This window comes from Hephaestia mangrovi (assembly GCF_019880555.1).
Taxonomy (GTDB): Bacteria; Pseudomonadota; Alphaproteobacteria; order Sphingomonadales; family Sphingomonadaceae; genus Sphingomonas; species Sphingomonas mangrovi.
In genome coordinates this window covers 173014-227684 of record NZ_JAINVU010000005.1, presented here as the reverse complement: position 1 = coordinate 227684, position 54671 = coordinate 173014, and the positions used below count along the sequence as shown (strand labels likewise).

Below are 54671 nucleotides of genomic sequence, written 5' to 3'. Positions count from 1 at the left end.
TTCGAAGCTGCTCGCGCCGAAGGCGAGCCGGATCAATCCAGCTTCGGGCCTGAAGCGGATCGTCGGTGCGCAGGGCTGGATCGAGCTCGGCAAGTCGCTGCTCAAGGTGACGCTGCTCGGCGTGATCGGCGCCTATATGCTGTGGCAGGTTTCCAAGCCCTCCTTCGGGCTGGCCGCGACCGACGTTCATGAGGCAGTGGCCCTGCTCGGCGATCGCATGATGGGCATCCTGTTCGCGATGGCCGGTGGGCTGGTGATCATCGCCGGGATCGACCTGCCGATCCAGATCGTCCGCCTGCTCCACCAGCTCCGCATGTCGAAGCAGGAAGTGAAGGACGAGCACAAGGAGCAGGAAGGCTCGCCGGAAGTGAAGGCGCAGCAGCGCCAGCGCCAGCGCGCGATGGCACGGCGCTCGGTCAAGAAAGCGGTCGAGAGCGCGCATGTCGTGCTGACCAACCCGACCCATTTCGCGGTCGCGCTGCGCTACGATCGCGGGCAGGACAAGGTGCCGGTGGTGGTGGCGAAAGGGCGTGGTGCCACGGCCCTGGCGATTCGTGACGTCGCCGGTGACGCCAAGGTGCCGGTGCTCGAATATCCCGCGCTGGCCCGCGCGATCTATTATACCAGCCAGGAAAACCAGGATATCCGCGACGATCTCTACATGGCGATTGCGGCCGTGCTGGCGTTTGTGTTCAACCTGAATGCGCAGGCCGGCGGCAGCCCGCCGCCGATCGACGTGCCCGATACCGCGCGGTTCGACGAAAACGGCGTCCGGCAGGGTTCTGCCTGAACGCCTTTCGGTGCTAGACCGATTCGCATGGCTCTCACTGAACTCGGCCGCTTCGATCGCAATGAAGCGCACATCATCGTCGGGCGGCTCGAATCGGAAGGCATCGACGCGGTGGCGTTCGACGCCGGCGCCAGCATCGCCGACGGTAGCTGGCTGCTGATCCCGGTGCGGGTGATGGTCGATGAGGACGATCTCGCGCGGGCGCGGGCGTCGCTGGAGGCGGATTCAGCGTAGCTGAATCGGCTCGGCGCCGCGTTCAAGATCGGCTCCCCAGCGCCCGCGCGGCGAGCGCGTTGCAATCGGCGTCGGTTGCGCGCGGCGGCTGGTCTCCGGCGATCGACTGGCCGATCGCCTTCAGGATGTTGCCGACCGATTTGGCGCCCTTCTGCAGGTCGACTTGCGGGTCCTTTATCGTGCCGCTGACGATGATCGCGGCAGGCAGGCGCAGCACGCTTTTCGCCTTGGGCGCGCCGGTCAGCCGGATCGCGAGCGCTTCCTGCGGGAAGCGAACGGTGCCCTGCCCGCGCGATTGCGCGCGCGTCGTGTCGATCACCATCGGATCCAGCGTGCCGGTGCCGCCGCGCATCGCAAGCCCGATCGCCGCACAGCGCAGCCCGGCCTGCTTGTCGTCGCTTGTGGTCAGCGTGCGGCCGAGATCGAACCCGAGCTCGGAAGCGACCTTGGCGGGGAGAACGCCGTCGCGCGCGATCAGCCCGATGCGCCCATCGGCATTGCCGGCCACCTCGCGAAAGGTGCTGCCCCGGCCGACGAGGCGCAGCCGGCCGGTCACCGATCCGGTAACGTCGCCGTCACCGCCGACCAGGGTCGGCAGGTCGCTGCCGGCGAGGTCGAGCGCCAGGGTGACCCGGGGCAGCGGCGCGCCGTCGTGCTGGTCGACGATGATTCGGCCCGTGACATGGCCGCGGGTGAGATCGATTCTGAACGGATCAAGCGTCAGGCGGCGGTGATCGAGCGTCAGCGTGCCGCTCAGGGCGGTGAGTGATGAAGGCGATTTCGATATCAGTTTGCGCGCAACGACGCGGATCACGCCATCGGTATCGCCGATATGAGCAAGATTGATTCGGGTCGGCGGCACGAGCTTGCGGCCGATCTGGCTGGTCACCTGGCGCGCCCGCGCCAGCCCTTCGTCCGAGGCGAGATCGTCGAAATCGAGCCGGCCGAACGTCACGGCGCCGTCCAGCTTGGTGCGGCCATCGACGATTTTGGTCGAGACATGCCCCGTCAGGTCCGATCCGCCGATCGCGCCGCGCAGGTTCGTCACCGTCCAGCGCGTGCCGTCGTGGACAACATGCGCGGCCAGCTTGACCGGCTGGGTGCCGAACAGTCCGGCCTCGATGATCGCGTCGACGAGCTTGAGATCCATGGCATGCGCGGTCATCTGCGCCGTCATGTGCGCGGTATCGAGAGGGTGGGCCATCACGCCCTTGACCGTCATGCCCACCGCATCCCCCGCGATCCGCGCCGCGAACGGCCAGCGCGCGGCGGCATCGGTGATCGGCGGGCCATAGGCCTCGATCGTCACCGCATGGCCTTTGATCTTGCCGGTTCCCGTGATGGTGACGCCATGCGTTCGATCGGCGGCAAGCGTCAGGTGAGCCTCGCGATCTCGTTTGGCATCGCGATAGGTCGCTTGCGCGCCGCTCAGCGCCAGCCGGTCGAGCGCGAGGCGGCCGCGACCGCGGCTACCCGAGGTCCAGTTGGTCCGCCCGTCGGCATCGCGCACCAGCGCGAGCCGCAACCCGGACAGCGCGATTTCCGTCGGCCGGAAATGCCCGAGCAGCGCGGAGAACACGTTGAAACGTATTTCCCCGGTCCCGATCGTCGCCAGATTGCCGGTCCCCGCCCAGGCGGGCTGCGGCACGCGGACATCGCGGACGATGATCGTCGGGGTGAAGGAGAACAGCGTTTCGCGCCGCATCTCGCCGATCGTCACCGGACGCCCGATCTTGCGCGTCCAGTCGCGTTCCAGGCTGGGCTTGAGCCACGCAAACGGGAAGGTCGCCACGATCAGCAGCAGAGCCAGGACAATGGCTGCCGCAATCGCCGTCCAGCGCCACCGCCGGTCGGCGAAGAGGTCGCGAGCAGTCACGCAAGGCTCGACGCGCCAGCCGCGGGTTTCGTTCCGCTCCCGATCAGAAGTCGACGGCGATCCCTTTCAGCGTCCAGTCGCCATAGCGCGTCGGATCGAGCCCCAACGGGTCGTGCGCCTCGTCCTCGGGCGGCCGGGGATCGGGTTTCGGCACCGGCGGGCTCTTCGAAAGATGCGCTGGCGGCTTTACGTGCGGCGGGCGGCGGCCCATGGGCATTTCTCCCGACAATGACAGGTGTACAATTGGCCGACCGACGCCCGAGATCAAGACGCGCATCGCAGCAGGATGGCCCCGGCGTGCCCGCGCGGCGAGCGGCGCTGCGGCTGCTCGATGCGGTGTTGCGACGCGGCCAGGCGCTCGAGGCGGCGCTCGACACCGCCGCGCGCGAGCTCGATCAGGCCAACGACCGCGCGCTCGCACACGCCATTGCGGCCGAGGTGCTGCGCCGCCTGCCCGATCTCGACGCGCTGATCGATTCGGCAACCGCGCGGCCGCTTCCCGGCGATGCCAAGGCGCGCGTCGCGCTGCGGATCGCGCTTGCCCAGGCGTTGATGCTCGGCACGCCGCCGCACGCGGCGATCTCGACAGTGCTGCCGCTGGTCGACGGCGGCCCGCGCAAGCTCGTCCACGGCGTGTTCGGCACGTTGATGCGGCGGGGGGCGACGTTGCCGGCGGTGCCGACGCTGCCCGAAGCGGTTGCCGAGCGGTGGCGGACGGCCTGGGGCGGAGACATGGTAGCCGCGGCCGCGCGCGCGATCGCCGCGCCGCCACCGCTCGACCTGACGCTCAAAAACGATGACGCTCCCGCCGATCTCGGGGGCGTCGCGCTGATTCCCGGCCACCGCCGCCTCGCCGACCACGCGCCGGTGCCGCAGCTCCCCGGCTATGCCGAAGGCGCCTGGTGGGTGCAGGATATCGCCGCCTCGCTGCCGGCCCGGTTGATCGGCGCTGGGCCGGGCCGGGCGATCGACCTTTGCGCCGCCCCCGGGGGAAAGACGCTGCAACTCGCCGCCGCGGGGTGGCAGGTGGCTGCGGTCGACATATCGGAAAGTCGTCTCGCGCGACTTTCGGACAACCTTGCCCGCACCGGCCTTGCCGCGGAGGTGATCGCTCGTGACGCGCTCGATTGGGCGCCGCCAGCGCCGGTCGACGCGGTGCTGCTCGACGCGCCGTGCAGCGCGACCGGCATCTTCCGGCGGCATCCAGACGTGCTCCATCGCGTCTCGCCGGCGCTGATCGAGGACGCGGCAGTGCTGCAGGAACGGCTGCTGGCGCGCGCGGTCGATTGGCTGCGGCCGGGCGGCACCTTGGTCTACGCCACCTGTTCGCTGGAACCCGCCGAGGGCGAGGCGCAGATCGATCGCCTGCTCGCTTCGCGTTCCGATTTCGCGATCGATCCGGTGCGTGCCGAGGAGCTGCCGGTGGGCATAAGCGCGGCACCGCAAGGCTGGCTGCGCCTGCTGCCCGGCACGATCGAGGCGGACGGCGGGTGCGACGGCTTCTTCATCGCGCGGCTGAGACGCGCCGCCTGACGCGCCACCTTGCGGGCGCAACCGGGCGTGTTACATGCTGGTGCGCATGACCAAGCCCGTTCGCATCGCGCCATCGATCCTCAGTGCTGATTTCGCCCGCCTCGGTGAGGAGGTGCGCGCGATCGAGGCGGCGGGCGCCGATTGGGTTCATATCGACGTGATGGACGGGCATTTCGTGCCCAACATCTCGATGGGGCCCGTGGTGGTGAAGGCGCTGCGCCCGGTGACGACGCTGCCGTTCGACGTCCATCTGATGATCTCGCCCGTCGATGCCTATCTCGATGCCTTTGCCGAGGCCGGCGCCGACACGATCACCGTTCATCCCGAAGCGGGGCCGCATATTCATCGCTCGCTTCAGCACATCAAGTCGCTGGGCAAGCGCGCCGGCGTGGTGCTCAATCCCGGCACGCCGGCGAAGATGCTCGATTATCTGATGGATCTGGCCGACCTGATCCTGGTGATGAGCGTCAATCCCGGCTTCGGCGGGCAGAGCTTCATTCCCAGCCAGTTGCGCAAGATCGAGGCGATCCGCACGATGATCGACAAGTCCGGCCGCGACATCGATCTCGAGGTCGATGGCGGCATCGATCCCGAAACCGCGAAGGCTGCGATTGCCGCCGGCGCCGACGCACTGGTCGCCGGCACCGCCACCTTCAAGGGCGGGCCGGACCATTATGCTGCCAACATTCGTGCCCTGAGGGGCGGGTGAGCGACCGGGCCAAGCCCGACACCGCTGCCGACGGCATCGAGCAGGGCAAGCGGCTGATTCGCCTCGGCAGCGACAAGGGGCTGTCGCTCGCCGAGCGGCTTTCCGAACGGTTCGCGCGGCTGACCTGGCGGACGCCGATCCACGGGCTTCGCTTGCGCGGGCGCTATCCGCTCAAGCTTATCGCGGTGCCCGACGATCCGTTCCTCGGCGATGTGCGCCGCGGCCATGCGCTGATGAAGGGCATGCTGACGATCGCCGGCGAGGGCCGCCCGATCGAGGGGATCAAGCTCGCGCATCCCGATTGGTCGCCGCGCTTCGCCGAGCATCTTCACAGCTTTGCCTGGTTGCGCGACCTCTCGACCGTCGCGCCGCGCGCGCAAGCGGCGCCGATCGCCGAATATCTTATGCAGAAATGGCTCGACGCGCACGCCGATCACGTCACCGAGCCGGCCTGGCGCCACGATCTGATCGGACGGCGCATCCTGTTCTGGGCGGCGCATGCGCCCTTGATCCTGTCCTCGACCGACCTTGTCTATCGGTCGGCAGTGCTCAATTGTTTCGCGCGATCGGCCCGCCACATTGATCGCGGTGCCGACAAGCTGCCGGCCGGCGTGCCGCGGGTCGCGAGCTGGTGCGGAACGGTGGCGGCGGGGCTGCTCGTCCCCGGCGGCGATCCGCGGCGGACGATCGGTGAAGCTGGGCTGGCCAAGGCGATCGCCACGTCGGTTTTCGAGGACGGGGGCACCGTTTCACGCTCGCCGGCCGCACAGCTCGATATCGTCATGCTGCTGACGATGCTCGCCAATTGCTATGCCGCGCGCCGGATCGATGCTCCGGTGGCGGTCGCGGGGACGCTCGCGCGGATGGTGCCGCCGCTGCTCGGCGTCACCCACGGCGATGGCGGATTGTCGAGCTGGCAGGGCAGCGTGCCGGTCGGCGTCGAGCGGCTCGATCAGATCGTCGCCGCAACCGGCGTCCGCAAGCGCCCGCTCAAACAGTCGCGCGATTGGGGCTATCAACGGCTTGCCGCGCAAAAGACGGTCGTGATCGTCGATGCTGCGCCGCCGCCGATCGCCCGGTTGATGCACACCGGGTGCGCCTCGACACTGGCGTTCGAAATGTCCGACGGGCCGGCGCGGATCGTGGTCAATTGCGGCGGCGCGCGCGGCGCGGTGGCGCAAGTGCCTGCGGACGTCGTGCAAGGATTGCGCAGCACCGCCGCGCATTCGACGCTGACGCTCGCCGACAGCAATTCGACCGCGGTGCTGCCTGATGGCGCGCTTGGCAAGGGGGTCCGCGAGGTCGAGCTCGCGCGCGAGGAAAGCGACGCCGCGAGCCGCATCGAGGCGAGCCATGACGGCTATGCCCGACGCTTCGGCTTCGTCCATCGCCGCCAGCTGGTGCTGACCAGCGACGGCCGCGAATTGCGCGGCGAGGACATGTTGTTACCGACCGGGCGCCGCCGCAAGGCTGGCCCCACGCCGTTCGCGGTGCGGTTTCATCTCGGATCGGGCGTGCAGGTGTCGCCGACCGCCGACGGCATGGCGGCGCTGTTGCGCCTGCCGGGTGGCGCGGCGTGGCAATTCCGCTGCAAGGGCGCGATGATCGCGGTCGAATCGAGCCTGTGGATCGATGAAGGCGGCAGACCGCAGCCGACGCAGCAGCTCGTGGTCGCGGGCGAAGCCCCGCCGGGTGGCGCGAATGTCAGCTGGGTCTTGAAGCGCGCGGGTTGACCGTTATTGGGGGGCGCACACCCATCCCGCTCGGGCTGAGCTTGTCGAAGCCCGATCGCCACCCCGCCCTTCGACAAGTTCAGGGCGAACGGACGAGGCTCCCATGACCGAGATCCCCATCAAGCGCGCGTTGCTATCCGTTTCCGACAAGACCGGCATCGTCGAACTCGGCAAGGCGCTTGCGGGGAAGGGCGTCGACCTGGTGTCGACCGGCGGGACGGCGAAGGCGCTGCGCGATGCGGGGCTGGACGTGCGCGACATCTCCGATCTCACCGGCTTTCCCGAAATGATGGACGGTCGCGTCAAGACGCTGCATCCCAAGGTGCATGGCGGCCTTCTCGCGGTGCGCGACGATGCCGAGCACGCCGCGGCGATGCGCGATCACGATATCGGCGCGATCGATCTGGTGGTGGTCAATCTCTATCCCTTCGCGCAGACGGTGGCGAAGGGCGCCGGGCGCGACGAGATCATCGAGAATATCGATATCGGCGGCCCGTCGATGGTCCGCTCGGCGGCGAAGAACCATGCCTATGTCGCGATCGTCACCGATCCGGCCGATTACGCGCTGGTCGAGGGTGGCACGACGACGCTCGACGATCGCAAGCGGCTCGCCGCCAAGGCGTTCGCCGCCACCGCAAACTATGATGCCGGCATCGCGCGCTGGTTCGCGACGATCGATCAGGGCGAGACGTTGCCCGCCACCCTGCCGCTCGCGCTCACCAAGGGTGCCGAGCTGCGCTATGGCGAGAATCCGCATCAGTCGGCGGCGCTGTACCTACCGGCCCGACAGGGCGTCGGCGGTATCGCCCAGGCCGAACAAGTTCAGGGCAAGGCGCTCAGCTACAACAATTACAACGACGCCGATGCTGCGCTGGAATTGCTCGCCGAGTTCCGCGACGGCCCACCGACCTGCGTCATCGTCAAGCACGCCAATCCGTGCGGGGTCGCCACCGCCGACACCCTGATCGACGCCTACAAGGCGGCGCTCGCGTGCGATTCGGTGTCGGCGTTCGGCGGTATCGTCGCCCTCAACCGGCCGCTGGACGAGGAGACTGCAGCAGCGATCAGCGAGATTTTCACCGAGGTCGTCTGCGCGCCCGACGCTTCCGACGCGGCCAAGGCGGTGTTCGCCAAGAAGAAGAACCTGCGGCTGCTGCTGACCGGCGAACTGCCCGATCCAGCCCGGCCAGGCCTTTCGATTCGCTCGATCGCCGGCGGCATATTGGTGCAGTCACGCGACAACGCGCTGATCGAGGGCGAGCTCAAGGTCGTCACCAAACGCGCGCCGACGACACAGGAACTGGCCGATTGCCGCTTCGCCTGGACGGTGGCCAAGCACGTCAAGTCGAACGCGATCGTCTATGCCAAGGGCGGCTCGACCGCTGGCATCGGCGCCGGCCAGATGAGCCGCGTCGAATCCGCGCGCATCGCGGCTTGGAAAGCGAAGGACGCGGCCGAAAAGGCGGGCTGGGGCGAATCACGCACGATCGGCTCGGCAGTCGCTTCGGATGCCTTCTTTCCGTTCGCGGACGGCCTGCTGACCGCGGTCGAGGCGGGGGCGACGGCGGTGATCCAGCCCGGCGGTTCGATCCGCGACGACGAGGTGATCGCCGCTGCCGACGCGGCCGGCCTGGCGATGGTGTTCACCGGCATGCGCCACTTCCGGCATTGATCGGCCGACGGTGGCGCTCCTTCAGATGGGCAGCGCCGCTTCCTCCGGCCCGGGCAGCTTCTTGAACAGCTTGCGGTCCTCGGGGCCGAACGCCCAGCGCCAGATGACGAAGCCATAGGCGCCGACGATCGCGGGAATGCCCAGCGCCAGTTCGGCCCATTCGAAGCGGTGCGGCAAGGAGGTGAAGATCGTGCCCGCGGCGATCGCCGCCAGCGACGCCCAGACCAGCGGCCAGCGGAAGCCCGAGACGCGCATCTTGAGGACGCTCTTGAGCAAAGTCGCCTTGATCGTCGAGGTCGCGGCGACCGACAGCATCAGCGCGACGGCCGGGCCGGCGGCCTGATAATTGATCGGCCAGTGACGCGCGCGCATCGCGAAGATCAAGGCGAAGCTCAGCACGATCTGCACGCCGAGCATGGCCAGCGAGATCATCAGATTGCGATGCCGCGCGACATAGACCAGCGCCGATTCGCAGACGGTGCCGGTCGAGGCGAGCACCTCGGCGATCAGCAGGAACGCCATCGCCGCGGTGCCGGCGACGAATTGCGGGCCGACCACCCCCATCACCGCCTTGCCCGGAATCGCCCCGCACAATGCGATTCCGGCTTGCGCCGCGACTGTCCAGAACGCGACCTGGCGGATCTGGTTGGCGACGGCGGCATAATCGTTGTCGGCAAGGCTCTTGGTGATCACCGGCCCCATCACCGGTTCGAAGCTGGTCTTCAATTTCTGCGGCAGGGAGGCGATCTGCTGCGCCATATAATAGATGCCGACGATCTTCGGCGCGAACAACAGGCCGAGGATGAAGCGATCGACGTTGCGTGTGCCCCATTCGATCGCGTCGGCGCCAGCGAGCGGGATGTTCTGTCGCGCCAGCGCCAGCAGCGGCCGCACCCGCGGGCTCCAGCCATGCGGCAGGCCGTAGCTCTTTACGAACGGGATCACCGAGGCAATCATCGCGGCGGCCATCGATGCGACATAGGCGAGCACCAGCCCGTCGTGGAACGACACGAACGACATGATCCATGCGCCGATCGAGATCGTCCACGGCTCGACGATCGCGCGCGCCGTCACCGTTGCCTTGACGTTGTGGCGATAGGCGAGTGCGGCAAGGCTGACGTCGGACCAGGCGATCGCGAAGATGATGCACGGCAGGAAGCGGTCGAGCCCGTGGATGTCGCTATCCGGATACATCGCCTGCGGAAAGGCGATCAGCACCGCGCTCGCCGCGAGCGAGACGACGAAAGCGACCGCCATCGCGTCCCACACGACATGGACGTGCGGCCGATCGGCATTGGCGAGCGCCTGGGCAAGGCCGCGCTTGAGGCCGAGCGTCGCGATCAGCGCGGCCAGCTCCACCACGACGACGGCGAGCGCGAAGCGGCCGACCAGCTCCGGGCCGTAGAGGCGCCCGGCGATGAACAGGAACGGGATCCGCGCGAACAGCCGCAGCACGAACCCGGTGACATTGGTGCGCCCCCCCTTGGCAAGCGCGGCGATATCGTCCTGCGGTACGGCGGCGTCGCTCAATGCGCCGCTCCCCAGCTCGGCCCGACGCCGATCTCGACGCCGAGCGGCACGCTAAGCGTCACGGCCGGTTCGGCCGCGGTCGCCATGACACGCTCGATCACCGCGCGCGCTTTCTCGACATCGCCTTCGAGAAGCTCGAACACCAGTTCGTCATGGACCTGCAGCAGCATGCGCACATCGGGCAGGCCCGCCTCGATCAGCGCTGGCCCCATGCGCGTCATCGCGCGCTTGATGATGTCGGCGCAGGTGCCCTGGATCGGGGCGTTGATCGCGGCGCGCTCGGCGCCTTGGCGCTCGTGCTGCACCTTGGATTTGATCCGCGGGAAGTGCGTCTTGCGGCCGAACAAAGTCTCGGTGAAGCCGCGCTCGCGGACTTGCTCGATCGTTGCGGCAATATAATTGCTGATCCCGGGGAAGCGCTGGAAATAGGTGTCGATCATCGCCTGCGCCTCGTCCGGCTCGACATCGAGCCGCCCGGCCAGCCCCCAGCGCGAGATGCCGTAGAGGATCGCGAAGTTGATCGTCTTGGCGCGCGCGCGGGTGTCGCGATTGACCTCGCCGAACAATTCGGTCGCGGTCATCGAATGGATGTCGTCGCCGCGTTCGAACGCCTGACGCAGCGCCGGCACGTCGGCCATGTGCGCGGCCAGGCGCAGCTCGATCTGCGAATAATCGGCGGCGAGGATGACGTTGCCCGGCTCGGCGACGAAGGCGTCGCGAATCTGGCGGCCGACCTCGGTGCGGATCGGGATGTTCTGCAGATTGGGATCGGTCGAGGAGAGGCGCCCGGTCTGTGCGCCGGTCAGCGAGTAGCTGGTATGGACTCGGCCGGTCTCGGGATTGATCTGCGCCTGCAGCGCGTCGGTATAAGTCGATTTGAGCTTGGAGAGTTGCCGCCAGTCGAGCACCAGTCGGGCGATCTCGGCGCCCAACGGCTCGTCCTTGTCGGCGGCGAGACGCTCCATCTCGTTGACGTCGGTGGAATAGACGCCCGATTTTCCCTTGCGCCCGCCCTTCAGCCCGAGCCGCTCGAACAGCACGTCGCCCAGTTGCTTGGGGCTGCCGATGGTGAACGGCCCGCCGGCACGATCATGGAGGGTCTTTTCCAGATCGGCAATCTGGTGCGCGAACTCGGTCGAGAGTTTCGACAGCGCTTCGGCATCGACCTTGACGCCATGCCGCTCCATGCCGGCAACCACCGCGGCGAGCGGTCGATCGACCATCTGATAGACGCGCGTCGCGCCTTCCGCCGGCAATCGCGCCTTGAAACGGCTCCACAGCCTGAGCGTCACGTCGGCATCCTCGGCGGCGTAGCGGGTCGCTGCCTTGAGATCGACTTCGTGAAAGCCGAGCTGCTTCTTCCCCGTGCCGACCACGTCCTTATAGGCGATGCAACTGTGCGACAGGTGCGTCGCGGCGAGCTCGTCCATGCCGTGGCCATGCAGGCCGGCGTCGAGATCGAAGCTCATCAGGATGGTGTCGTCATAGGGTGCCACGTCGACCCCGCAGCGGCCGAGCACGATCAGGTCGTATTTGAGGTTGTGGCCGATCTTCAGGACACTCTGGTCCTCGAGCAGCGGCCTGAGCTTTGCCAGCGCCACGTCGCGATCGAGCTGCGCGGGCTTCTCGGCGAACATGTCGGTGCCGCCATGGCCGATCGGCACGTAGCACGCGCGGTTGGGCGCGAGTGCCAGCGACACGCCGACCAGCTCGGCACGGGTAGCATCCTTGCCGGTTGTCTCGGTGTCGATCGCGATGAAGCCCTGATGGCGCGACGCGGTGATCCAGCGATCGAGCGCGGCCTCGTCGATCACCGTCTCATAAGCATCGTGATCGCACGGCGGTTCTTCGGGCAGCACCACGTCGGCTTTCGGTGCCGCAACCGGCGGATCGGCGACCGCGCCCAGCCGCGCGAGCAGCGACTTGAAGCCGTGATGCTCGAGGAACGCCTTCAACGGCGCTTCGGGAATGCCCTGCAACCCCAGCTCTTCGAGCGGATGTTCGAGCGGCACATCGCGCGCGAGCTCGACCAGCTTGCGCGATAGCCGCGCCATCTCGGCATGCTCGATCAGATTGTCGCGCATCTTCGATTTCTTCATCTCGGGCGCGGCGGCCAGCACCGCCTCGACCGAGCCGTATTCGTTGATCAGGTCCGACGCGCGCTTGGGCCCGATGCCGGGCACGCCGGGCACGTTGTCGACGCTGTCGCCCATCAGCGCCAGCACCTCGCCCAGCTTGTTCGGGCCGACGCCGAACTTATCCTGGACATACTCCGGCCCGAGCCGGCGATTGTTCATCGTGTCGTAGAGATCGAGGCCGGGCTCGATCAGCTGCATCAGATCCTTGTCGGAGCTGACGATCGTCACTTGCCAGCCCTGCGCCAGCGCGGCCTTGGCGTAACTGGCGATCAGATCGTCGGCCTCCCAGCCTTCCTCCTCGATGCACGGCAGCGAGAAGGCGCGGGTGGCGTCGCGGATCATCGGGAATTGCGGGATGAGGTCTTCGGGTGGCGGCGGGCGGTGCGCCTTGTACTGATCGTACATCTCGTTGCGGAAGGTGTGGCTCGACTTGTCGAGGATCACCGCCATGTGGGTCGGGCCGTCGGCCTTGTGCAGCTCGTCGGCGAGCTTCCAAAGCATCGTCGTATAGCCATAGACCGCGCCGACCGGCTCGCCGCGGATGTTCGTCAGCGGCGGCAGGCGGTGATAGGCGCGGAAGATGTAGCCGGAGCCGTCGACCAGGTAGAGATGGTTGGGCATGTCGCCGGGCGGTCTAGCGCACCGGACGCGCGGGACAAACTAGTTTGCGCCGTGCCCGCCCATATGGTCACCGCCCTGTTGCGCGATCGCCATAGGCTGTTCGTCATGCGCGGTGACGATCGCGCGCGCGACGTCTTGGATCAGCTTCTGCTTTTCGCGGACGCTCTGCGTGCCATCGCCGATCATCACCGCGACGGTGTACATCCGGCCATCGGGCGCGGTGAGGATGCCGACATCGTTGAAGCCCGCGGTGCGGCGGCCCCAATCCTGGCCGGTGCCGGTCTTGTGCGCGATCTGCCAATCGTCGGGCAGCGGATATTTGAGCCGCGCCCAGCCGGTCTTGCAATCGGCCATCGTGCCGAGCAGCCATCGGGTCGAGGCCGGCGACAGCAATTCGCCCCGCACGAGGCGGGCGAGCGTATCGACGATCGCATTGGGTTGCGCGCCATCCGACGGATTGGCGACATAGGCATCGAACGCCGCTTCGCGCACGTCATGCGGCAACCGCGCGCGCGCATCCTGGAATGCCATGCCCATCGAATATTCGGGCTTCCAGTCGAGCCCCGCGGTCGCCGACTGCTTGTTCTTCTCGTCGGGGCCGCCGCGAATGCCGACGATCCCCTTGCGCGCGAACATCGCCGCGGTCGCGCGCGGGCCGCCGGCGGCCCGCAAGATGCGATCGTTGGCCGTGTTGTCGCTGGTCGTCAGCGCGCGATAATCGAGATCGCCGATCGTGGTGTGATAGCCGTCGCCCTTCACGGCCAGCGCGGCAATCGGCTGATGGAACACGGTAAGATCGGCGCGCGTCACGCTGATCGGATCGCTGAGATGGAGCTGGCCGCGGTCGACCGCGTCGAGCATCGTCATCGCGACCCACAATTTGCTGACGCTCTGCTGCGGCAGATAGAGATCACCGTGGCTCTGCGCGGTCCAGCCCTCGCCGACGCTCTGCACCGCGATGCCGGCGCGGCCGCCGAATTGCGCGGTGAGCGCGGTGAGCGTGGCTTGCAACGCCTGGGGCGGCCGGGGCCGCGCGCGCGCCGCCGGCACTGGCATCGCCACCTGATAGGGCGCGCGGACCGGCCCGCGCGTTGCCAGCGCGCCATCGGTGGCGCCGTCGGACTTGCAGCCGACGATCAACACGGCCATCGTTGCCGCCAGTGCCGCCGCACCGATCCTGATTGTCCTGCGTTCGACCCGCATTACGCTACGATACTCATGCCCCGTTTATCGAGCGTGAACATGCGGATTTCCGGTGATGCTGGATATAGCCGGAGCCGATCGCTGCGACGAATGCCCCGCTTGCTGCGGCGAATCGAGGGAGAATGATGCAAGGTTTTGATTTTCAAACGCTCGGTGCCCTGCTGTTCGTTGCCTCGCTGGTCGCCATGGCGGCGCGGCGGTTCGATTTTCCCTATAGCGTCGGGTTGGTCGCGGCGGGCATCGCGATGGCGGTGCTTGCGCCGGGCACGACGCCGTCGCTGACGCCGGGACTGATCTATTACATCTTCCTGCCGCCGCTGGTGTTCGAGGCGGCGATCCAGATTCCCTGGAAGCCGTTCCGGCGCGAGCTGCCGCTGCTACTGGCGCTCGTCACCTTCGGCGTGGCGATTGCGGCGATCGTCGTCGCGGGGGGCATGCACTGGCTGCTCGGCTGGAGCTGGATCGGCGCGGCGATGTTCGGCGTATTGATTTCGGCGACCGACCCGGTCGCGGTGATCGCGGCGTTCAAGGCAATGAAGGTGCAGCCGCGGCTGCATCTGCTGGTCGAGGCGGAAAGCCTGCTCAATGATGGCGTCGCAGCAGTGGGCTTCGCGGTGCTGCTTGCGATCGCGGTCGATGGCGGGGCGATGGGCGGCGGCGGAATCGTGCTCGATCTGGTCAAGACGGTGGTCGGCGGCGTGATCGCCGGCGCGGTCGTCGCGTTCCCGCTGATCGCCATCGCCGGCCGCGCGACCGATCGGCTGGTCGAAATCACGCTGACGATGCTGATCGCCTACGGCTCGTTCCTGCTCGCCGAGCATTTCCATGCCTCGGGCGTGCTGGCGACGGTGACGGCGGGGCTGATCGTCGGCAATTACGGGTTCCTCGGCGCAATTTCGGACGACGGCCGCTCCGGCGTGCTCCACCATTGGGAGTTCGTCGCCTTCCTGGTCAATTCGCTGATCTTCATCCTGATCGGCGGGCGAGAGGCGGAAATGCCGTTCTTCGACGTGCTCGAGGCAGCGGTGATCGCCACCGCGCTGGTGCTCGCCGGGCGTGCCGCGGCGGTCTATCCCGTCATGGCGTCATTTGCGAAGACGCGCCTCGCGGTGCCGTGGAAATACAAGCACGTGCTGTTCTGGGGCGGGTTGCGCGGCGCGCTGGCGCTGGCGCTGGCGCTCAACGTGCCGGTGACGGTGCCCGAGCGCGACACGATCATCGTCGTGTCGTTCGCGGTGGTCGCCTTCTCGATCTTCGTCCAGGGGCTGACGATGCCCTGGCTGACCAGGAAGATGGGATTGCAACAGGAACCCGGGGACGACGAGGCGGACGCTGCATTGGCAGCCGACCGTTCGCCCTAAGCCTGCCGAGCCGATTCAGGTCGGCCGAAACCGATGCTACCCCCGCTCGTCGCGCAGGGGGCGGTTGAGGAGATCGGCGATTACCGCATCGACGGGGGCGCCGTCGATCAGCGCGCATACCGCCTCGGATACCGGCATGGCGACGCCCGCCTCGGCGGCTGCCTCGCGCAGCACCGGGGCGGTGAAGGCGCCCTCGGCAACCGTGCGGCGATCGGCGAGCAGACGGGCGGCGGGCGTGCCGCGCCCCAGCCCGACGCCGAACGAAAAATTGCGCGAGCTGGTCGACGAACAGGTCAGCACGAGATCGCCGAGCCCGGACAGGCCGGCCAGCGTTTCGGGCTGCGCGCCGCGCGCCAGGCCGAAACGCGTCATCTCGGCGAATCCGCGCGCGATCAGCGCGGCGCGCGCATTCTGGCCGAGCCCCGCGCCCTCGACCACGCCGCAGGCGATCGCCAGCACGTTCTTGACCGCGCCGCCGATCTCCGCGCCGATCACGTCGTCGCTGGCATAAAGCCGGAAAGCGGGGCGTGCGAGCCGGGCGATCAGCGCGTCGCGGATGGCCGGATCGGCGCAGGCCAGCGTCGCCGCGGTGGGCAGGCCGGCGGCGACCTCATGTGCGAAAGTGGGGCCGGACAGCACCGCGAGCGGCGCGCGCGGATGGATCGCGGCGGCGACCTCGCCGACCAGCCGCCGCGTCCCGGCCTCGATTCCCTTGGCACACAGCACCAGCGGCGTCGCGCCGACCGCGGCTTCGGCAAGTATCGCGCGGACGTGCTGCGCCGGCGTCACGACGAGCAGCGCCTCGGCCTCGGCAAGCGCGCCGAGCGAGCCGGTTGCGGTGATCGACGGCGACAAACGAGCGCTCGGCAGGAACAGCTCGTTGCAATGACGGCGGTTGATCGCCTCGACGACCTCGGGCTCGCGTGCCCATAACGTCACCGGCGCGCCATCGGCGGCGGCGACCTGCGCGAGCGCGGTGCCCCAGGCACCGCCGCCGATCACGCCGATCCTCATGCCTTCACGCCTGCCCCGCGGGCGCGCTCGGCATGGGGATCGAGCGGCCAGCGCGCGCGCGCCGGCGTATCGAGCGGGTCGGTCAGCCCGGCGGCGAAGCGTTCGGCGCCCGCCCAGGCGATCATCGCGGCATTGTCGGTACACAGCCACAGCGGCGGCGCGACGAAGCGCAGGCCGGAGACACGCGCGAGCTCGGCCAGCGCGCCGCGAACCGCCTGGTTGGCAGCGACGCCGCCGGCGACGACCAGCGCGGTCGCGCCGTCGGCGCGGTCGATCGCGCGCGTGGTGCGGTCGATCAGGCAATCGACCACGGCTTGCTGGAACGAGGCGGCGATATCCTCGGGTGCCCAGGTTCCGGCGTCGCGCGCGCGCAGCACCGCGCTTTTCAGGCCCGCAAAGGAAAAATGCGGCTCGTCGCTGCCGACCAGCGGGCGCGGCAGCGGCACCGCCCTGGCGTCGCCCTCGGCCGCGGCGCGCTCGACCGCGGGGCCGCCGGGGAAGCCGAGGCCAAGCAGCTTGGCGGTCTTGTCGAACGCCTCGCCCGCGGCGTCGTCGATCGTGGTGGCGAGGCGGCGATAGCGGCCGACGCCCTCGACGAACAGCAATTGGCAATGCCCGCCCGAAACGAGCAACAGCAGATAGGGAAACGCGAGATCGGGATCGGCGAGGCGCGGCGATAGCGCATGGCCTTCGAGGTGATTGACCGCGACCAGCGGCTTGCCGCAGGCATGCGCCAGCGCCTTGCCGGTGACGAGGCCGACCATCACCCCGCCGATCAGGCCGGGCCCGGCAGTCGCGGCGATCGCGTCGACGGCGTCCAGCCCGACGCCTGCCTCGCCCAACGCGCGCTCGATCAGGGGCGCGAGCATTTCGACATGCGCGCGCGCCGCGATTTCGGGGACGACGCCGCCATAGGGGCGATGCGCCGCTTCCTGCCCGGCAAGCGCGTGGGCCAGGATCGTGCGGTCGTCGCGCACCAGCGCGGCAGCGGTTTCGTCGCAGCTCGATTCGAGGCCGAGGATCAGCGCCATGGCTTTCCTCTAGCCGTAACCATCGCTAGCACAACCCGCGATGGCCATTCGTTTCCGCCTCGGCAGCCGGGGATCGCCGCTCGCCCTCGTCCAGGCGCACATGGTGCGCGACGCGCTTGCCGCCGCGCACGGCTGGGCGGTGGACGCGATCGAGATCGTCACGGTGAGGACCACCGGAGACCGCGTGCAGGATCGCGCGCTGGCCGAGATCGGCGGCAAGGCCTTGTGGACCAAGGAGCTCGATCGCGCGCTGCTCGCTGGCGCGATCGACGCCGCGGTGCATTCGATGAAGGACGTCGAGACGGTGCGGCCCGACGCGATCACGATCGCCGCGATGCTGCCGCGCGCCGACGTGCGCGATTGCCTGATCGGCGCGGAGGCGATCGACACGCTGCGGCCGGGCGCGGTGATCGGCACCAGCTCGCCGCGCCGGGCAGCGCAATTGCGCGCGCTGCGGCCCGATTTCCGCACCACGCTGTTTCGCGGCAATGTCGAAACGCGGCTGGCGAAGCTGGCGGCGGGCGAGGTCGACGCGACGATTCTGGCGGCCGCCGGTCTCGATCGGCTCGGCCGGCCGGATATCGGCACGCGCCTCGCCGTCGATACCATGCTGCCGGCGCCGGCGCAGGGCGCGGTCGGGATCGAGTGCCGGACCGGGGATGCCGAAGCGCGCGCGAGTCTGGCGGCGATCGATGACGCTGCGACGTCATGCTGCGTTGGCCACGAGCGCGCGCTGCTCGCCGCGCTCGATGCCGATTGCCATTCGCCGGTGGCCGCGCTTGCGATGATCGAGAACGATTGGGTGCTGCTGCGCGCCCGGCTTTACGCGATGGATGGCAGCGAACAGGTTGCTGGCGCGCGGATCGGCCGCAGCGACGATGCCGAACTGGCGCCCACGCTGGCCGCCACGCTGCTGGCGGACGCGCCCGCCGCGATCCGGCGGCTGTTCGGGGCATGACGCGCCGTGTCGCGGTGTTCCGGCCGGCGCCGGGCAACCGCGCCACGGTCGCGGCGCTTGAGCAGGTCGGGCTGGCGGCGATCGTCTTGCCGCTGTTCGAGGTGCTGCCGATCGCGTGGCCGCCGCCCGATCCTGCGCTGCATGACGCGCTGTTGCTGACCAGCGCCAATGCCGTGCGATGCGCGGGGCCGGGGCTCGGCGCGCTTGCCGGATTGCCCGTCTTCGCCGTGGGAGAAGCCACCGCGCAGGTAGCGCGTGACGCGGGCCTCGATGTGGCCGCGACCGGCAGCGACGGCATCGCGGCGATCGTGCGGCTGGCTGCCACGCGCGGCAAGCACCGGCTGCTCCATCTTGCCGGCCGCGATCGCGCGGCGGCGCCGGCGGGCGTGGCCACGGTCGTCACGGTTTACGAAAGCCGCGAGATCGCGCGCGCGCCCGACGATCTGCTGCCGATCGAGGGTCAGGTGGCGATGCTGCATTCGCCGCGCGCCGCGCGCCGCCTGGCGGCACTGGCCAGCTCGATCGACCGCGCCTCGATCCGGCTTGCGGCGCTCAGCCTGGCGGTGGCGGAAGCGGCTGGCGCGGGATGGGGCGAAGTGGCCGTCGCGGCGACGCGCGACGATGCGGCATTGGTCGCGCTGGCGCGGCGGCTGGCCGATTGACCGGGCCTCGCGAGCCGTCGATAAGAGCGGCGATGGCCAGCGACGACCCCTTTTCGCTTCCGCGCCGCCGGCGATGGCGCGGCGCCCTCCTCGTCTATCTGCTGGTGTTCGTCGCCGGGATCGTCCTGGCCGGGCTGGCGATCCGGCAATGGGGCGATCGCCTGCCCTGGCTGGCGCCGGCACGAACCACCGTTCCGGTCAAGACCGCGCCGCCGCCCGCCCGCAGCGTCGCGATCGATCCCACCGCCGATCTCGATACGCTGGCGGCGCGCGAGGCGGCGCTGTCGGCGCGGCTCGCCGATCTCGAGGCGCGCAGTGCGGTGATCGACACCAAGGCGGAGGCTGCCTCGGGCAATGCGACGCGCGCCGAAGGGCTGCTGATCGCGTTCGCCGCGCGCCGCGCGATCGATCGCGGCATCGGGCTCGGCTATATCGAGGGGCAATTGCGCGAGCGGTTTGGTGCGACCCAGCCGCGCGCGGTAACGATGGTGATCCAGGCATCGCGCGCGCCGGTGACGCTGGAGGATCTGCGGCTCGGGCTCGATTCGATCGCGCCCGATCTGGTCAGCGGCGGGCATGAGGCCTTGTGGTCGGGATTGCGCAACACGCTGTCCAACCTGATCGTCATCCACAAGGAAGCATCGCCCTCACCGCGCCCGTCGGCGCGGATGGCGCGGGCGCGGCGGCTGCTCGAGGCGGGGCAGGTCGAGGCCGCGCTGGCCGAGATCGAGCGGTTGCCCGGCGCGAGCGGGGCGCAGCGCTGGCTGACGGCGGCGCATCGCTATATCGATGCACGGCGCGCGCTCGACGTGATCGAAACCGCGGCGATCCTCGGTCAGGGTGCGCCTGTCGCGGCGCCCTCGCAGGCATCGGCGCCGCAGCCCGCACCCGCACCATCACCGGATACGGCGGCACCGACCGGGAAAAAGCCGGCAGCGTCCTGAGATCAGCGCAGCCGGTCGATCAGCGCCTGCGCGGCGGCGGGCGCGCGTACCTTGGCGCCGTTGATCGCGAAGACGAACACGTCGCGCGGCTGTTTCGGCGCCGGATCGGTGACGCAGGATAGGCCGGCCGGGCTGTCACCGGCGGCCCAGGCGCGCGCCGCCGCCGCCCAGCGATCGAGCTCGTCCGCCGAATAGCCGGTCGCCTCCTCCTCGCGCGCCGCCTCGAGCCGGGCATAGACGAAATCGCCAGAGACATCGGCGATCGCCGGATAATCGGTCGAATCGGCGAAGACGATCGCGACGCCGGCATCGCGCGCCATTGCGATGAATTCGGGCACCGCGAAGCTTTCGTGCCTCACCTGGATCGCGTGGCGCAGCGCCACGCCGCCGTGCCGGGCCGGCAACAACGAGAGAAACGCCCGGAAATCATCGGCGTCGAACTTCTTGGTTGCCATGAATTGCCACAGGATGGGTCCCAATTTGTCGCCCAGCTCGACAATCCCCTGGCCGACGAACCGCTTGACCGATTCGCCCGCCTCGGCAAGCACCTTGCGGTTGGTGCAGAAACGCGAGGCCTTGACGGTGAAGACGAAACCGTCGGGCGCCGCAGCTGCCCAGTTTGCGAAACTGGCGGGCTTGAAGCTCGAATAATAAGTGCCGTTGATCTCGATCGCGGTCACCGCGCGCGACGCGAATTCGAGCTCGCGCTTCTGGGCCAGGCCGTCCGGATAGAAGCTGCCGCGCCACGGGGCATAGGTCCAGCCGCCGATACCGACGCGAATCGCGCCTTCGTCTTTCTTGCTCATCCGTCTTGTTTAGCCGGTTCGCCGAGCCGCGCGATATGTCTGTCCGACGATTCGGGATCGCCATCGCGCGCGCGGTTGAATCGTGCCTTGCCAGTTCGCACGTTCAGGGATCACCGACGAGGATCGTGTCGCGTTGCCCGGTCCGCCGTCGATCGCCTGAAAGGATTGCGCACTATGGCTCTCGAAAACATTCTTCCGGGCAAACTCGGCTTCGGTGCCGCGCCGCTCGGCAACATGTTCCGCGATATTCCCGAGGACGAGGCTCTCGCCACGGTGGAAGCGGCCTGGAACGACGGTATTCGCTATTATGACAACGCCCCCTTCTACGGCGCCGGCCTTGCCGAATTGCGCATGGGCGAGGCGCTCGCCGGCAAGCCGCGCGACCAATATGTCATCAGCACCAAGGTCGGGCGCATCATCCTCGACGATCTGGAGGACGTCGGCGCCCGCCAGCAGGGCGAGAAAGCCGGTGTGTTCGCGCACGGCCGCGCCAACCGGATCGTCAACGACTATGGCTATGACGCGACACTGCGCTCGATCGAGGACAGCCTGAAGCGCCTGCGCACCGACCATATCGAGATCGCCTTCGTCCATGATCTCGCGCAGGATTTCTGGGGCGACCTGTGGCTGGCCAAGTTCGAGGAAGCGCGCACCGGCGCTTTCCGCGCGCTCGACCGGCTGCGCGACGAAGGCACGATCAAGGCATGGGGTCTTGGCGTCAACAAGGTCGAGCCGATCGAGCTGGTGCTCGGCCTCGATGAGTCGCGCCCCGGTGCCTTCCTGCTCGCCGGCCGCTATACGCTGCTCGATCACGGCCGGGCGCTGCAGCGCGTGATGCCGCTGGCGGCGGACCATGGCGCCAGCATCGTGGTTGGCGGGCCGTATAGTTCGGGCGCGCTCGTTGGCGGGCCGAACTTCGAATATGCGCCCGCCACGCCCGAGATTCTCGACAGGGTCGCGCGTATCAAGGCAATCGCCGATCGCCACGGCGTCAGCATGAAGGCAGCGGGCCTGCACTTCTCGCTCGCCAATCCGGCAGTGGCGGCGGTGATCCCCGGGGCCAGCCGGCCCGGCCGCATCGCCGAAGACCGCGCGGCGTTTGACGAGATCGTGCCCGCCAGCTTCTGGCAGGATCTGCGCGCCGCCGGGCTGGTCGATCCTGCCGCGCCGCTACCATCAGGATCATGACCGATCGGTCGACGTGGCCACGCTGGATGCGAACGCCGTGCGCAGCCCGGCAGGGCGGCGCGCCAACACGCACTCGTTGATTCCGGCGCGGCCAAGCCGCGCCGTCGGTCATCGCCTGCGGCGATGCCGGCCGTGGTCGTCGCTGATCGTGGATTTGGCGTCGCCAAATCCTTGGCGACGACCTGGAGCGGGCGAAGGGATTCGAACCCTCGACCCCAACCTTGGCAAGGTTGTGCTCTACCCCTGAGCTACGCCCGCTCTTGGCGTCCGGGCCGCGAAGGCCCTGGGTAAGGCGGCGGCTGTTAGCATCGGCTTTCGGGGTCGGCAAGCCCCTTGTCGCCGATCTGCAAAAAGGGTTGGCGCACGCCCCGTCCGCCCCACATAAGGCCGGTAAGGGAAAAGAACAGGAGTATGTCTTGGCAACGCTCGGCATGAGCCCGCAGGAAAAGGAAGCGGTCGAAAGCTTCCGTCGCGACGTCGTCGAACCGTCGATGACCAAGCTCGTCATCATCGATTTCTGGGCGGAATGGTGCGGGCCGTGCAAGGCGCTGGCGCCGGTGCTGGAGAAGGTGGCCGCCGACTATGCCGACAAGGGCGTGGTGCTGGCCAAGGTCGATACCGACAAGAACCAGTTCATCGCCGCGCAATTTCAGGTGCGGTCGATCCCCACCGTCTATGCGATGTTCCAGGGCCAGCTGGTCGCCGATCTGACCAATGCGCGCACCGAATCGCAGCTCAAGACGACGCTTGATCAATTGCTGCGCCAATTGCCGATCGAGAGCGAGGAAAAGGATCTCGAGGCCGAGATCGAGCCGTTGATCGCGATGGGCGAGCAGGTGCTGGGTGACGGCGATGCCGAGCGCGCGCTGTCGATCTTCGACCAACTGGCCGAGATGGCGCCGGAGCATCCCGCGGTCGCTTCGGGCCGGATTCGCGCGCTGATCGCGGCGAATCGCGATGCCGAGGCCGAAGCGGCGATTGCCGCGCTGCCCGAAGAGCTCGCCAAACAGCCCGAGATCGACCGCGCCAAGGCCGCGCTCGCGCTCAAGCGGGAAGCCAAGCCCGTCGACGATCTCTCCGGCCTCGCCGCCGAGGTCGCCGCGCGTCCGGACGATCTCGACGCGCGGTTCCGGCTCGCCGGCGGGCAGATGGCGGCGGGCGATCGTGAGGGCGCGGCGGACAATCTGCTGGCGATCATCGCCGCCGACCGCGAATGGAACGACGGCGCGGCGCGCGCGCAACTGCTCAAGCTGTTCGAGGTGGTCGGGCTCGAAGACCCATGGGTGGCGGCGCAGCGCCGGCGGCTGTCGGCGATCCTGTTCGGATGACGGTGACGCGCCTCTCGGTTTTCCCGTTGCCGGGGGCGCTGCTGTTTCCGGGCATGCACCTGCCGCTGCATATCTTCGAGCCGCGCTATCGGGCGATGGTTTCCGATGCGATGGCACGCGATCGCCGCATCGGCATGATCCAGCCGCGGCCGTGCCCCGACCATGACAAGGGCGAGTCGCCGCTGTTCGAGATCGGCTGCGTCGGCCGGATCGCCGAGGTCGAGGCGCTCGACGACGGTTGCTACAATCTCGTGCTGGAGGGCGTCGCGCTGTTCCGTCTGCTCAACGAGCTCGACGTGACGACGGCGTTCCGCCAGATCGAGGCCGAGCTGCTGCCCCCAGCCGAGCGTGATCCGGTGCTCGCGCTGGGGCGGCGGGCGGCGCTGGAGCTCGAATCGCGGCGCTTCGCCGATGCGCAGGGCTATGCGGTCGATTGGAGCGCGGTGAGCCGGCTTGACGACGAGGCGCTGGTCAACGGCATCGCCCAGATCGCGCCGTTCGACGTCGCCGCCAAACAGGCGTTGCTCGAATCGCCGAGCCTCGACGATCGCGCCGATCTGCTCGTCCAGCTGATGCAGTTCTTCGGCCGCCACGACGGCGAGGACCGGGTGACGCTGCAATGAGCGCGCCGCTCGATCCCTGGCTGCTGTCGATCCTGGTCTGCCCGGTAACGCGCACCAGATTGCGCTATGACGAGGCGGCGGCGGAGCTGGTGTCCGATGCCGCCGGGCTGGCGTATCCGGTGCGCGACGGCGTGCCGGTGCTGCTTGCCGAGGAGGCGCGGCGCCTGTCGCGATGAGCGAGGCGGTCGATCTTTCGGGCGTCTGGCACGGCATCTTCAGCTATCCGCGGCTGCTGCCGCCCGAAACCTTCGTCGCCACGCTGATCGATCGCGGCGGCAATCTCGCCGGCGAGACCGAGGAGACGGCATCCGACGGGCGGTCGTTCACCGGGCTGATCCAGGGCCTTCGCGCCGGCACCGCGGTGAGCTTCATCAAAACCTATGACGATCGTCATGCGTCGCCGATCCATTACGCCGGCACGCTCGATGCCGAGGCGACCGAGATTGCCGGCACGTGGCGGATAAGGGGCAATTGGGGCGGCCCGTTCGTGATGGTACGGCAGCCGCCGGTCGCCGAACAGGCGGATCGTCGCGAGGCCGCGACGATCTCCCGCTGAGGACGGAGGCGCAGGATCAGGCGAGGCCGAACGGCACGACGCGATTTGCCGCATCATGGCCGATTTCGGCGCGGCCGAGATACGGCACGCCCATCTCGCCGCACCAGCGCGTCATCATCGTTTTCAGGCTTTCGCCCCATGGCGGGTCGTTTTCCTGCACGTCGCGCACCGCGCCGAGGCGGACCCCGGCGAGCCCCTTCAGCTGCGTGGCATGGGCAAGCTGGAACAGCATCCGATCGATCCGGTAGAGCGGTTCGGAGACTTCCTCGATCAGCAGCACGTGATCGGTGAGATCGGGCAGCCAGGGCGTGCCGATCATCGCGGTAAGGATCGCGAGATTGAACGCCGCCGCGGGGCGATCGCCGAGCCCGGGCTCGAGGCCGGCGCGGTCGCCGCTGGTCAGCCAGGCGAGGCTGCGGGTGACGGTCGCGTCGCCGCCCTCGCGATTGATGTCGATCGCCATCGGCCCGTGGATCGGTCGCCCGATCCGCCGGGCGTAGAGCGCGCCGAGCAGGAAGCCGCAATCCGAATAGCCGAGATAGGCCTTGTCGCGCGCCGCCGGGCCGAGTTCGGGCATCACCGCGTCGAGCAGGCGATTCGAGCCATAGCCGCCGCGGCCGAACCAGATCGCGTCGATTGCCGGATCGTTGGCGCGTCGCACGAACGCCGCGGCGCGCTCGGCATCGCTGCCGGCGAAATGGCCGTCGGAAAGGAAGCATTGCGGGTCGACGATCAGCTCGATTTCGGGAAAGGCGATCGCGACGAACGCCTCGGCCCTGGCCGCGGTGCCTCGATCAAGCTCTCGTGCGGGTGCGACGACCGCGATGCGCATGGCTGCTCCTTGCCCCCGAAATGGAAAGCGTCGATAGCGCGGGCGCATGACGGACGGCAAATCCTACTTCTTCGTCGGCATCGGCGGCTCGGGCATGATGCCGCTGGCGATGATCCTCGCCGCGCGCGGCGCAACCGTGGCGGGATCGGACCGCGCGCTCGATGCCGGGCGCGTGCCCGCCAAGTTCGATGCGCTGAGGGCGCGTGGCATCGCGCTGTTCGCGCAGGACGGCAGCGGCGTGACCTCGGCCGATCAGATCGTCGTCGCCTCGGCGGCGGTCGAAGAGACGGTGGCGGATATCGTCGCGGCGAATCGCCTCGGCGCGGCGCGGATGACGCGCGCCGAGCTCAATGCCTCGCTGTTCAATGCCGCGGTGCTGCCGATCGGCGTCGCCGGCACCAGCGGCAAATCGACCGTCACCGGCATGATCGGCTGGATCCTGTACCAGGTGGGGCGCGATCCGACGGTGATGAACGGTGCGGTGATGAAGAATTTCGTTTCGCCGCAAGCGCCGTTCGCCAGCGCGCTGGTCGGCGCCGGTGATGCGTTCGTCAGCGAGGTCGATGAAAGCGACGGATCGATCGCGCTCTATCGGCCGCAGATCGCGGTGCTCAACAACGTCAGCGTCGATCACAAGTCGCTTGATGAACTGCGCACGTTGTTCGGCGATTTCATCGGCCGCGCGGGCCGCGCGGTGATCAACCTCGACAATGCAGAAGGCGCCGCGCTGGCGATGGCATTGCCGCCCGAGCGGCGGCTGACCGTCGCGATCGACGGCGATGCCGATCTTGTCGCGTCGGCTCTCGAAGAACGCCCGTTCGGGGTCGATTTCGACATTGCCGAGCAGGGCGAGCCGCCGATTCGCGTCTCGCTGCAAGTGCCCGGCCGCCACAATGTCTCGAACGCGCTGGCGGCGATCGGGGCGGCGGGCGCGGCGGGGGTGTCGCTGGCCAACGCCGTGGCGGCGATCGGCGGGTTCACCGGGCTCAGGCGGCGATTCGAGCTGGTCGGCGAGGCGAACGGCGTCGCGGTGATCGACGATTTCGGCCACAACCCCGACAAGATCGCCGCCACGCTCGATACGCTGCACGCCTTTCCCGGTCGCCTGCTGATCCTGTTTCAGCCGCACGGCTATGGCCCGCTCAAGCAGATGCGGCGCGAACTGGTGGCGAGTTTCGTCGAGCGGCTGCGGCATGATGACGAACTCGTGCTGCCCGATCCGGTCTATCAGGGCGGCACCGTGGCGCGCGAAGTGACCAGCGCCGATATCGTCGCCGACATCGCCGCCGCCGGCGCGAATGCCCGCCATATTCCCGCTCGCGAGGCCGCCGCTGCGCATCTCGTTGCCGTGGCGCGAGCGGGCGATCGCATCGTGGTGATGGGCGCGCGAGACGACACGCTGAGCGTGCTGGCGGCGGACATGCTGGCGTCGATCAAAAGGAAAGCGACAGCGACAGAATAGCAAGCACGCTTGACAGACAAGCAAACTTGACTGTAAAGCTCCCTTTACTGATTCGAAGGGAGTTTGTCATGCGCAAGGGGAATCCCGCACAGCGTCGGTATATCCTGCGGTTCATGCCGCTGATGACGGCCTATGTGCTGATCCTGTTCGCCGCGAACCGCTATGCCGACGCGCATCATCCTGCCGGGCTGGCGCTGGCGATGTTGTCGATCCTGCCGACCCTGCCGCTGCTGGGCGTGATCCTGGTGATGGGTCTTTATCTGGTGGAGGAGCGCGACGAGTTCATCCGCAACCGCCTGATCGTGTCGATGCTGTGGGGTACGGGCATCCTGCTCGCCGTTGCAACCGTCTGGGGTTTCCTCGAAAATACCGGCATGGTCGGCCATCCGCCGGTTTATCTCGCGTTTCCGCTGTGGTGCGCGGCTTTCGGCATCGTCCAGGGCGTCCTCGCGATCAGGGACCGGATGGCAGGGGGCGACGAATGAACAATCGCCTCAAGGTGCTCCGTGCCGAGCGCAACTGGAGCCAGAGCGATCTCGCCGAGCGGCTCGAGGTTTCGCGCCAGAGCGTCAATGCGATCGAAACCGGCCGCTACGATCCCTCGCTGCCGCTCGCGTTCAAGATCGCCGAATTGTTCGGGCTCGCCATCGAAGACGTCTTCGCGAGCCCGTCGAAGGAGAATGAGCAATGATCCGCTTTCTCGCCCGTATCGCTTTGTCCGCCGCCATGCCCCTGGCGATCCTGCATCCGCAGCCGGGTCATGCCGCCGCGCCGTCGTCCGAACATACCGCCCACATCTCGATCGAGGCGATCGGCAAGGGGGCGCCGGTGATCTTGATCCCCGGCCTCTCCTCGCCACGCGCGGTGTGGGATGGCGTCGCCCCCGGTCTAGCCAGCGATCACCGCGTGATCCTGGTTCAGGTCAACGGTTTCGGCGGCGGTGATCCCGGTGCCAACACGCAGCCCGGCATTCTCGAGGGTGTGGTTGGCGATCTCGATTCGTATATCACCAGGAACAAGCTGCAGGGCGCGGCGGTGGTCGGCCATTCGATGGGCGGGCTGGTTGCGCTGATGCTCGCGCACGCGCACCCGGCCGATGTCGGCAAGCTGATGGTGGTCGATTCGCTGCCTTATGTCGGCGATATCTTCCTGCCCGGCGCGACGGTCGCGCAGGTCGAGCCGCAGGCGAAGGCGATGCGCGACCGGGAGGTCGCCAGCTACGGCCGGCCCGCCAACGACGCGGCGGCGAGTGCGACGGCTAACACCCTGGCGCTCAAGCCCGACAGCCGCGCGAAGGTGGCGGCGTGGTTCAAACAGGCCGATCCGCGTGTCTCCGGCGAGGCGATGTACGAGGACATGACTACCGACCTGCGCCCCGACATGACGGCCATCGCGACGCCGATCACCTTGGTCTATCCGTGGTCGGACCAGTTGCCCAAGGATCGGGCGGACGCCTTCTACAAGGCCGAATATGCCAAGGCGCCGAACGTTACCTTCGTGCCGGTTGGCGACAGCGCGCATTTCGTGATGCTCGACCAGCCAGCGGCATTCCAGGCGGCGCTCGACGCGTTTCTGGCAAAGTGACCGAGCGCCTTGCCTCGTCATGCTGAGCAACAACCGCCACTCCGTGCGACGTTGGCGTCGGTCCATGGACCCTGAACCGAGTTCAGGGTGACGGGCGTGGGGCTGTTGACTTGCCGAACAAAGGTTTCGATCCGGTGCCATCCGCTCTAGGGGGAGCACATGACCGACTCCCCCCGGCTTGCCCATCATCGCACCGCGGGCGCCTCTCCCACGGTCGTTTTCCTGCCCGGCTATGCCTCGGACATGAGCGGCACCAAGGCGGTCGCGCTGGAAATCTGGGCGCGGGAAACCGGCCGCGCCTTCCTCCGCTTCGATTATCGCGGCTGCGGCGAGAGCCCGGGCGCGTTCGAGGATTTCACCCTGGCCGACTGGCGCGACGACGCGCTGGCGATGCTCGACACGATCACGGGGCCGGCGGTGCTGGTCGGCTCGTCGATGGGCGGCTGGCTGATGCTGCTTGCCGCGATCGCGCGGCCGGAGAAGGTGGCGGGGCTGGTCGGCATCGCGCCCGCGCCCGATTTCACCGATTGGGGTTTCACCGACGCGCAGAAGCGCGATTTTGCCGCGCACGGCCGCGTGCTCGAGGAGTCGCCTTATTCGGACCAGCCGACCGTCACCACGCGGGCGTTCTGGGAAGCGGGCGAGCGGCTCCACGTCCTCGACGGCGAGATCGCCTATGACGGGCCAGTGCGGATCGTGCAGGGGCAGGCCGATCGCGACGTGCCCTGGGCGCGGGCGCCGCTGATCGCCGGCGCGCTTCGTTCAGCCGACGTGCAGACCTGGCTGGTCAAGGATGGCGATCACCGGATGTCGCGCGCGTGCGACATCGCGCTCATCATCCGTGCCATCGAGGACGTGCTCGCTTGCTCCTGATCCCGTTTCTCCTCGCCGCCCAACAGGCCGTCCAGCCCGGTGACACGCCGCAATCGTCGATCGGCACGCGTAGTTCGATCGGCGGCGTCGTCGGGCCGCCGGCGCCCGACGAGGTGCGCTACCACGGCTGCCTGCAACTCGCGGTCAGCGATCCGCAAAAGGCCGAGACGCGCGCCAATCAGTGGCAGATCGACGGCGGCGGGTTCGTCGCGCAGCAATGTCTCGGCGTCGCTTATGCCAATCAGGGCAAGTGGCAGGCGGCGGGCGACGAGTTCGTCACCGCGGCCAAGGCGGCGCAGGCCGCGCAGGACGATCGCGCGGCGGCCTATTGGGCGGAGGCGGGCAATGCACGGCTCGCCGCCGGAGACGCGGCGGGAGCGAAGTCGGCGCTCGATGCCGCGCTGGCGGCCGGCACGCTGGACCAGCGCCAGCGCGGCGAGGCGCAGCTCGATCGTGCCCGCGCGCTGGTCGCGACCGGAGACCTGGCGGCGGCGCGCGCCGATCTCGATCAGGCGCTGGCGGCGGTGCCGCAGGATTCGCTCGCCTGGCTGCTGTCGGCGACGCTGGCGCGGCGGATGGGCGATCTCGATCGCGCGCACAAGGATATTGCCGAGGCCGAATCGCGCGCGCCGAACGCGGCGCCGGTCGAGCTCGAGGCCGGCAACATCGCGGCGAAAAGCGGCGACGAGCCGAGCGCCAAGGCGGCGTGGCGCCGCGCGGTTACGCTGGCGCCCAACAGCCCCGCCGGGCACGCCGCCGAGCAGGCGCTGCAGCAATTCGATGCGCCCGGCGGCGCCACGCCCGTTCCTCAATCGAGGTAGAATTCCACCGTCGTCACGACGCGGACTTTCTTGAACGGGGTGTCGGCGACGCCGAAACCGCCGCTGTCGCCATCGCGCGCCTCGATCGAGAAATAGCCCTGGGTCGCGCTCTTGATGCCGCCGACCGCGGTGCCGCTGTCCTTGGCGAATTGTTCGGCCGCCGCGCGCGCGTCCTTGGTCGCGGCGGCGACCATCGGCGGCTTGATGTCGTTCAATTTGGTGAAGCTGTAGTTCATTTTGGAGCCGTCCTGCAGCTGCACGCCGGCGTTGACGAGATCGAACTGGTCGGCGACCGCGCGCCGCGCGCGGGGGATGTCGGTCGTCCGGAACTGCAGGCGCTGGTTGATCGTCACCGTCGACACGCCGTTATTGTAGAATTGATTGACGCTGGCGCCGGCCGGCTGCAGCGCGTCGGCGGGGAAGCCCAGCTTCTGGAAATAGGCGCGCACCGATTGGGTGTCGCGCTGGATGCGCGCCTGCACCTCGGCGAGATCGGTGCCCTGTTCGGAATAGGAAAGATCCCAGGTCGCGAGATCGGCAACGACGTCGCGCTCGGCGAGGCCGCGCACCGTCACCGCGCGATCGGCGTGATGCGCGCGGACGAGACCGTTGCCGAGCAGATAGCCGCCGACGATCATTCCGATCGCCAGGATCGCGGCGGCCACCAGCAGCGGACCGCCAAATCGTGTCACGCGCTCTTCCATTGCCGCCGATCCTCCCGATATTGCCCGAGACCGGCATCGCCGATCTGCGATGAACCGTTACTTAATATAGACGAACGGAGGGCGCGCCAAGCCATGAACTATCTCCACACGATGATCCGCGTCACCGATCCCGACGCGACGATCCGTTTCTTCGAACTCCTGGGCCTCAAGGAAGTTCGCCGGATGGAAAGCGAGAAGGGCCGGTTCACGCTGATCTTCCTTGCCGCGCCGGGCGACATGAACGGCGAGGGCAATCGCGCCCATGCCGAGGTGGAGCTGACCTACAATTGGCCGCCCGAGGACGGCGGCGCGCCGGAAACCTATGGGGGCGGGCGCAATTTCGGGCATTTGGCTTATCGCGTCGACGATATCTACGCGACCTGCCAGCGGCTGATGGATGCCGGCGTGACGATCAACCGCCCGCCGCGGGACGGCCACATGGCGTTCGTCCGCACCCCCGATAACATCTCGATCGAGCTGTTGCAGAAGGACGGGTCGCTCGAACCGGCCGAGCCCTGGGTGTCGATGCCCAATGTCGGCGAATGGTGATGGCGGGCGGCTGGCCTGATGCGCGCTTCATTGCGCGCGTCGGCGTGTCGCTGCCGATCGTCCAGGCGCCGATGGCCGGCGCCGGGGGCAGCGCGCTTGCCATCGCGGCGGCGCGCGGCGGCGCCCTGGCGTCGCTGCCATGCGGCATGGCCACGCCCGAGATGGTGCGGCGCGAGGTCGAAACGGTGCGCGCGGCGGGCGTCGGGCCGGTCAACCTCAACTTCTTCTGCCATGCGATGCCCGCCGCGCCCGACGATCACGCCTGGCGCACGCGGTTGGCGCCGTTCTACGCCGAGTTCGATGTCGGCGACGCGCCGCCGCCGCCGCTCCGCGTGCCGTTCGACGCGGCGATGGGTGATCTGGTCGTGGCGCTGCGGCCCGAGGTGGTGAGCTTCCATTTCGGCCTGCCGACCGCCGACCTGCTCGATCGCGTCCGCGCGAGCGGGGCGATGGTGATCGGCAATGCGACCACCGTCGATGAAGCGCGCTATCTCGCTGGCCGTGGCGTCGATGCGATCATCGCCCAGGGATGGGAGGCGGGCGGCCATGCCGGCGCGTTCCTGCCCGCCGACCCCGCCGAGCGGATGGGGCTGTTCGCGTTGCTGCCGCAGATCGTCGATGCGGTCGAGGTGCCGGTGATCGCCGCCGGCGGTATCGCCGATGCGCGCGGCATTGCCGCGGCGATGATGCTCGGTGCGGCGGCGGTGCAGATCGGCACGGCCTATCTACGCGCGCCCGAATCGCTCGTCTCGTCGATGCACCGCGCCGCGCTGGCGAGCGAGGCGGCCGAGCATGGCGTTTTCACCAACCTGTTTTCGGGCGGCCTCGCGCGCGGCCTGCGCAACCGCCTGGTCGAAACGCTTGGGCCGATCGATCCTGCCGCGCCGCCTTATCCCTATGCCAGTACCGCGCTCGCGCCCTTGCGTCGCGCTGCCGAGGCCAAAGGCGATGCCGGTTTCTCGCCGCTCTGGGCGGGGCAGGCAGCGCGGCTGGGGCACGACGAGCCTGCCGAACACCTCACGCAGCGGCTCGGCCGCGAGGCGCTGGCGCTGCTGGCGGCATGACAGGAGACTTTTCGATGTTCGAGATCGTCCGCATTCCCGCGCTCAGCGACAATTACATCTGGATGGCGCATGATCCCGCCAGCGGCGAGACTTTGGTGATCGATCCCGCCGAATCCGAGCCGGTGCTGGCGGCGGCGCGCGAGCGCGGCTGGACGATCTCGCAGATCTGGAACACCCATTGGCATCCCGATCACACCGGCGGCAACGCCGCGATCAAGGCAGCGACCGGCGCGCGCGTCACCGGCCCCGCCGCCGAAGCGGCGAAGATTCCCACGCTCGACGCCACCGTCGGCGAAGGCGATACGGTACGGCTCGGCGCGCATGTCGCCAGCGTTTGGGAAACGCCGGCGCACACTGCGGGGCACGTCAGCTATCATTTCGCCGACGATGGTGTGATCTTCGTCGGCGACACGCTGTTCGCGATGGGCTGCGGCCGCCTGTTCGAGGGCGATGCCGCGCAGATGTTCGCCAACATGCAGCGGCTGGCGGCGTTGCCCGGAAGCACGCAGGCCTATGGCGCGCACGAATATACGCTCGCCAACGGGCGCTATGCCCGGGTCGCGGAGCCCGACAACGCGGCGATCGCCGAGCGCCTGGCTGACGTAGAGGCGGCGCGTGCGGCGGGCGAGGCGACCATGCCGACGACGATCGCGCTCGAACGCGCCACCAATCCCTTCATGCGCGCCGCCTCGATCGAGCAATTGGCCGAAAGACGCGCGGCAAAGGATGCATTTCGCGGCTGAACGCTCTATATCAGCGACGACAGGGGGGTAGTCGCGAAGGAGTAGCCTGATGCGATGGCTTGCGCTCGTTGTTCCAATCTTGCTCGCCGGTTGTGCGGCAAATGGCGATAGCCCGTCCGGTGCGAAGAATCCCAAGCAACTCGCCGAGATTGCCGATGCCTTGAAGGGGCTGACCCCCGGCAAGCCGGTGTCGTGCATCGACCAGACGCGGATACGTGACGTCAAGAAGTTCGAAGGCACGATCCTCTATCAATATTCGCCGCGCCTGATCTATCGCAACGACGTGAGCGGCGGGTGCACGGGCCTGCGCTATGGCGATCCGATCGTCAGCAAGACCTATTCGAGCCAGCTCTGCCGCGGCGACATAATCCACACCTTCTCGCCGGGCACGCCCAACATTTCGAGCGGCTCGTGCGGGTTGGGTTCGTTCGTTCCTTATACGAGGTGATGTGATGCGTAGGATGATGCTGATCGGTCTTGCCGCGACGCTGGTTGCCGGTGCCGCGCTCGCCCACGATACCGACGATCCCCAGCGCGAGCTGGCCAAGGCGCTTGCCGGCCACGTTCCGGGCAAGACCAGCGAATGTATCGATCCCCAGTTCACCAGCGGACCGCAGGTGATCGGGCACGATACGCTGCTGTATCGCCAGGGCACCACGATCTGGAAGGCGAATGTGGTCGGCCCGTGCCCGTCGCTGGACAATTACGTGACGATCATCAACGATATTCACGGCGGGCAATTGTGCCGGAACGATATGTTCCGGGTGCTCGAGCCGGGCACGACGATCCCCTCGGCCTATTGCCGGCTGGGGTCGTTCCAGCAATACGTGCCGGTCAAGAAATAATCGGCGCGATCCGGGTGACGTGACCCATCTTGCGGCCGGCGCGCACCGCGCGCTTGCCGTAGAGATGAAGGTGCGCGCCGGGCTCGGTGAGGATCTCGGCCCAGCGGTTGGCGGCCTCGCCGATCAGATTTTCCATCTCCACCTTCGGCGCGGTGAGCGCGGTGTCGCCGAGCGGCAGGCCGCAGATCGCGCGGACGTGATTCTCGAATTGCGAGGTCACCGCGCCTTCGATCGTCCAATGGCCCGAATTGTGGACGCGCGGCGCCATCTCGTTGAACACCGGCCCCTCGGCGCCGACGAAGAATTCGCACGCCAGCACGCCGACATAGCCGAGCTTGTCGGCGATGCGGCCGGCGAGCGCCGCCGCCTCGGTCCATTGCGCCGCGACCGGGGCCGGCGCGGGCAGCGTCGAGCGTGCGAGGATGCCGTCGACATGCTCGTTCTTCGGCGGCGGATAGCTGGTCATCGTGCCGTCGATCCCGCGCGCGAGGATGATCGAGAATTCGTGCTCGAACGCGACATGGCCTTCGAGGACCGCCGGCCGCCCGCCGATCGCATCCCAGGCGGCATCGGCCTCGTCCGCCGAGGTCAGCCGCACCTGGCCCTTGCCGTCATAGCCCAGCCGCAACGTCTTGAGGATCGCCGGCGTGCCGATCGCGGCGAGCGCCTCGTCCAGCTCCGCACGCGTCGTCACCTTTCGCCACGGCGCGGTGCGCCCGCCGAGATCGTTGACGAACTGTTTTTCGTTAGCGCGGTCCTGCGCGATGCCGAGCGCCACCGGGGCCGGATGCACCGCGACCTTCCCGGCGAGATATTCGACCGGATCGAGCGCGATATTCTCGAATTCGTAGGTAACGACGTCGCAACTCGCCGCCAGCTCGTCGAGCACGATGCGGCTGTGATAATCGGCGCGGGTGAAGCTCGACGCGGTCTGCGCGGCGACGCTTTCCGATTCGGGCGCGAGGACATGCGTGCGATAGCCGAGTTGCGCGGCGGCGATCGCCAGCATCCGGCCGAGCTGTCCGCCGCCGAGAATGCCGATCGTCGATCCGGGTGGCAGCATTCTCATGCCGGTTCCTCGCTCACCGCGTCGGTCTGCGCCTGCCGCCATGCAGCGAGGCGGGCCGCGAGCGCCTCGTCGCCGGTCGCGAGGATTGCGGCGGCGAGCAGCGCGGCGTTGATCGCGCCGGCCTTGCCGATCGCCAGCGTGCCGACCGGAATGCCGGCGGGCATCTGGACGATCGACAACAGGCTGTCCATGCCGTCCAGCGCCTTCGATTGCACCGGCACGCCGAGCACCGGCAGTGGCGTCATCGATGCGGCCATGCCCGGCAGGTGCGCCGCGCCGCCGGCACCGGCGATAATCACCTTGAGGCCGCGTCCCTTGGCGCCCCTGGCGTAATCGTAGAGCCGGTCGGGCGTGCGGTGCGCGGAGACGACCTTGGCTTCATGCGCGATGCCAAGCGCGTCGAGCGTCTCGGCGGCATGCCGCATCGTCTCCCAGTCGGAGCGGGAGCCCATGATGATGCCGACCGTCGGTGCCTCCGCCATGCCTGCCCCTTCGCCAGAGAAGGCGGCTTGGTAGCGACGGCGCGGGCGCGGAGCAACCGTTACGGCGCAGGTCGTGCGATCGCTACGCGTCAGGCGGGACGGGTGGTCTGCTGTTCGAGCTTCGCCAGCCGCTGTTGCACCTCGTCGAGAAGGGTGAGCATGGCGGTGTCATGCTGCCTGGCGGGGGCGGCGACGCGCAGCGCCCTGGCGAGTGGGCCTGCGGCCGCGTCGAGCGCGGCGAGGTCGGCGCGGGGAAAGCGCGATCCGTCGTCGCGCGGCATCAGGACCATCCACCCCGCGAGCCCGTCCTGATCCTCGAGATGGACGATATGGCCGCCGCCCGCCCTGGCCGCGTCCGCCGTCACCGGCGCGGCGCCCGCGTCGGCAGCGGCGCTGTGCCGGGCGAGCAATGCGCGGCCCGCGGGCGTGCGCGCGAACACGGCGCCGGCGGAGGCATGCAGCGCCCGCATCGCGACGTCGAGCGCGCGCGTGGCGACATCGGCCGCATCGCATCGCTCGCGCCAGACGCGCAGCCGCTCGGGCAGGCGTTCGAGATCGACGCTCGATCGGTTGAAGCGCCGCTTCGACCATTGCAGCACCAGATGTTGCGTCGGCAGGAATATGCCGGCGGTGACGATCGCGCCGAGCGCAAGGCCGAGCACGGCATGGTCTTGGCCCAGCAAAGCGGCGACGATCTGCTTGGCGATGTCCGACAGCAGCGCCCAGAGCAGCCCGAAGCCACTGGTCAGTACGGTATAGGCGACCGAGCGCGAGATGATGCGGTCGACATCCCACAGTCGATACCGGATCAGCGAGATCAGCAATCCCAGCGGCATCGCCGCGAAGCCCAAGTTGAACAGGCAGACGATCCCGAGCACCCACGCGCCGCCGAGCGCTACCGACCAGCTTTGATACGGCGCCAGCGCCATCACAGCGCTGAGGCCGACGAGCAGGAATCCCGCCGAAAAGCCCAGCGCTGCCCATTTGATCTGCTGCCGCTTCGTTCCCGGTTCGAGGCGCCGATAGCGGGCGATCTGGGTCGCCAGCAGCATCAGCGGCACGCCGATGCCGATCACCAGGGTGGTCACGTTGCCCAGCCGATCGACGATCAGGATGAGGCCCAGAACGGGGGCTGCCACCAGCGACCAGCGCAGCCAGGGCGGCGTGAATCGGCCATCGGGGAAAGCGGCCAGCGCGATCGTCAGCACTATCCACCACAAACCGGTGACGATATCGATCACCCGGCTGGCGCCGATCGACAGCCACATCAGTAGCGGCGGATCGACGCTGGCGGCGATCCCGAGGAAGCCGATCCCGAACAGAAACGCTTCCGGATCGCGCGGGCGGCGGAGCCACAGCACGACGCTTGACCCCAGCAGGGCGGCCGAGCACAACAATGTCGACGCGAGCCGGATTGCCATGCGCAGGTTCACCGACATCGGGTTCGGGGCCGTTAGCAGGGGCGCGCGCGATGACCGGCTGGCGAGGACATGGATTTCCCGCCCGCCTGGCTTGCGGATGCCGAGCGCCACGGTGTCGCCGGGCGCCGCGATGATCGCGCGTTCGATCGACAGCGCACTGGCATCCACCGCGAAGCGACGCCCGGCGACCGATACGATGCGATCGCCCGCGCCGACGCCGGCCGCGACGATGTCGCGGCGCAGCGGCTTCACCGCCGGCCGGTCGTCGTCATCGAATTCGAGCGAGATCCCGATCCGGTGCAGCGCCGGATTGATCCGATAGGCATCGTAGAAAACGAAGCCGAGCCCGGCGACCTGGATCGCGGCGACCAGCACGAGCAGCGCCAGCCAGGCATGCCGCACACGCCCGGATATACCACCCACGACGGCGGGAAGCGCAACCGGCGGCCATGGATCCCGTCGGCTCGCCCCTGCCTTCCCCATGCTCGACTACCCTTATGGCGCGGGCATTGCCGCGGGGGCACCTTATCATAAGGGGCGGCGGGTTGGAGCGGACCTTTGCGGGGTGCCCGAAAGGCTTAGGTCGAAAAACCGCTCTAGGGCCGATCGACGGTCAGTTCCGGCGGGCTGCAAATGGCGGCTCTTGCGCGCTTTCCGGTGCTCACGGACCCTGCGTCACAAATATCGTCAGTTCAGCCTGACGATACTCGGTCTTCAGTGTCGCGCGACGCGGGATCAGCGTTCGCTCAGATAATAGCGGTCGGTCGCGTTCAGATCGTCGTCGAGGTCGTAGACGATCGGCTGGCCGGTGGGAATTTCCAGCCCGGTGATCGCGTCGTCGGGGATGTTGGACAGGTGCTTGACCAGCGCGCGCAGCGAATTGCCATGGGCGGAGATCAGCACGCGATTGCCGGCCTTGAGCTCGGGAACGATGCGGCTTTGCCAATAGGGGAGCACGCGCGCGATCGTGTCCTTCAGGCTTTCGGTCGCGGGAATGTCGATCCCGGCGTAGCGGCGATCGGCCGAGAGGTCGAAATCGCTGCCCGCCTCCATCGGCGGCGGCACGTCGAAGCTGCGGCGCCAGATATGCACCTGCTCGTCGCCATGCTTGGCCGCGGTTTCCGCCTTGTTGAGCCCGGTCAGGCCGCCATAATGGCGCTCGTTCAAACGCCAGTCCTTCTCGACCGGCAGCCACAGCCGGCCCATCTGTTCGAGCGCGATGTCGAGCGTCTTGATCGCGCGGGTCTGCAGGCTGGTGAAGGTCATGTCGAAATCGAAGCCCTTCTCCGCCAGCAGGTCGCCGGCCGCCCTCGCCTCGGCGACGCCCTGATCGGTCAGGTCGACGTCCCACCAGCCGGTGAAGCGGTTTTCGAGATTCCATTGCGACTGGCCGTGGCGCAGCAGGACGAGGGTGGGCATGGCCGATTCCTTCTTGGGCTTGGGGTCGCCGCGCTGATAGGGGGGACACCGCCCCCAAGACAAGCGTGAGGAGTGACGTCGATGACCATCGTTCGCCAGACCATCGTATATGACGGCCCCGGCGGCCCGTTCGAAGGCGTGATCGCCTATGACGACGAGGTCGAGGCGCAGCGGCCGGGCGTGCTGGTGATCCCCAACGTATTGGGGCAGAAGGAAGAGGATAATCAGAAGGCCGAGGCGCTGGCCGGGCTCGGCTATGTCGGCTTTGCCTGCGACGTGTTCGGTCGGGGCAAGCGCACCACGCGCGCCGACAGCGACGCCGGCAAATATATGAACGAGCTCAATGCCGATCGCGCGCTGCTGCGCGACCGGCTGGCGGCGTCGCTCGACGTGCTCAAGGAATTCGCCGGCGTCGATCCGGCCAGGACGGCGGCCGCGGGGTTCTGCTTCGGTGGCAAGTGTGCGCTCGATATGGCGCGCGCCGGGCTCGACGTGCGCGGCGTGGTGAGTTTCCATGGCGTCTACGATCGGCCCGATTATGCCAACGTGTCGCCGATCCGCGCCAAGGTGCTGGTATGCCACGGCTGGGACGATCCGATCGGCCCGCCCGAAAGCGTCGTCGCGCTGGGCCGGGAGCTGACCGAGAGCGACGCCGACTGGCAGATCCACAGCTATGGCGGCGCCGGCCATGCCTTCACAGACGTCGAGCTAAAGGGCAAGCCGCCGATCCGCCCCGGCGTCGCCTATGAGGAAAAAGCGGACAGGCGGAGCTGGCAGGCGATGAAGGATTTCCTCACCGAATTGTTCGTCTGAGCAAGAGCGGGGCGGAACATCCGGTAGCGACTGTCCGCGCCGACAGCCCTGTTGCCAATCTGTTCCGCATCCTCGAATAAGGGGGCGTGGCGATCGATCTGCCCTATCCCGCGCTCCATGCCAGCCATGCCGGCATCTGGATCGCGACGCCCGCCGAAACTCGCGCGGTCGGGCGCGGCGAGGCGATCCGTCTGGCCGCCGACACGCCGATGATCGTGATGAACGCCGCGCTGGTCGGGCAACGGCTCGGCTATGCCGATCTGTCGGGGCTCGATTTGCTGGAGCTGTTTGCCTTCCTCCACCCTGCGCGCTTCATGGTGCCGACGCCGAAGGGCCTCGCCCGCGCTGCCGGCCTGCCGCCGCCGGGCAGCGATCAGGAGGTCGCGCCCTTCCTGCGCGAGGCGACCGCGCGCCTCCTCGCCGTCACCGAGCGCGCCGATTGGCCCGAGCGCGAAGGCGCGTGGACGGCGGCGCAATCGCTCGCGCGGGCGCGCTGGCCGTGGGCGCCGCTGCTCGCCGAGCGCGTCGCCCGGCCCGCCGAGAACGAACGCTGGCTGTTCTCGAAGCTCCCCGAATGGGCCGAGGCCGCGCCGCGTCCGGCGCCGCGCACGGTGACGCTAGACGAGGCCGAGACGCAGGATCGCCTCACCCGCCTCACCGGGTCGGCCGCCGAGCAGCGCCCCGGCCAGCGCGCCTTCGCCGAGGCGGCCGCGCAAGCCTTCGCCCCGCGGATGATGCGCGACAGCCCCAATCTCGTCCTCGCCGAGGCGGGCACCGGCATCGGCAAAACGCTCGGCTATCTCGCCCCGGCGTCGTTATGGTCGCAAAAAGCGGGCGGCGCGGTGTGGGTGTCGACCTACACCAAGGCGCTGCAACGTCAGCTCGGCCACGAATCGGCGCGCGTCTACCCGGACGAAGCGGTGCGGCGCGACAAGGTCGTCACTCGCAAGGGCCGCGAGAATTACCTGTGCCTGCTCAACCTCGAGGACGCGCTGCAGGGCGGCTTCGCCGGCCGCGCCGCGATCCTCGCGCAGCTGGTCGCGCGCTGGGCGGCCTATACCGCCGATGGCGACATGGTCGGCGGCGATCTGCCCGGCTGGCTGACCACGCTGTTCCGTCGCGCCGGCGCCACCGCGCTCACCGATCGTCGCGGCGAGTGCGTCTATGCCGGCTGCCCGCACTATCGCAAATGCTTCATCGAGCGCGCCGCCCGCGCTTCGGCCGAGGCCGATATCGTCATCGCCAATCACGCGCTGGTGATGGTCAACGCCGCGCGCGGGCGAGAGACCGCAACGCGCCCGACCCGCTATGTGTTCGACGAGGGCCATCACCTGTTCGACGCCGCCGATTCGATGTTCGCGACCGCGCTGACGGGGCAGGAGGCGATCGAGATCCGCCGCTGGGTGGTCGGGCCGGAGTCAAAGGCGCGCGGCCGCCGCCGTGGGCTGGCGGCCCGGCTGTCGGACGTCGCCAGCTATGACGAGCAGGGCGGGCTCGCCATTCAGGCCGCCGGGGACGCGGCTCGCGCGCTGCCGTCGGACGGCTGGCTGCAACGCCTCGCCGAGGGCGAACCGTTCGGCCCGGTCGAAACCCTGCTCGCGGCGGTGCGTGGCCTTGTTTACGCCCGCGACGAGAGCAAGGGTGACAGCGGCTACGGCCTGGAAACCGAGCTCGCCGAGCCCTCGCCCGAATTGATCGACGCCGCCGCCGGCGCGGGGCAGGCGCTCGACGCGCTCTATCGCCCGCTGGTCGCGCTCGGCCGCCGGCTCGAAGCCGTACTCGCCGAGGCGCCCGACTGGATGGACGGCCCGGCGCGCGCCCGGATCGAGGGCGCGATCGCCTCATTGGGCTGGCGTGCCGAGACGGTCGGCGCCTGGCTGGCGCTGCTCGCCCGCATCGGCGGCCCGGCCGATCCGGACTTTGTGGATTGGCTGGCGATCGACCGTATCGAGGGCCGCGAATGGGATATCGGCCTCCACCGCCACTGGCTCGATCCGACCCAGCCGTTCGCCGAAACCGTGCTCAAGCCCGCCCATGGCGCGCTCGTCACGTCGGCCACCTTGCGCGCCGGCGGCGACTGGTCGGTCGCCGATGCCCGCTCGGGCGCGCCGCACCTTGGCCAGCCCGCCCAGCATTTCGAGGCGACCAGCCCGTTCGATTATGCGGCGCAGTCCGAGGTGCTGATCGTCACCGACGTCAAGCGCGGCGACACCGCGGCACTCGCCAACGCCTATGCCCGGCTGATCGTCGCTGCGGGCGGCGGCACGCTCGGCCTGTTCACCGCGATCCGGCGGCTGCGCGGCGTCCACGGCCGCACCGCCGACCGGCTGGCGCGCGAAGGCCTGCCGCTGATGGCGCAGCATGTCGACCCGATCGACACCGGCACGTTGGTCGACATCTTCCGCGACGATCCGCATGCCTCGCTGCTCGGCACTGATGCCTTGCGCGACGGCGTCGACGTGCCCGGCGAGGCGCTGCGGCTCGTGGTGATGGAAGGCGTGCCCTGGTCGCGCCCGACCGTCCTCCACGCCGCGCGCCGGCTCGCCGAGGGCGGCGCGGCCTATGAAGACCGCCTCGTCCGCGCCCGCCTTGCCCAGGCGTTCGGTCGCCTGATCCGCCGCGCCAGCGACAAGGGCGCCTTCGTGCTGCTGTCGGCGGCGATGCCCTCGCGATTGCTGTCGGCCTTCCCGCCCGGCGTGGCGATCACCCGCGTCACGCTCGACGAAGCGGTGGCGCGCGTCCAAACACGTCTTTCATCCGTAGCATTGATCGGGCAAGAGACCCGCGAGAACGCCTGACGGAGACGCTTAGCCGATGAAGACCTTGACGCTGCTGAGGCACGCCAAGTCGAGCTGGGACGATCCCGTCGGCCGCGATTTCGATCGCCCGTTGAACGCCAAGGGCGCGCGCGCCGCCGCGGCGATCGGGCAGCGGATGCGCGGTCTCGGCCTCGTATTCGATCATGTCGTCGCCTCGCCGGCGCTGCGGGTGATGGAAACCGTCGATCATCTCGGCCGCGGCTACGGCCGGGCGATCGAGCCCGATTGGGATCGCCGCCTCTACCTCGCCTCCGCCGCGATGCTGCTCGATCTGATCCACGCGCTGCCGCCGGAGGCCGAGCACGTCCTGCTGATCGGCCATAATCCGGGGCTGGAGGAGCTTGTCCTGCTGCTCACCCCGGATGCGCCCGATGCCGCGCTGCGCAGCGAGGTGGCGATTAAATATCCCACCGCGAGCCTGGCCGAGCTTCATATTGTCGGTGATTGGGCTGCGCTGCTCCCCGGCGAGGCGCGGCTGATGCGCTTCATCCGCCCGCGCGACCTCGATCCCGCGCTGGGGCCGGACGTTTAGGGCATCGGCTGCATCTGATCCGTTCGTAGCCGCGCCTGTCGAAGCACGATTGCGGCGCAGTCCCCTTCGACAAGCTCCGGCCACTTAAGTGTCCGTCATGCTGAACTTGTTTCAGCATCCATGGCGCAACGCCAACCAGCGCATCTGACGGCGATGGGGACAACAAGCCGGTCTGGGGCCGATCAATCCTAACGCGCCCGCACGCGCCCGGTCGGCACCGGCAACGGCCGGCCGTCGGCGCCGCGTGCGATCGTCACCTCGACACCGAACAGGCGCGCGACCGCGGTTTCGGTCAACACCTCGTCGACCGGCCCGAAACCGGCGAGCCGGCCCTCGGCCAGCAGCAGCACGTCGTCCGCCGCGCGCGCCGCCTGGGCGATGTCATGGACGACGATCACCACGCCGCTGCCGGCCATCGCGCGCGCGCGCAGGCGATCGAGCACGTCGATCTGATGCGCCGGATCGAGGCTGGCGAGCGGTTCGTCGGCCAGCAGCCAGGCCGGATCGCCGGCCAGCACCCGCGCCAGCAGCACCCGCGCCCGCTCTCCGCCCGATAATTCGCCGACCGGGCGATCGAGCAGGTTAGCGGTTTCGGTGGCGTGGATCGCGGCGGCGATCGCGCGGTGATCTTCGCCACCCAATGCCGCGAACGGCGCGCGATGCGGGGCGCGGCCCAGCGCGATCACCTCATGCGCCGGCACGTTCCAATGCACCGCGGCGTCCTGCGGCAGATAGCCGATCGCCCGCGCGCGCTCGCGCGGCGCCAGCGCGGCGACGTCGCGCCCGTCGAGCCGCACCGCGCCCGCCGCCAGCGGCACCAGCGCCGCCATTGCCTTGACGAGGCTGCTCTTGCCCGCGCCGTTGGGGCCCAGGATCGCGGTCACGCGCCCGGGGCGCAGCACCGCGCTTACCGCGTCGACCGCGCGCCGCCCGGACAGCGCGACATGCACCCCCTCGATCGTCAGATCCATGCCGCCCTCCGTTGTCGGAGCAGCAGCGCGAGGAAGAACGGCGCCCCGATCAGCGCCATCGCCACGCCGAGCCGGATCTCGCTTGGCCCCGGCGCGAGGCGGCACAGGCTGTCGGCGCCGAGCACCAGCGCCGCGCCGCCGAGCGCCGAGGGCAGCAGCAGTGCCGAGGGCCGATGCCCGAACACCGGCCGCAACAGGTGCGGCACGACCAGCCCGACGAAGCCGACCACGCCAGTCACCGCGACGCTGGCGCCGATCGTCAGGCCAGTGCCGGCGACGACCAGCGCCTGCAGCCGCCCGAGCCGTATTCCCATCGATCGCGCGGCGGCCTCGCCCAGCGTCAGCGCGTCGAGCGCGCGCCCGGTGACGAGCAGCATCGCACTTCCCGCCGCCAGCAGCGGCAGCGCGGGCAGCACATCGGCCCAGCCGCGGTCGGTCAGCGCCCCCATCAGCCAGTCGATCACCTCGGCGACGGCATAGGGATCGGGCGCGATCGAGATCAGGAACGCGGTCACCGCGCCCGACAGGCTGGCCAGCACGGTGCCGGCGAGGATGAAGGCGACCGCGCTCTCGCTGCGCCAGGTCAGCGCCGCGAGCAGCGCCATCGCCCCGCCGGCGCCGAGCATCGCGCAGCCGAACTGCCCCGCGCCGCCGGCGATGCCGAACACGATCGCCGCCACCGCGCCGAGCGCTGCCGAGGACGACACCCCGACCACCGCGGGATCGGCGAGCGGGTTGCGCAGATAACCTTGCAGCACCGCGCCCGACAGCCCCAGCACCGCGCCGATCGCGAGGCCCAGCACCGCGCGCGGCAGGCGCAGCTCGATGACGATCCACCAGCGCGGATCGGCCGAGAACCAGGCCGACACCGGCACCCACACCTTGCCCGCCGCGAGCGACAGGCCGAACAACAGCGTGACCAGCGCTGCCATCGCGATCAGCTTGCCGGTGCGGCTCATCGCACCACCTGCCGCCGGATCGCGGCGAGCTTCTCCGCCGCGCGCCCGATCACCGGGCCGCCGCAATTGGCGAGATCGCGCGGGAACAGCGCGATGCGCGAGCGATATTGCAGCACATCGGCCCTGAGCACCGATTGCCGGTCGGCGAGATCGGGCATCAGGATCACGTCGGGCGGCCGCTCGATGATCGCTTCGAGCGGCAGGTTGCCGGTATGTTGCAGCCCGTAATCTGCCGCCGCGTCGCGAAACCCCGTTCGCCGCAGCAATTCGTCGAGCAGCGTGCCGCCGCCCGAGGCGAGGTTGCCCGACAGATAGAGCAGCGCCGATGGTCGCGCATCATCGATCGGCGCGGCCGCCGCCAGCGCCAGCGCGATCCGGCGCACCATCGCGATCCCGCGCGCATGCAGCCCCAGCGCGTCGGCAAGCTGCATCACCTGGGCCTCGCTTGCCGCGACGCTGGTCGGCGAATCGAGCGTCAGCACCTTCAGCCCGGCGCGGGCATAGGCCTGGCGCGTCGCCAGCGGCGTGAAGCTCGACGTCACGACCAGATCGGGCCGCCGCGCGATCACTTCCTCCGCGGTTCCGGATGTCGCCGCGAATTGCTTCGCCACGTCGGCGGGGATCGAGCTCGCGGCGGGGTCTTTCGAATAATCGCTGATCGCCGCGATCCGATCCCACGGCGCCAGCTCGACGAGCATCGCGTCGGCGCATGGGTTGGTCGAAACGATCCCGCCCGTGCGCGTCGCTTTCGGCGCGCAGGCACCGAGCAGCAGCAGCACGAGCAGGATCGTCCGGCGTATCACTCGAAGCGCAGCCTTACGCCGCCATAAGCCGCCCGGCCATAGCTGCCATAGCCCGCCACCGTCTGGTATTTCTCGTCGAACAGGTTGTCGATCCGCCCGTAGATCGAGACATTGTGCGTCACCGGCATCTCGGCGCGAATGCCGGCGACGGCATAGCCATCGAGCCGGGTGACATTGCCGGCATCGTCATAGCTGTCGCTCACGGCCAGGATCGTGCCGCCCACCGAAAGGCCGAACGGGAAGCGGTAATCGGCCGAAACGCTGATGCTGTTGCGCGGCCGGCGGGCGAGATCGTTGCCGTGATTGGCCCCCGCCGAGCGGTTCTTCGCCTCGGTATAGGTGTAGCTGGCGTTGATGGTGAGCTGATCGACCGGCCGCAGCGCGAGCGCGAATTCCACGCCCTGCGCCCGCGCGCGATCGACATTGGCATAAGTGCCGTAGGGCCGGTCGTAGCAGATCGACTCGGGATCGGCGATCTCGTCGGCCGGGCATGACTGGAAATCGATCTGGTGGCGCGTATCGCGGTGGAAATAGGTCACCGATGCGCGCGCGCGACCATCGAGCAGCGATTGCTCCACGCCGGCTTCGAAGCTCTTCGCCGTCTCGGGAACGAGCGAGCGCGTACCGTAATCGCTGTAGAGCTCATACAGGGTCGGCGCCTTGAAACCTTCACCATAGCTCGCCCGCAGCGTCGTGCCGCTGGCCAGCGCCAGCGCGGCGTCGGCGCCGAAGGTAGTGTGGCTGCCGTAAGCCTCGTGATCGTCGTGGCGGATGCCGCCGGTCAGCGTCAGGGGGTCGACGGGCGTGACGATCAGCTCGCCATATTCGCTGGTGACGCCGGCCGAGGTGCGCAGGCTGCCATCGAAATAATGGCTGTCTTCATGATCGGCGCCGGCGACGATGCGCACCGTGTCGATCGGGCGGAAATCGCCCTGATAGTCATAACGCTCGGTGCGGCCGCGATAGGAATAGAGCGGATCGGCGGCGACGGTCGGATCGTAATTGTCGCGGTTGATGTCCGAAATCGTGAAGGCGATCCGGTTGTTGGCGCGCCCTTGCGCGAAATTGGCGTGTGCCCCGGCATAGCCGTAGATTTCCTGGATTCTGGAATATTCGGCATCGTCGCCGAACGTATAAGCGGGTGGCGCATAGCCATCGAGATCGAGCTTCGAATGCGCATAATAGCCGCGCAGGTCGATGCCGATGCCCGGCGCGAGCGCAACGCCGATGCTGCCGGTGCCGGCATATTGCTTGTAGCCGTCGCGCTCGCTGCCGTCGGCGGCGGCGGAGATGCCGTCGCTGCGGAACACGCCCCCGGTGAACGCGGCCGAGACCGGGCCGGTCTTGCCCGAGACCCCGGCATTGGCGTTGAGCGTGTCGTGATAGCCATATTCGGCATTGGCGTGCGCCTGCAGCCCGTCGGTCGGCGCTTGCGTGACGATGTTGACGACGCCGCCGATCGCCTGGCTGCCCCATGGCACCGAATCGGCGCCGCGCAGCACCTCGACGCGATCGATCCCGCCGGCGAGCAGATTGCCGAAATCGAACGCGCCGCCCGGCGATGTCGGGTCGTTGACGCGCACGCCGTCGATCAGCACCAGCGTCTGCTCGGCTTCCGCGCCGCGGATGCGCAGGCTGGTCTGGCTGCCGACCGGCCCGCTGCGCGTCACCGTGACGCCGGGCGTGGTGGCGAGATAATCGACCAGCGACACCGTCTGGCGCTGCTCGAGATCGGCGCGCGTCACGATGGTCACGGCCTGACCGGCCTGATCGGCGGGCTGGGCGACGCCGGTCGCGGTGACGACGATATCGCCGGCGGCCGGCACCTCCTGCGCGAGCGCGGGTGCGGCCAGCGCCACGGTTGACAGCAGCAGCAATCGAAAACGAAACATGGTCTTCCTCGTCATGCGCCGCGCGCACGATCGCGAGCGGCTCCAAGCGTCGCTCGCTCGAGGAATGTACCTCGCCCGCCCGGACCGCCCGTCCGCGCGAAGGATCGACCGTGGCGGGCAGGTCTCCTGGCTTCCGGGTCTCGGCTGGTCGCGCCGCCTTCCCGGGGTCGAAACCCCAGTGGCATGAATGGCGCGCCGGCTATCCGGTCACAGTTGCGGGGGCAGCACCGGTCTTGCGGCTCGTATCGCCGCGCACCGGACTTCCCTTTTGATCCCATCGCTGGGAACCCGTCACGCGCCGCCGGTAGCCGCTTCGCCGCCCCGGTTCAAGGGGCCGGCGAACGGAGCGATTCCATCGACGAAGCGTTTAGAGATTCTCAATCTCCCCTGCTTATGTTACATATCGACGATCAGAGGAGTGACCGCGATGACCAGCGGGAACGAGTTCATGGCCGCTGCCGGCTCCCGGCGATCGATGCTGCCGCGCAGCATCGGTTTCTCGCTGGCCGCGTTGGGCTCGCTGCTCTGCTGGGCCGGCCTGATCGGCATCTTCCAGGCGATCAACTGATCCGCGGCGCTGTCGCGGGCGCGCTCCATTGCGACTTTCGCCCCAATCCCGCTAAGACATGCGCAAGCGGGAGAGATTGATGGCCAGAGCACGCCGGACGAGTCGCGATACCGTAACCATCCTCGATGTCGCCAACGCCGCCGGCGTTTCGACCATGACGGTGTCGCGCGTGATGAACGGCGCGCCCAATGTTCGCGAGGAAACCCGCGCCCGCGTGCTGGAGGCGATCGACCAGCTCAATTATTCGCCGAACATGGCCGCGCGCTCGCTCGCCGCGGGTCACGCCACGCATATCGGGCTGTTCTATGCCAATCCGTCGGATGCCTATCTGACGCAATTCCTGGTCGGCGCGCTGGAAGGCGCGCGGCGCGCCGGCTGCCATCTCGTGCTCGAAGTGTGCGAGGGCGAGACCGCCGAGACGCAGGCCGAGGCGACCCGCCGCTTCGCCCAGACCAATGTCGAGGGCGTGATCCTGCCGCCGCCGATTTCCGAATATGATGCCGTCCATGCCGAGCTTCACGCCGCCGGCATCCCGGTGGTCACCGTCGCGCGGGCGCGGCCGCCGAGCGAGAACGGCCCGGTCGACAAGATGAATGTCGGCATCGACGATCACGCCGCCGCGTTCCGCATGACGCAATATCTGCTCGGCCTCGGTCACAAGCGAATCGGGCTGATCCGTGGCCACCCGCGCCACATGGCGAGCAACGAGCGTCATCGCGGCTTCGTCGACGCGCTGGTCGAGGCCGGGATCGATCCCGCCACCGCGCCGGTCGAGCAGGGCTATTTCAGCTATCGCTCGGGCATCGACGCCGCCGAGCGGCTGCTCGACCGTGCGCTGCGGCCGACCGCGATTTTCGCCAGCAACGATGATATGGCCGCCGCCGCGATCGGCGTCGCGCACCGCCGTGGGCTCGATGTGCCCGGCGATATCAGCATCGTCGGCTATGACGATACGTCGCTCGCCACCACCGTCTGGCCCGAGCTGACGACGATCCGACAGCCGATCGCGGCGATGGCCGAGATCGCGCTCGACGTGCTGCTCCACAAGCTGCGTGGCCGCCACGCCAATGGCGCCCGGTTGCCGGCGCAGTTGCTCGATTACGAATTCATCGAGCGCGATTCGGCCGGCCCGCCGCCGGGCTGAACCCTGTCGCCGGATGCGGTCAGCCCCGGCGCTACTCCAGGTCGGGAGGGACGGGTGCTATTCAAAAAACAATCACACAATGCACTGGCGCCGCATCATCTGCTAACGCTAACAGAGAATTGTCATTCACGCCGAGTCTGCACGCGGCCGGCATTAGGGGAGATTGCCATGATCAGGACCACACGGATCGCGTTCGCCGCTCTATTGCTCGCCGGCAGCGCGGGCACCGCGCTCGCCGCAGCGCCAGCTACGCCCGATCGGCCGTGGATGGACCGCTCGCTCTCCGCCGACGCGCGCACGCAGAAGCTGCTCGCGGCGATGACCGAGGACGAGAAGCTCACGCTCGTGTTCGGCTATTTCGGCACCGACATGCAGTCGAAGGGCTTCACCCGTCCGCCCGCCGCGCGCGAGGGGTCGGCCGGCTATGTGCCGGGGATCGAGCGGCTGGGCATCCCACCGCAATGGGAAACCGATGCCGGCATCGGCGTCGCCACCCAGGGCGCGGCCAAGGAGAAGCGGCTGCGGACCGCCTTGCCCTCGGGCATCGCGACGGCGGCGACCTGGAATCCCGAACTTGCCGAACAGGGCGGCGCGATGATCGGCGACGAGGCGCGCCGCTCGGGCTTCAACGTCATGCTCGCCGGCGGCGTCGATCTGATGCGCGATCCGAGGAACGGCCGCAATTTCGAATATGGCGGTGAGGATCCGCTGCTCGCCGGCACCATCGTCGGCCATGAGATCGCGGGCATCCAGTCGAACCACATCGTCTCGACCGTCAAACATTATGCGATGAACGATCAGGAAACCGGCCGCAACGTCGGCAATATGGTGATCGACGATGCGCCGGCGCGCATGTCGGATCTGCTCGCTTTCGAGATCGCGATCGAGCAGGGCAAGCCGGGATCGGTGATGTGTTCGTACAATCTCGTCAACGGCGTTCATGCCTGCGAGAGCCCGTATCTGCTCACCGACGTGCTGCGGAAGGATTGGGGCTACAAGGGCTATGTCATGTCCGATTGGGGCGCGACGCACTCGACGGTCGCCGCCGCCAATGCCGGGCTCGATCAGGATTCGGGCTTCCCGTTCGACGATCAGCCCTATTTCGGCAAGCCGCTCAAGGCAGCGGTCGATGCCGGACAAGTCAGCCAGGCGACGCTCGATCGCATGGCCGGCAGCATTCTCCACGCGATGTTCGCGACCGGCCTTTACGACGCGCCCGAGGTCGCGCCGGCGGCGATCGATTACGATGCCCATGCCACGGTGACGCGCGCCGATGCCGATCAGGGCATCGTGCTGCTCAAGAACCGGGGCGACGTGCTGCCGCTCGCCTCGGCCAAGCGGATCGTGCTGATCGGCGGCCAGGCCGACAAGGGCGTGCTGGCGGGCGGCGGCTCGTCGCTGGTCTATCCGCGCGGCGGCAACGCCGTGCCCGATATCGAGCCGAAAACCTGGCCCGGCCCGGTCATGTATTATCCGTCGTCGCCGCTCGCCGAATTGAAGGCGCAGGCGCCAGGCGCCACGATCACCTATGTCGACGGCAGCGATCCCGCCGCCGCGGCCGCCGCTGCTAAATCGGCCGATGTCGCGATCGTTTTCGTCACGCAATGGGCCGGCGAAGGCTTCGACGTGCCGATCGCGCTCGGCGACGGACAGGACGCGCTTGTTTCGGCGGTCGCGGATGCCAATCCGAAAACCGTCGTGGTCGCCGAAACCGGCGGCCCGGTGCTGATGCCCTGGGCCGACAAGGTCGCCGGGATCGTCGAGGCCTGGTATCCGGGCACTGCCGGCGGCGCGGCGATCGCCGATGTGCTCACCGGCCGCGTCAATCCGTCGGGCCATTTGCCGGCGACCTTCCCGGCCTCGAACGACCAGCTCGTCCGGCCCGGCGAGATCGATCCGACCGGGCAGCAGGGCGGCGATCCCGTCACCGTCCATTACACCGAAGGCGCGGCGGTCGGCTATAAGTGGTTCGACAAGCATGACCTCACCCCGCAATTCGCCTTCGGTGAGGGGTTGAGCTACACCCGCTTCGGCTTCGGCGGGCTGAAGGCGCGCGCGGCGGATGGCACGATCAGCGCCAGTTTCACCGTCACCAACACCGGCAAGCGCCGTGGCATGGCGGTGCCACAGCTCTATGTCGGCCCGGCCGGCGGCGGCTGGGAAGCGCCCAAGCGGCTCGGCGGCTGGCAGAAGCTCGATCTCGCGCCGGGCCAGTCCAGGACCGTCAGCCTGGCGATCGACCCGCGCCTGCTCGCCACCTTCAGCGCCGACAGCCACCGCTGGGAGATCGCCGGCGGTGACTACAAGCTGATGCTCGCGCATTCCGCACGCGATATCGTCCAGACCGTCACCGTCCATCTCGACGCCCGCACGCTCCCGGCGAGCTGGCATCCGGGGGAATAGTTATCCGTCACCGGCATGACGATGGAGGGCAAACGCTCCATACTGAATGGGAGGCCGCCGGTCACCCGAATCCAACGGTCACCTCACAAGCACCGTCATGCTGAACTTGTTTCAGCATGACGGTGATGGAGCGCCACGGACCCGCCATATTAACCGACCGCCAGCCGCCGCCCCTCGGCCGCGCTTGTCCGGGCGAGATCGATCAGCGCCAGCCCGGTAACCGCGTCGGCAGGATCGACCGGCGGCGGCGCGCCGTCGCGGATCGCCGCGACGACGCCTTCGTAGAACCGCCGATAATCGCCGTCTTCGGTGGCGATCCGGCGCGTCGCGCCCGATGGCTCGGTCAGCGTGCCATATCGCGCCGCCGCGTCCGCGCCATAACCGGCCGCGCCCGGCGTCATCCCTTCGCGCAACTGCTGCTCCTGCGGATCGACGCCATATTTGACGAAGCTGCCGCCGGTGCCGTGCAATGCGAAGCGCGGTCGCGGCGCCGCGACCGCCATCGTCGCCGAGACGATCACGCGCATCGTGCCGTAATGCAGCGTCACCTCGGCATAATCGTCGGTTGCGCCGCCCGCGCGTTGCGTGGCGAGATCGGCCTGTAGCGCGTCCGGCTCGCCGAACAGCAGCAGTACCTGGTCGAGCAGATGCGGCCCGAGATCGGCGAGGATGCCGCCGCCGCGCCCTTCGGCGTCCTTCCATCCGGCGCGCTGTTCCAGCCGGAACCGGTCCCAGCGCAACTCCACCAGCCGCAGCGTGCCGAGCGTGCCGGCCTCGACCAGCGCGCGCACCGTCAGGAAATCGCCGTCCCACCGGCGGTTGTGGAAGGGGGCCAGCGTCCGCCCTCGTTCGCGCGCGCAATTGACGATCGCCTGCGCCGTGGCGGCATCGCCGGCCAGCGGCTTGTCGACCACGACATGCTTGCCGGCGTCGAGCGCGGCGCGCGCCAGCGGCGCGTGCGTATCATTGGGGCTGGCTATCACGACCAGATCGATCGCCGGATCGTCGATGATCGCCGCGGCATCGGCCACCGCTCGCGCCTCGCGCCAGTCCGCCGCCAGCTCGCCGGCGCGCGAGGTCATCACCGCCGCCAGCGTCACCCCGTCGACCGCGTCGATCAACGGCGCGTGGAACACCTTGCCCGCCAGCCCATAGCCGATCAGCCCGGCCCGGATCGTCATGCGCGCTTCCCGTCCATCGTCATCGCCATAGTATTAAGCATTATCTCACCTTTTTTTGCCATGCCCGCAATGAAAGCGGGAGTAGCCATGACCTTTTCGACGGATTCGACGTTGGCGATCGACGCCATCGTTGCCTTTGCCGCACACGCCCCCTCGGCCGTCGCGCTCGAACAGCAAGACGCGCGGCGCGATTACGCATCGCTGATCGCCGCGGCCGATGCGCTCGCTTCGCGCCTCGCCGCTGCCGGGGTCAAGCCCGGTGCGGTCGTTGCCGTCTGTCTGCCGCGGGGAATCGCGCAGGTCACCGCGCTGCTCGCCGCGTGGCGCGTCGGCGCGGCTTATTGCCCGCTCGATCCCGCCTGGCCCGAAGCGCGCCTCGAGGCGCTGGTCGCGGACCTCGCCGCCGCCGCGATCGTTACCGCGATCGACGGCATCGCCGGCGCCACCCCGGTCGTGCCGCCCGAAGGTGAGGCCGTCGCTGGTTTCGCACCCGTCGCTGCCGCGCGCGACGACATCGCCTATGTCATCTTCACCTCGGGCTCGACCGGCAAGCCCAAGGCGGTCGAGGTCACCCACGCCAATCTCGCCGCGCTGGTCGCGTGGCACAATGACGCGTTCGAAGTGCGCGCCGGCACCCGCACCAGCCACCTCGCCGGGCTCGGCTTCGACGCTTCGGCGTGGGAAGTGTGGCCGACGCTCGCCGCCGGCGGCACGCTCGCCTTGGTCGATGACGCCACCCGCCTCGATGCCGCCGCGCTGCGCGATTGGCTGGTCACGCACAACATCAAGGTCGCTTTCGCCCCCACCGCGCTCGCCGAGCCGATGGTCGCGATGGACTGGCCCGCCGACACAAGCCTGCGCGTGTTGCTGACCGGTGCCGACAAGCTCACCGTCCGCCCGAAAGCGGGCCAGCCGTTCGTTTTCGTCAACGATTACGGCCCGACCGAATCGACCGTCGTCGCCACGTCGGGGGTGGTCGCCCCCGACGGCGACGGCCTGCCCCCGATCGGCCGCGCGATCGCCGGCACGACGATCTACCTGCTCGACGCCGAAGGTCAGCCCGTCCCCGATGGCGCGGAGGGCGAAATCTGGATCGGCGGCGCCCAGGTCGCGCGCGGCTATCGTGGCGATCCGGCGCTCACTGCCGCGCGTTTCGTCACCCATCCCGAGCACGGCCGCCTCTATCGCACCGGTGACCTCGGCGCGCTGCTCCCCTCGGGCGAGATCGCCTTCCGCGGCCGCGTCGACAGCCAAGTCAAGGTCCGCGGTCATCGCATCGAGCCCGCCGAGATCGCCGCCGAGCTCAACAAGCTCGCCAGCGTCGAGACCAGCGCCGTCGTCCTGCGCGATGGAGAGCTGGTCGCCTATGTCGTCCCCGCCGGCGCCATCTCGGCGAGCGAGCTGCGCGCCGCCTTGGCCGGCGTGCTCCCCGATTACATGGTGCCCTCGCGTTTCGCCAGGTTGCCGGCGCTGCCGCTCAACGCCAGCGGCAAGCTCGATGCCGCGGCACTGCCCAACCCGCTTGCCTGCGCGCTCGATGATGATCCCGCGCCGCAACGCGCGCCGGCCAGCCCCACCGAGGCGCGGCTGCTCGACATCGTCCGCGCCGTGATCGGCCGTGACGACATCGGCGTCGACGACGATTTCTTCCAGATGGGCGGCCACTCGCTGCTCGGCACCCAGGTCGTCGTCCGCGCGCGCGACGCGTTCGGCGTCGAGCTCACGTTGTTCCACCTATTCGAGGGTCGCACCGCCGCCAAACTCGCCACCACGATCGAGGGCCTGGTGATGGAGAAACTCGCCGGCCTGTCGGATGAAGACCTGCAGCGGATGGCCGGCTGATGGCAACCAAGCCCGCCTCCGATCCGTCGCTCAGCCTCTACCGCCTGCTCGATCCGGCGGTGCTGGCCGATCCCTATCCGCTTTACGCGCGGCTGCGCGAGGAGGACCCGGTCCATTGGGACCCGTTCCTGCATTGCTGGGTGGTGACGCGCTATGACGACGTTCACCTCGTGCTGAAGGAGTTTTCGGCCGACCGCACGCCCTCGCCCGACCAGCTCCGCGCGCTCGGCATCACCGGGATCGAGCCGATCGCCGAACTGATGGTCCGCCAGATGCTGTTCCTCGACGCGCCCAAGCATACGCATCTGCGCAAGCTCTGCTCGACTGCCTTCACGCCGCGTCGCGTAGAGCTGCTCGAAGCGCGCA

General features: G+C 68.7%; 53 protein-coding genes, 1 tRNA gene and 1 riboswitch (2 of these 55 only partly in view). Of the genes, 34 read left to right on the top strand and 20 right to left on the bottom strand.

Annotated features, from left to right (window positions below; genetic code table 11):
• Both K7G81_RS13045 and K7G81_RS13040 read left to right on the top strand, forming a co-directional pair.
• Positions 1-790: the 3' portion of an EscU/YscU/HrcU family type III secretion system export apparatus switch protein gene (locus tag K7G81_RS13045; protein WP_223031238.1), read on the top strand. It extends 344 nt beyond the left edge of the window; 790 of the gene's 1134 nt are visible here — the last part of the coding sequence; its start codon lies off the left edge, out of view; it ends in the stop codon at positions 788-790.
• A 27-nt stretch (positions 791-817) separates the two neighbouring features.
• A complete protein-coding gene (locus K7G81_RS13040) occupies positions 818-1024 on the top strand; it encodes a putative signal transducing protein (protein WP_223031237.1) in 207 nt (68 codons plus the stop codon).
• 22 nt (positions 1025-1046) lie between these two features.
• On the opposite strand, the gene K7G81_RS18045 is transcribed toward K7G81_RS13040, so the two are convergent.
• On the bottom strand, positions 1047-2900 hold the full coding sequence (locus K7G81_RS18045; protein WP_223031236.1) for an AsmA family protein: 1854 nt from the start codon (positions 2898-2900) through the stop codon (positions 1047-1049).
• A gap of 43 nt (positions 2901-2943) precedes the next feature.
• Entirely contained in the window at positions 2944-3111 is a 168-nt protein-coding gene (locus K7G81_RS13030) for a DUF1674 domain-containing protein (RefSeq protein WP_223031235.1), read from the bottom strand.
• 17 nt (positions 3112-3128) lie between these two features.
• Here K7G81_RS13030 and K7G81_RS13025 point away from each other — a divergent pair, with 17 nt between their 5' ends.
• From K7G81_RS13025 to purH, 4 genes are all read left to right on the top strand, one after another.
• Positions 3129-4433 (top strand): RsmB/NOP family class I SAM-dependent RNA methyltransferase, encoded by a 1305-nt coding sequence (locus K7G81_RS13025; RefSeq protein ID WP_223031234.1) that lies wholly within the window; start codon positions 3129-3131, stop codon positions 4431-4433.
• 46 nt (positions 4434-4479) lie between these two features.
• On the top strand, positions 4480-5142 hold the full coding sequence (gene rpe, locus K7G81_RS13020; protein WP_223031233.1) for a ribulose-phosphate 3-epimerase: 663 nt from the start codon (positions 4480-4482) through the stop codon (positions 5140-5142).
• Entirely contained in the window at positions 5139-6875 is a 1737-nt protein-coding gene (locus K7G81_RS13015) for a heparinase II/III family protein (RefSeq protein WP_223031232.1), read from the top strand. Before rpe ends, K7G81_RS13015 begins: the two co-directional genes overlap by 4 nt.
• 103 nt (positions 6876-6978) lie before the next feature.
• Positions 6979-8547: a bifunctional phosphoribosylaminoimidazolecarboxamide formyltransferase/IMP cyclohydrolase gene (purH, locus tag K7G81_RS13010; protein WP_223031231.1), complete on the top strand. Its 1569-nt coding sequence runs from the start codon at positions 6979-6981 to the stop codon at positions 8545-8547.
• A gap of 21 nt (positions 8548-8568) precedes the next feature.
• On the opposite strand, the gene K7G81_RS13005 is transcribed toward purH, so the two are convergent.
• From K7G81_RS13005 to K7G81_RS12995, 3 genes are read right to left on the bottom strand one after another with little or no spacing between them, the layout of a single operon-like run.
• Positions 8569-10077 (bottom strand): lipopolysaccharide biosynthesis protein, encoded by a 1509-nt coding sequence (locus tag K7G81_RS13005; RefSeq protein WP_223031230.1) that lies wholly within the window; start codon positions 10075-10077, stop codon positions 8569-8571.
• Entirely contained in the window at positions 10074-12836 is a 2763-nt protein-coding gene (gene polA / locus K7G81_RS13000; RefSeq protein WP_223031229.1) for a DNA polymerase I, read from the bottom strand. The genes K7G81_RS13005 and polA overlap by 4 nt, the downstream gene beginning before the upstream one ends.
• A 39-nt stretch (positions 12837-12875) precedes the next feature.
• The gene (locus K7G81_RS12995; protein WP_223031228.1) at positions 12876-13985 is read right to left on the bottom strand and encodes a serine hydrolase; all 1110 of its coding nucleotides are present in this window, start codon (positions 13983-13985) and stop codon (positions 12876-12878) included.
• Positions 13986-14161: 176 nt separating this feature from the next.
• Here K7G81_RS12995 and K7G81_RS12990 point away from each other — a divergent pair, with 176 nt between their 5' ends.
• Positions 14162-15400, top strand: a complete 1239-nt coding sequence (locus K7G81_RS12990) for a cation:proton antiporter (protein WP_255587010.1) — start codon at positions 14162-14164, stop codon at positions 15398-15400.
• Positions 15401-15436: 36 nt separating this feature from the next.
• Here K7G81_RS12990 and K7G81_RS12985 read toward each other — a convergent pair whose 3' ends face one another.
• Both K7G81_RS12985 and tsaD read right to left on the bottom strand, forming a co-directional pair.
• Positions 15437-16414, bottom strand: a complete 978-nt coding sequence (locus tag K7G81_RS12985; RefSeq protein ID WP_223031227.1) for an NAD(P)H-dependent glycerol-3-phosphate dehydrogenase — start codon at positions 16412-16414, stop codon at positions 15437-15439.
• Positions 16411-17445, bottom strand: a complete 1035-nt coding sequence (gene tsaD, locus K7G81_RS12980) for a tRNA (adenosine(37)-N6)-threonylcarbamoyltransferase complex transferase subunit TsaD (protein WP_223031226.1) — start codon at positions 17443-17445, stop codon at positions 16411-16413. Before tsaD ends, K7G81_RS12985 begins: the two co-directional genes overlap by 4 nt.
• Positions 17446-17485: 40 nt before the next feature.
• On the opposite strand from tsaD, the gene hemC reads away from it, so the two are divergent.
• The 3 genes from hemC to K7G81_RS12965 are packed head-to-tail and all read left to right on the top strand — an operon-like array spanning position 17486 to position 20009.
• Positions 17486-18403: a hydroxymethylbilane synthase gene (gene hemC, locus K7G81_RS12975; RefSeq protein WP_223031225.1), complete on the top strand. Its 918-nt coding sequence runs from the start codon at positions 17486-17488 to the stop codon at positions 18401-18403.
• Positions 18400-19065 carry a uroporphyrinogen-III synthase gene (locus K7G81_RS12970; RefSeq protein WP_223031224.1) on the top strand — a complete coding sequence of 222 codons (666 nt, stop codon included), beginning with the start codon at positions 18400-18402 and terminating at the stop codon, positions 19063-19065. The genes hemC and K7G81_RS12970 overlap by 4 nt, the downstream gene beginning before the upstream one ends.
• A 32-nt stretch (positions 19066-19097) precedes the next feature.
• Complete coding sequence (locus tag K7G81_RS12965) at positions 19098-20009, top strand: hypothetical protein (RefSeq protein ID WP_223031223.1); 912 nt, start codon at positions 19098-19100, stop codon at positions 20007-20009.
• 2 nt (positions 20010-20011) lie between these two features.
• Here the strand turns inward: K7G81_RS12965 and K7G81_RS12960 are convergent, their stop codons facing one another.
• Complete coding sequence (locus K7G81_RS12960) at positions 20012-20815, bottom strand: DUF72 domain-containing protein (protein ID WP_223031222.1); 804 nt, start codon at positions 20813-20815, stop codon at positions 20012-20014.
• Between the two features lie 174 nt (positions 20816-20989).
• Between K7G81_RS12960 and K7G81_RS12955 the strand changes: the two genes are divergently transcribed.
• Complete coding sequence (locus tag K7G81_RS12955) at positions 20990-22003, top strand: aldo/keto reductase (protein ID WP_223031221.1); 1014 nt, start codon at positions 20990-20992, stop codon at positions 22001-22003.
• A gap of 183 nt (positions 22004-22186) precedes the next feature.
• On the opposite strand, the gene K7G81_RS12950 is transcribed toward K7G81_RS12955, so the two are convergent.
• Positions 22187-22261 (bottom strand) — tRNA-Gly (locus tag K7G81_RS12950).
• Positions 22262-22434: 173 nt separating this feature from the next.
• Between K7G81_RS12950 and K7G81_RS12945 the strand changes: the two genes are divergently transcribed.
• From K7G81_RS12945 to K7G81_RS12930, 4 genes are read left to right on the top strand one after another with little or no spacing between them, the layout of a single operon-like run.
• The gene (locus K7G81_RS12945; RefSeq protein ID WP_223031347.1) at positions 22435-23331 is read left to right on the top strand and encodes a tetratricopeptide repeat protein; all 897 of its coding nucleotides are present in this window, start codon (positions 22435-22437) and stop codon (positions 23329-23331) included.
• Positions 23328-23954: an LON peptidase substrate-binding domain-containing protein gene (locus tag K7G81_RS12940; protein ID WP_223031220.1), complete on the top strand. Its 627-nt coding sequence runs from the start codon at positions 23328-23330 to the stop codon at positions 23952-23954. Before K7G81_RS12945 ends, K7G81_RS12940 begins: the two co-directional genes overlap by 4 nt.
• Entirely contained in the window at positions 23951-24130 is a 180-nt protein-coding gene (locus K7G81_RS12935; RefSeq protein WP_223031219.1) for a Trm112 family protein, read from the top strand. The genes K7G81_RS12940 and K7G81_RS12935 overlap by 4 nt, the downstream gene beginning before the upstream one ends.
• On the top strand, positions 24127-24510 hold the full coding sequence (locus K7G81_RS12930; protein ID WP_223031218.1) for a hypothetical protein: 384 nt from the start codon (positions 24127-24129) through the stop codon (positions 24508-24510). Before K7G81_RS12935 ends, K7G81_RS12930 begins: the two co-directional genes overlap by 4 nt.
• Before the next feature lie 16 nt (positions 24511-24526).
• On the opposite strand, the gene K7G81_RS12925 is transcribed toward K7G81_RS12930, so the two are convergent.
• The gene (locus tag K7G81_RS12925; protein WP_223031217.1) at positions 24527-25342 is read right to left on the bottom strand and encodes an LD-carboxypeptidase; all 816 of its coding nucleotides are present in this window, start codon (positions 25340-25342) and stop codon (positions 24527-24529) included.
• A 46-nt stretch (positions 25343-25388) separates the two neighbouring features.
• Here K7G81_RS12925 and K7G81_RS12920 point away from each other — a divergent pair, with 46 nt between their 5' ends.
• The 6 genes from K7G81_RS12920 to K7G81_RS12895 all read left to right on the top strand — a co-directional run bounded on the left by K7G81_RS12920 (position 25389) and on the right by K7G81_RS12895 (position 30082).
• Positions 25389-26804 carry a glutamate ligase domain-containing protein gene (locus K7G81_RS12920; RefSeq protein WP_223031216.1) on the top strand — a complete coding sequence of 472 codons (1416 nt, stop codon included), beginning with the start codon at positions 25389-25391 and terminating at the stop codon, positions 26802-26804.
• Positions 26805-26872: 68 nt separating this feature from the next.
• The gene (locus K7G81_RS12915) at positions 26873-27289 is read left to right on the top strand and encodes a hypothetical protein (protein ID WP_223031215.1); all 417 of its coding nucleotides are present in this window, start codon (positions 26873-26875) and stop codon (positions 27287-27289) included.
• Positions 27286-27495, top strand: a complete 210-nt coding sequence (locus K7G81_RS12910; protein WP_223031214.1) for a helix-turn-helix transcriptional regulator — start codon at positions 27286-27288, stop codon at positions 27493-27495. The genes K7G81_RS12915 and K7G81_RS12910 overlap by 4 nt, the downstream gene beginning before the upstream one ends.
• Positions 27492-28388, top strand: a complete 897-nt coding sequence (locus tag K7G81_RS12905; protein WP_223031213.1) for an alpha/beta fold hydrolase — start codon at positions 27492-27494, stop codon at positions 28386-28388. Before K7G81_RS12910 ends, K7G81_RS12905 begins: the two co-directional genes overlap by 4 nt.
• A gap of 159 nt (positions 28389-28547) precedes the next feature.
• Entirely contained in the window at positions 28548-29261 is a 714-nt protein-coding gene (locus tag K7G81_RS12900; protein ID WP_223031212.1) for an alpha/beta fold hydrolase, read from the top strand.
• Positions 29252-30082, top strand: coding sequence for a tetratricopeptide repeat protein (locus tag K7G81_RS12895; protein WP_255587008.1), 831 nt, complete (start codon positions 29252-29254; stop codon positions 30080-30082). The genes K7G81_RS12900 and K7G81_RS12895 overlap by 10 nt, the downstream gene beginning before the upstream one ends.
• On the opposite strand, the gene K7G81_RS12890 is transcribed toward K7G81_RS12895, so the two are convergent.
• Positions 30070-30720: an SIMPL domain-containing protein gene (locus K7G81_RS12890; RefSeq protein ID WP_255587048.1), complete on the bottom strand. Its 651-nt coding sequence runs from the start codon at positions 30718-30720 to the stop codon at positions 30070-30072. The two genes, K7G81_RS12895 and K7G81_RS12890, sit on opposite strands and share 13 nt — an antisense overlap.
• Positions 30721-30879: 159 nt before the next feature.
• Here K7G81_RS12890 and K7G81_RS12885 point away from each other — a divergent pair, with 159 nt between their 5' ends.
• Genes K7G81_RS12885 through K7G81_RS12865 form a run of 5 tightly spaced genes read left to right on the top strand, consistent with a single transcriptional unit; the run spans position 30880 to position 33987 of the window.
• Positions 30880-31335 (top strand): VOC family protein, encoded by a 456-nt coding sequence (locus K7G81_RS12885; RefSeq protein ID WP_223031210.1) that lies wholly within the window; start codon positions 30880-30882, stop codon positions 31333-31335.
• Positions 31335-32399 carry an NAD(P)H-dependent flavin oxidoreductase gene (locus tag K7G81_RS12880; protein ID WP_223031209.1) on the top strand — a complete coding sequence of 355 codons (1065 nt, stop codon included), beginning with the start codon at positions 31335-31337 and terminating at the stop codon, positions 32397-32399. The genes K7G81_RS12885 and K7G81_RS12880 overlap by 1 nt, the downstream gene beginning before the upstream one ends.
• A gap of 14 nt (positions 32400-32413) precedes the next feature.
• The gene (gloB, locus tag K7G81_RS12875) at positions 32414-33142 is read left to right on the top strand and encodes a hydroxyacylglutathione hydrolase (RefSeq protein ID WP_223031208.1); all 729 of its coding nucleotides are present in this window, start codon (positions 32414-32416) and stop codon (positions 33140-33142) included.
• 49 nt (positions 33143-33191) lie between these two features.
• Positions 33192-33590, top strand: a complete 399-nt coding sequence (locus K7G81_RS12870) for a hypothetical protein (RefSeq protein ID WP_223031207.1) — start codon at positions 33192-33194, stop codon at positions 33588-33590.
• Positions 33591-33594: 4 nt separating this feature from the next.
• Positions 33595-33987, top strand: a complete 393-nt coding sequence (locus K7G81_RS12865; protein ID WP_223031206.1) for a hypothetical protein — start codon at positions 33595-33597, stop codon at positions 33985-33987.
• On the opposite strand, the gene K7G81_RS12860 is transcribed toward K7G81_RS12865, so the two are convergent.
• From K7G81_RS12860 to gpmA, 4 genes are all read right to left on the bottom strand, one after another.
• Positions 33977-35056 (bottom strand): 5-(carboxyamino)imidazole ribonucleotide synthase, encoded by a 1080-nt coding sequence (locus tag K7G81_RS12860; RefSeq protein WP_223031205.1) that lies wholly within the window; start codon positions 35054-35056, stop codon positions 33977-33979. The genes K7G81_RS12865 and K7G81_RS12860 overlap by 11 nt on opposite strands.
• The gene (purE, locus tag K7G81_RS12855) at positions 35053-35538 is read right to left on the bottom strand and encodes a 5-(carboxyamino)imidazole ribonucleotide mutase (protein WP_223031204.1); all 486 of its coding nucleotides are present in this window, start codon (positions 35536-35538) and stop codon (positions 35053-35055) included. Before purE ends, K7G81_RS12860 begins: the two co-directional genes overlap by 4 nt.
• 89 nt (positions 35539-35627) lie before the next feature.
• Positions 35628-37361, bottom strand: a complete 1734-nt coding sequence (locus K7G81_RS12850) for a hypothetical protein (RefSeq protein WP_223031203.1) — start codon at positions 37359-37361, stop codon at positions 35628-35630.
• A 333-nt stretch (positions 37362-37694) separates the two neighbouring features.
• Positions 37695-38378, bottom strand: a complete 684-nt coding sequence (gpmA, locus tag K7G81_RS12845; protein ID WP_223031202.1) for a 2,3-diphosphoglycerate-dependent phosphoglycerate mutase — start codon at positions 38376-38378, stop codon at positions 37695-37697.
• An 81-nt stretch (positions 38379-38459) separates the two neighbouring features.
• On the opposite strand from gpmA, the gene K7G81_RS12840 reads away from it, so the two are divergent.
• The 3 genes from K7G81_RS12840 to K7G81_RS12830 all read left to right on the top strand — a co-directional run bounded on the left by K7G81_RS12840 (position 38460) and on the right by K7G81_RS12830 (position 42542).
• The gene (locus K7G81_RS12840) at positions 38460-39191 is read left to right on the top strand and encodes a dienelactone hydrolase family protein (protein WP_223031201.1); all 732 of its coding nucleotides are present in this window, start codon (positions 38460-38462) and stop codon (positions 39189-39191) included.
• Between the two features lie 86 nt (positions 39192-39277).
• Entirely contained in the window at positions 39278-41989 is a 2712-nt protein-coding gene (locus tag K7G81_RS12835; protein ID WP_223031200.1) for an ATP-dependent DNA helicase, read from the top strand.
• A 16-nt stretch (positions 41990-42005) separates the two neighbouring features.
• The gene (locus K7G81_RS12830; protein WP_223031199.1) at positions 42006-42542 is read left to right on the top strand and encodes a SixA phosphatase family protein; all 537 of its coding nucleotides are present in this window, start codon (positions 42006-42008) and stop codon (positions 42540-42542) included.
• A 188-nt stretch (positions 42543-42730) separates the two neighbouring features.
• On the opposite strand, the gene K7G81_RS12825 is transcribed toward K7G81_RS12830, so the two are convergent.
• The 4 genes from K7G81_RS12825 to K7G81_RS12810 are packed head-to-tail and all read right to left on the bottom strand — an operon-like array spanning position 42731 to position 47167.
• A complete protein-coding gene (locus tag K7G81_RS12825; RefSeq protein ID WP_223031198.1) occupies positions 42731-43513 on the bottom strand; it encodes an ABC transporter ATP-binding protein in 783 nt (260 codons plus the stop codon).
• Positions 43504-44472, bottom strand: coding sequence for a FecCD family ABC transporter permease (locus K7G81_RS12820; RefSeq protein WP_223031197.1), 969 nt, complete (start codon positions 44470-44472; stop codon positions 43504-43506). Before K7G81_RS12820 ends, K7G81_RS12825 begins: the two co-directional genes overlap by 10 nt.
• A complete protein-coding gene (locus K7G81_RS12815; protein ID WP_369412108.1) occupies positions 44469-45275 on the bottom strand; it encodes an ABC transporter substrate-binding protein in 807 nt (268 codons plus the stop codon). Before K7G81_RS12815 ends, K7G81_RS12820 begins: the two co-directional genes overlap by 4 nt.
• A complete protein-coding gene (locus K7G81_RS12810; RefSeq protein WP_255587005.1) occupies positions 45272-47167 on the bottom strand; it encodes a TonB-dependent receptor plug domain-containing protein in 1896 nt (631 codons plus the stop codon). The genes K7G81_RS12815 and K7G81_RS12810 overlap by 4 nt, the downstream gene beginning before the upstream one ends.
• Before the next feature lie 99 nt (positions 47168-47266).
• A riboswitch (cobalamin riboswitch) is annotated at positions 47267-47474 on the bottom strand.
• Between the two features lie 120 nt (positions 47475-47594).
• On the opposite strand from K7G81_RS12810, the gene K7G81_RS12805 reads away from it, so the two are divergent.
• From K7G81_RS12805 to K7G81_RS12795, 3 genes are all read left to right on the top strand, one after another.
• Complete coding sequence (locus tag K7G81_RS12805) at positions 47595-47735, top strand: hypothetical protein (RefSeq protein WP_223031195.1); 141 nt, start codon at positions 47595-47597, stop codon at positions 47733-47735.
• Positions 47736-47814: 79 nt separating this feature from the next.
• Complete coding sequence (locus K7G81_RS12800) at positions 47815-48879, top strand: LacI family DNA-binding transcriptional regulator (protein ID WP_223031194.1); 1065 nt, start codon at positions 47815-47817, stop codon at positions 48877-48879.
• Positions 48880-49047: 168 nt separating this feature from the next.
• Positions 49048-51282, top strand: coding sequence for a beta-glucosidase (locus K7G81_RS12795; RefSeq protein ID WP_223031193.1), 2235 nt, complete (start codon positions 49048-49050; stop codon positions 51280-51282).
• Positions 51283-51431: 149 nt separating this feature from the next.
• Here the strand turns inward: K7G81_RS12795 and K7G81_RS12790 are convergent, their stop codons facing one another.
• The gene (locus K7G81_RS12790; RefSeq protein ID WP_223031192.1) at positions 51432-52463 is read right to left on the bottom strand and encodes an oxidoreductase; all 1032 of its coding nucleotides are present in this window, start codon (positions 52461-52463) and stop codon (positions 51432-51434) included.
• A gap of 87 nt (positions 52464-52550) precedes the next feature.
• Here K7G81_RS12790 and K7G81_RS12785 point away from each other — a divergent pair, with 87 nt between their 5' ends.
• A complete protein-coding gene (locus tag K7G81_RS12785) occupies positions 52551-54305 on the top strand; it encodes a non-ribosomal peptide synthetase (protein WP_223031191.1) in 1755 nt (584 codons plus the stop codon).
• On the top strand, positions 54305-54671 hold the beginning of the coding sequence (locus K7G81_RS12780; RefSeq protein WP_223031190.1) for a cytochrome P450. The gene runs 863 nt beyond the window's last position; 367 of the gene's 1230 nt are visible here — the first part of the coding sequence; its start codon is at positions 54305-54307; the stop codon falls past the right edge of the window. The genes K7G81_RS12785 and K7G81_RS12780 overlap by 1 nt, the downstream gene beginning before the upstream one ends.

What these genes read in the sequence shown, in the direction of transcription:
- K7G81_RS13040 (WP_223031237.1), top strand. Translation starts at nt 818, where the DNA reads ATGGCTCTCACTGAACTCGGCCGCTTCGATCGCAATGAAGCGCACATC.
- K7G81_RS13030 (WP_223031235.1), bottom strand. Translation starts at nt 3,111, where the DNA reads ATGGGCCGCCGCCCGCCGCACGTAAAGCCGCCAGCGCATCTTTCGAAG.
- K7G81_RS13025 (WP_223031234.1), top strand. Translation starts at nt 3,129, where the DNA reads ATGACAGGTGTACAATTGGCCGACCGACGCCCGAGATCAAGACGCGCA.
- rpe (WP_223031233.1), top strand. Translation starts at nt 4,480, where the DNA reads ATGACCAAGCCCGTTCGCATCGCGCCATCGATCCTCAGTGCTGATTTC.
- purH (WP_223031231.1), top strand. Translation starts at nt 6,979, where the DNA reads ATGACCGAGATCCCCATCAAGCGCGCGTTGCTATCCGTTTCCGACAAG.
- polA (WP_223031229.1), bottom strand. Translation starts at nt 12,836, where the DNA reads ATGCCCAACCATCTCTACCTGGTCGACGGCTCCGGCTACATCTTCCGC.
- K7G81_RS12995 (WP_223031228.1), bottom strand. Translation starts at nt 13,985, where the DNA reads ATGGCCGTGTTGATCGTCGGCTGCAAGTCCGACGGCGCCACCGATGGC.
- K7G81_RS12990 (WP_255587010.1), top strand. Translation starts at nt 14,162, where the DNA reads ATGATGCAAGGTTTTGATTTTCAAACGCTCGGTGCCCTGCTGTTCGTT.
- K7G81_RS12985 (WP_223031227.1), bottom strand. Translation starts at nt 16,414, where the DNA reads ATGAGGATCGGCGTGATCGGCGGCGGTGCCTGGGGCACCGCGCTCGCG.
- tsaD (WP_223031226.1), bottom strand. Translation starts at nt 17,445, where the DNA reads ATGGCGCTGATCCTCGGCCTCGAATCGAGCTGCGACGAAACCGCTGCC.
- hemC (WP_223031225.1), top strand. Translation starts at nt 17,486, where the DNA reads ATGGCCATTCGTTTCCGCCTCGGCAGCCGGGGATCGCCGCTCGCCCTC.
- K7G81_RS12970 (WP_223031224.1), top strand. Translation starts at nt 18,400, where the DNA reads ATGACGCGCCGTGTCGCGGTGTTCCGGCCGGCGCCGGGCAACCGCGCC.
- K7G81_RS12965 (WP_223031223.1), top strand. Translation starts at nt 19,098, where the DNA reads ATGGCCAGCGACGACCCCTTTTCGCTTCCGCGCCGCCGGCGATGGCGC.
- K7G81_RS12960 (WP_223031222.1), bottom strand. Translation starts at nt 20,815, where the DNA reads ATGAGCAAGAAAGACGAAGGCGCGATTCGCGTCGGTATCGGCGGCTGG.
- K7G81_RS12955 (WP_223031221.1), top strand. Translation starts at nt 20,990, where the DNA reads ATGGCTCTCGAAAACATTCTTCCGGGCAAACTCGGCTTCGGTGCCGCG.
- K7G81_RS12945 (WP_223031347.1), top strand. Translation starts at nt 22,435, where the DNA reads ATGAGCCCGCAGGAAAAGGAAGCGGTCGAAAGCTTCCGTCGCGACGTC.
- K7G81_RS12940 (WP_223031220.1), top strand. Translation starts at nt 23,328, where the DNA reads ATGACGGTGACGCGCCTCTCGGTTTTCCCGTTGCCGGGGGCGCTGCTG.
- K7G81_RS12935 (WP_223031219.1), top strand. Translation starts at nt 23,951, where the DNA reads ATGAGCGCGCCGCTCGATCCCTGGCTGCTGTCGATCCTGGTCTGCCCG.
- K7G81_RS12930 (WP_223031218.1), top strand. Translation starts at nt 24,127, where the DNA reads ATGAGCGAGGCGGTCGATCTTTCGGGCGTCTGGCACGGCATCTTCAGC.
- K7G81_RS12925 (WP_223031217.1), bottom strand. Translation starts at nt 25,342, where the DNA reads ATGCGCATCGCGGTCGTCGCACCCGCACGAGAGCTTGATCGAGGCACC.
- K7G81_RS12920 (WP_223031216.1), top strand. Translation starts at nt 25,389, where the DNA reads ATGACGGACGGCAAATCCTACTTCTTCGTCGGCATCGGCGGCTCGGGC.
- K7G81_RS12915 (WP_223031215.1), top strand. Translation starts at nt 26,873, where the DNA reads ATGCGCAAGGGGAATCCCGCACAGCGTCGGTATATCCTGCGGTTCATG.
- K7G81_RS12910 (WP_223031214.1), top strand. Translation starts at nt 27,286, where the DNA reads ATGAACAATCGCCTCAAGGTGCTCCGTGCCGAGCGCAACTGGAGCCAG.
- K7G81_RS12905 (WP_223031213.1), top strand. Translation starts at nt 27,492, where the DNA reads ATGATCCGCTTTCTCGCCCGTATCGCTTTGTCCGCCGCCATGCCCCTG.
- K7G81_RS12900 (WP_223031212.1), top strand. Translation starts at nt 28,548, where the DNA reads ATGACCGACTCCCCCCGGCTTGCCCATCATCGCACCGCGGGCGCCTCT.
- K7G81_RS12890 (WP_255587048.1), bottom strand. Translation starts at nt 30,720, where the DNA reads ATGATCGTCGGCGGCTATCTGCTCGGCAACGGTCTCGTCCGCGCGCAT.
- K7G81_RS12885 (WP_223031210.1), top strand. Translation starts at nt 30,880, where the DNA reads ATGAACTATCTCCACACGATGATCCGCGTCACCGATCCCGACGCGACG.
- K7G81_RS12880 (WP_223031209.1), top strand. Translation starts at nt 31,335, where the DNA reads ATGGCGGGCGGCTGGCCTGATGCGCGCTTCATTGCGCGCGTCGGCGTG.
- gloB (WP_223031208.1), top strand. Translation starts at nt 32,414, where the DNA reads ATGTTCGAGATCGTCCGCATTCCCGCGCTCAGCGACAATTACATCTGG.
- K7G81_RS12870 (WP_223031207.1), top strand. Translation starts at nt 33,192, where the DNA reads ATGCGATGGCTTGCGCTCGTTGTTCCAATCTTGCTCGCCGGTTGTGCG.
- K7G81_RS12865 (WP_223031206.1), top strand. Translation starts at nt 33,595, where the DNA reads ATGCGTAGGATGATGCTGATCGGTCTTGCCGCGACGCTGGTTGCCGGT.
- K7G81_RS12860 (WP_223031205.1), bottom strand. Translation starts at nt 35,056, where the DNA reads ATGAGAATGCTGCCACCCGGATCGACGATCGGCATTCTCGGCGGCGGA.
- purE (WP_223031204.1), bottom strand. Translation starts at nt 35,538, where the DNA reads ATGGCGGAGGCACCGACGGTCGGCATCATCATGGGCTCCCGCTCCGAC.
- gpmA (WP_223031202.1), bottom strand. Translation starts at nt 38,378, where the DNA reads ATGCCCACCCTCGTCCTGCTGCGCCACGGCCAGTCGCAATGGAATCTC.
- K7G81_RS12840 (WP_223031201.1), top strand. Translation starts at nt 38,460, where the DNA reads ATGACCATCGTTCGCCAGACCATCGTATATGACGGCCCCGGCGGCCCG.
- K7G81_RS12830 (WP_223031199.1), top strand. Translation starts at nt 42,006, where the DNA reads ATGAAGACCTTGACGCTGCTGAGGCACGCCAAGTCGAGCTGGGACGAT.
- K7G81_RS12825 (WP_223031198.1), bottom strand. Translation starts at nt 43,513, where the DNA reads ATGGATCTGACGATCGAGGGGGTGCATGTCGCGCTGTCCGGGCGGCGC.
- K7G81_RS12820 (WP_223031197.1), bottom strand. Translation starts at nt 44,472, where the DNA reads ATGAGCCGCACCGGCAAGCTGATCGCGATGGCAGCGCTGGTCACGCTG.
- K7G81_RS12810 (WP_255587005.1), bottom strand. Translation starts at nt 47,167, where the DNA reads ATGTTTCGTTTTCGATTGCTGCTGCTGTCAACCGTGGCGCTGGCCGCA.
- K7G81_RS12805 (WP_223031195.1), top strand. Translation starts at nt 47,595, where the DNA reads ATGACCAGCGGGAACGAGTTCATGGCCGCTGCCGGCTCCCGGCGATCG.
- K7G81_RS12800 (WP_223031194.1), top strand. Translation starts at nt 47,815, where the DNA reads ATGGCCAGAGCACGCCGGACGAGTCGCGATACCGTAACCATCCTCGAT.
- K7G81_RS12795 (WP_223031193.1), top strand. Translation starts at nt 49,048, where the DNA reads ATGATCAGGACCACACGGATCGCGTTCGCCGCTCTATTGCTCGCCGGC.
- K7G81_RS12790 (WP_223031192.1), bottom strand. Translation starts at nt 52,463, where the DNA reads ATGACGATCCGGGCCGGGCTGATCGGCTATGGGCTGGCGGGCAAGGTG.
- K7G81_RS12785 (WP_223031191.1), top strand. Translation starts at nt 52,551, where the DNA reads ATGACCTTTTCGACGGATTCGACGTTGGCGATCGACGCCATCGTTGCC.